This window comes from Arthrobacter sp. SAFR-044 (assembly GCF_059414985.1).
Window position 1 is genome coordinate 169,034 of the sequence record NZ_JBPFDN010000006.1, and the last position, 54,326, is coordinate 223,359.

Below are 54,326 nucleotides of genomic sequence, written 5' to 3' on the forward strand. Positions count from 1 at the left end.
ACGCCGGCTCCGGCGCCTTGGGTGCCGTCCCCGCCCCGGCAGGCGCTGGAAGGGTCCCGTTGCTCCACCTGCACCGGCTCACCAGCCACCCCGGCCGTGGTGTGGTCGCGGTCCGCCCCGACGGGTACGTGGGATTCCGCTGCGGGGAGGCAGACCCCGCCCAGTTGCGCGGCTGGCTGCGGCTGGTCGGTGCCGCCCGGGACTGAACGCTGCCTACCCCTGCAAGCCCCGACGTCGTGATGCCATCACTTGTGGCTCACAAGGCGGCGTCACGGAACCAAAGCTGATGGAGCAGCGGGGGAGGGTGGTTGCGGGCGGACGGCAAGCGTAGTCTGGTCAGTCCAAGGCACGTCCGCCCGGTGCGTGACCTGCCCAGTGTGATCCGCCCAGCGTGAGAGGGGAAGTTGATGACCATCCCGCCAGTGCACGAACCTGAGCCGTTTCCGCCGGACCCCGGCCCGGAGCCCACGTCCCCGGACCCCACCCAGCCGCGTCCACCCGGCCCGCCGTCCCCGAATCCGTTCCCCGCACCGGCGCCCCCGGGCCCGCTGCCCGTCCCGGATCCCGGCCCGGCGCCGCTCCGCCCGGATCCCACCCGGGACTGAGCGGCTCCAACAGCCATAAGGGGACCTCCCGCCGCGTGCCCCGGCACGGGTAGGAGGTCCCTTTCGCCTGTCCTGGACGGCGTCGTTCCCGCGGCTGAAAATCCTTCAAAAATCGTTCCTGAAACCCTTGCAGACCTACTTCTCGGGTGCTAAAAAATCTATATCAGCCACTACAGATCGGCTGATATGGAAACTGTGTTGGACCATCTCTTACGAGGAGGGAAGCCATGTTGATGCGAACCGATCCGTTCCGCGAGCTGGACAGGCTGGCCCAGCAGGTCCTCGGCACGGCTGCACGCCCGGCGGCGATGCCGATGGATGCATGGCGTGAGGACCAGGAATTCGTCGTGGCCTTCGATTTGCCCGGCGTCGCAGTGGACTCGGTGGACCTGGATGTTGAACGGAATGTCCTGACGGTGCGGGCCGAACGCCCGGACCCGGCAGGCAAGGACACCGAACTGATCGCCTCCGAACGGCCGCGCGGCGTCTTCAGCCGCCAGCTGATCCTTGGCGACACGCTGGACACCGATCATGTCAAGGCCAGCTACGACGCAGGCGTCCTGACGCTGCGGATCCCGGTTGCCGAAAAGGCCAAGCCGCGCAAGATCGAGATTGAAACGAAGGGGGCAAAGCAGGAAATCGCTGCCTAGTTTCACCACAGGACCGGGAGGCGGGCACATCTGTTGACTGCCTTTTTGGGGCGAATCGCCATTCTGTGCACGCCACAGCGCCAGACAGCGCACCGGCAGCGTAGGCCTTAACCTCCCGCCACGGTGGCCCCCGGCTTCGGCCGGGGGCCATCCACGTGTGCGGCGCGATGCCGGGCCTCGGCTCCGCCGCCGGGGCCGTGCGTCAGACGCTGAGTTCCAGCATCAGCGCGGGCAGTTCGTCGGCAAGTTCGCGGGCCAGGAATCCCAGCGGCCCCAGCCTGCTGGCCAGCCGGTCCGCCGCCGCTGCATGCAGGTGGGTCCCCCAGCAGGCCGCCTGGGCGCCGGTGGTTCCACGGGCGCGGAGTCCGGCAATCGCTCCCGCCAGCACGTCGCCGCTGCCGGAGGTGCCCAGGCCGCCGTACCCGGTGGTGATTTTCCACAGTTCCGGCTCGTCGGGATTCAGGCCCGGCGGCTGCGTGATGAGCCCCTGGCAGCTGACCACGGCGTCGAACCTTGCGGAGATCTCGGGGAGGTCTTTTTCGAGGTCCGCCACATCCCGTCCCAGGAGGATCGCCGCTTCCGTCGGGTTTGGTGTGAGGATCAGCCGGCCGCGCCAGGGGCCCAGTTGGTCCTCCACATGCACCAGGGCGCCCAGCGCGTAGGCATCGAGGACGACGGCGGGACCTCCAGCGCCGTCAGCATCGGAGGCACCGTCGCGGCCCGCCTCGCGGTTGAGCATGGCCTGGAGCAGTTCCCGGGCGAGGTCCTCGTCATCCAGCCCCGGGCCCACCAGGACGGTGTCTGCCCGGTCCAGGTAGGAGGAAATGCTGTCGAGCTCGGGCTTGACGGAGCCCCCGGGAGTCTCCGGCAGGCCGATTGCGCCGCATTCGGGCAGGGCCACCCCCAGCTGCACGGCCACGGACCCGGCCACCGCCAGCGTGAGCTTTCCCGCGCCGGCCCGCAGTGCTGAAACGCCGGCCAGCAGTGCAGCGCCCGGAGTGGCCCGGGCTCCGCCGACCACCAGCACCGACCCGCGTGAATATTTATCCTCGCCCGGGGCCGGCAGCGGCCAATCGCGCAGGAGCGACGGCGCTACCAGGGTGGGGCCGGAGGATTCACCGCGGCCGGACACTGGTGTCTCCCGCGTGCTCCGTGACGGCGACGCCCTGCTCCGCGAGGTGGTCGGCAACGTTGAAGCTTTCCAACGTCCAGGGGCCCACCCCGGACGGGCGGACGAACCGCGTCACCGAGGCATTGAGAATGGCTTCCCTGGCCGCAAGGTCCAGCAGTTCCTTCTCATTAAGCCCTTCCAGCACGTACCGGAACAGCATGATCACGGCATCATGGCAGACCAGCATTACCCGGTGGCCGGTGCCCAGGTTGTTCAGTTCCGCCAGCACCGACCGCAGCCGCAGCGCCACGTCCGCCCACGATTCCCCTCCCGGCGGCCGGTAGTACAGCTTGCCCAGCCAGTCACGGCGCTCGGATTCCTCCGGGTAGCGGTTCTCCACGCCCAGCCGGGTGAGGCGGTCCAGGATGCCAAGTTCGCGGTCCCGGAGCCGCTCGTCGATGCGCACCTCGACCGGCCAGCCTGCCGTTTCCACCGCGATCTCAGCCGTTTGCCGGGCACGCGCGTAGGGGGAGGAGACGACCGCATCCGGGCGCAATTCCTCGGTGATCCGGCCCAAGGCAGTACCCAGGGCTTTGGCCTGGTCCCGGCCCGTTCCGGACAGGTCCACGTCTGCGTCCCGGGCGGGAACCTGGATGACCTCCACCCCGGCTTCGCGCGCCTCGGTGGCCGCAACGTTGCCTTCGCTCTCGCCGTGCCGGATCAACACCAGCTCTACCGCCCCGGCTTCCTGGACCGCCTCCGTCAGGCCGTCGTCGTCCGCCGCAGCACCCTTCGCCCGCTCATCCTTCACAACACCACCCCATCCGCTCGCCGCGCCAAATGCAGGAACATTACCCAAGGCGTACCCACGGGGCGGCGGAAAATAACCGAAGGCCTACCGCGCGGGGGTCAGGACCTTCGAGAACACGGTGGCGCCGTTGGCGTTGCGGAGGCTGGCGGTGAAGCTGTTGTCCCGATCCAGCTGCACGTGCCCGAAGAACTGGTTTTCGCCGTCGCGCGGGGACTCGCCGGCGAAGCGTCCGGCCTTGGAGAACACCACCTCGGGACCGAAGGTGCCGTCCATCGCGTTCGGGCCGAAGGATCCCGCCGCGATGGGTCCGGCCACGAACTCCCAGAACGGATCGAAATCGGTGAAGGCTGCCCGCTCGGGGGAGTAGTGGTGGGCGGCGCAGTAGTGGACGTCGGCGGTGAGCCAGACGGTGTTCTTGACGCCGTTGCGTTTGATCGCGCTGAGCACCCCGGCGATCTCCAGCTCACGGCCCAAGGGGGCACCGGCGTCGCGGTTGGACACGCTCTCCTGGTTCACCGGGCCGTCCGGCACTATGATCCCCAGCGGAAGATCGGCGGCAATCACCTTCCACGTGGCCCTGGACCGGGACACTTCGTGGATCAGCCAGTCCACCTGCTCCTGGCCCAGGATGGCGGTGGCGTAGGGTTCCTTGCCGTCGGTGTTGGGGGACTTGTAGGTGCGCATGTCCAGGCAGAAGATGTCCAGCTGCGGGCCGCGGGAGATCTTCCGGTAGATGCGGGCCGGCTGGTAGGTGCCGGCGTCGTCGAATGTTCCCGGGCGCCAGATGGCCGAGCTGTCCGCGATGGGCATGTTCTCCTGCCAGGCCTGCCGGCCACGGGCGGCGAGGGCGTTGACGTCCCGCACGGTGTAGCGGGAGTCATCCAGGATCTGGCCGGGGTACCAGTTGTTGTGTGTCTCGTGGTCGTCCCACTGCGCAATCACCGGAACGTCCGCGAACAGGGCCCGCATGTTGACGTCCATGGAGTTGTAGCGGTGCCGGCCGCGGAATTCGGTGAGCGTCTCGGCCACCTTGGACACCTCTTCGGTGACCAGGTTCCGCCACACCTGCCCGTCCTTCTCCACCACAGTTTCGGCAATGGGGCCGTCGGCGTAGATGGTGTCGCCGGAGTGGATGAAGAAGTCGGGACGGGTCTGGTGCATGGCCCGGTAGCCGCGCATGCCGCCGATCTCCTCATTGATGCCCCACCCCTGGCCGGCCGTGTCGCCCGTCCACACAAAGCTTTGCGCGGACGACGCCGGGACGTCGCCTCCGTTGCCCGTCCCACCGGTGCGGCCCTTGCCGTTGGCCGTCCCCATGTCGGGCGCCGTGCGAAAGCTGCCGCGGACCGTCTCGCTGACCGCTCCGCCGTCGTCCTCGAAGCTGATTTCCAGCGCGAACCGGGTGTTGGACGGCAGGTTCCCTGCGTGGATCTTGGCGGTGAAATCGGAGGCCGGGGTGGCGCGGGGCCCGCGGAGGACCCGCTCGAAGGCGCCGCGCCCGCTGAGCACCTGGCCGGCGTCGTCCACGGCGCGCAGCGCAGCCGTCATCCGCCCGGCGCCCGAGGCACGCGACCAGAGGACGGCGGAATCCGAGGTGACGTCGCCGGTGGCGACGCCGCTGGGCAGGGTGAGCCGGTTGCGGACCAGTGCGACGCCGGCGGGCGACTGGCTGGCTGCCGTGGCGTTCGCGGCGGGGACGGAGGCCAGCGCGGCGGCGAGGACGGAACTCTTGATGATGGTGCGGCGGGCAACCCCGGCCTGGGAAGTCTCAGTCATGTCCTCAGGGTTTCCCGGGCGGGCACACAGATTCTGGCGGCGGAGTGAACCCGGGGTGAGGCGCGGCTGAACAGCAGGCGGACCTGGCGGCCCGGCCCTATGGCTTCGCGAAGTCGGCGATCCGGCCCTCCCGCAAGGCCGCGCCCACCGCGGCGATGCCTCCGTAGTCGGGAAACAGCACGGACTGCCCCGCAACGAAGCCGGAGCCCGCCGTCGGGAGCGTCATGGTGCCGATCGCGTTCACATCGAGGTTGCGCAGGCTGTAGGCCAGCATCGCGGCCTGGACGGGATCGAAGCCCCGGTCCACCGTGAGGCAGCAGGACGCGAAATCCACCAGCGAGCGCACTGCGTTCACGTCATTCAGGGCACCCCCGGCCGTGAGCCGGGCCAGGATGGCGCGGAGCATGATTTGCTGGTCGCGCACGCGCTGGAAGTCGCCGTCCGAGAAGGCGTAGCGCTCACGCGAGAACTCCAAGGCAGCCTGGCCATCCAGGTGGTTCACGCCGGCGCTGAAGACGTGCTGGGTTTCGATCGTGGACTGGAAGGGGATGGGCACGTTGACGTCGATGCCGCCCAGGCCGTCCACCAGGATCTTGAACCCGCCGAAGTCCAGCATCAGGGTGTGGTCAATCGTGATCCCCAGCAGTTGCTGCACCGTGGCGGTCTCCATGTCGATCCCGCCATACTGCAGGGCGGCGTTGATCTTGGCAGCCCCGTAGCCGGGGATGTCCACCCAGTTGTCGCGGTTGATGGAGATTAAGTAGAGGTTCCTGCGATCGGCGGGAACGTGTACCACCATGAGGGTGTCAGCCCGCTGGTCAGCGGCTTCGCCGGTGGCCGCCGTGTGGGCTGCGGCGTCCCGGGCGGGGGTGTCACGGATGTCGCTGCCGATGACCAGGATGTTCATGGGGGCCGCGGGCAGGTCCGGGATGGGAGCAGGCGGCGGCGGTGCAGCAGGGGCCGGCGGGGGAGTTTCTGACGGTGAAGGGGTGGGCGTTGGCGTGGCGCTGGGCGACTGGGTCTGGGAGGCTGCAGGCTGTGCTTGCCGGCCCGCCCGGTTCAGGCTGAAGACCGCGATGCCGGCAGCCACCACCAGCACCAGCGCGAGCAGCGCGGCGATCCAGCGGCGGCGGCCCAAGGCAAGCATCCAGGCAGGCCGGTGGGAACTGGTTGGGCCCGGTTGCCGGGAACCGGAGTTTCCGGCGCCGGCGGGCCCGGTTGGATCAGAACCGCCTGGGATGCTCATGACGCCTCCACCTCATTGTGACTGGTGGGATTAGTGTCCGTCCCGCAGGCCCCAGTTGGCTACAGGAGTATCCAAACTGTCACCTGGGGTGTCCGCGGGAATGTCCGCCGCAATGTCGGCTGCCGCTGGCGTGGAGCTGCGGTAACGGTGCAGCGGCTAGTCCTTGGGGGCGTTGAGCCGGGCATGGCGCAGGATGGAGATGATCGCGGGGGCCAGCTGGTCCTCCATCTCCCGGTACACCTCGGCTGCACGGCGGTACGGGTCCACGATGTCGTTGTCCGAAGCGTCCGACGGCAGCGAGAGGTGCCGCACCCCGGCGGCCCGCGCCGGCAAGGACCGCCAGACGGCGGCGTTGGCAGCGAGGAGGGCGTCGACGTGGGACGCGCCGGTCCCGGCACCTACAGAAGGTACGACGGCGGCAGGCTGGCTGCCCGCAGCAGGCGCCCGTTGGCTGTCTCCACTAGGCGCCCGCTGGTCGAGGACGTCGAGCATCCGCGCGAACTCGCGGATGGTGAATGTCCGCTTGAGCAGGGAGGCATCAAGCTGGAGGACTTCCCCGCGGTGCCCGGAGGTCATGGTGAGCACCAGGTCCACGCCGCGCAGGATCTTCGGCGTGAGCTGCCGGGCCGCGAACCCGTCCGGGGCGCCGCCAAAGGTCCGCACGATGTCCGCGGAAATGGGCTGCATCGGCTCTCCCACCAAGGCGCGGGTTCCGGCGCTGGACACCTGGAAACCGCCCGGCACCACCTGGTCCAGCCCTGCCTGCAGCAGTCGCTCCGCCACGGGTGACCGGCAGATGTTCCCGGTGCAGACAGTCAGGATTCGTACTGGTGCGGAAGTGTCCAAGGAGATGTTCTCTTTCCCAGCGGGTGCCGGACCCGCTCGGGCCCGTGCCTTTCAACTTAACACGCAGCGGCGCGGCGGCGTCCCAAACCTGGGTGCCGCCGCCGCGCCGGGCGTCATCGCTGGTCCCGCCGCATGCCGGCTACATCGTGGCCAGCAGCTGCTTCATCTGGGTGATCTCGGACTGCTGGGCGTCCACGATGTCATGGCCCAGCTTGACAGCGTCCGGGAACTTTCCGGCGCTGATCTCCTGCTGTGCCATGTCGATGGCGCCCTCGTGATGGCCGATCATCTGCTCCAGGAACAGCTTGGCGGCCTCGGTCCCGGTGGCGGACTTGAGCTTGTCAATGCCCTGGTCGTCCACCATGCCGGCCATGCCATGCCCGGAGTCGTCGCTCATCATGGTGGGCACGTTCCAGCCCGTGAGCCAGCCGGTCATCTGCTCGATCTCCGGGGCCTGCGCCGCCTTGATCTTGGTGGCAAGTGCGGTCACCTCCGCAGGCATGTCCGTCTTGGCCAGGATGATTCCGCTCATCTCCACCGCCTGGGCGTGATGCGGGACCATCATCTGCGCAAACATGACGTCCGCCTGGTTGTGGTCCGCGCTGGCCCCCGGCCTCATGTTCGGCATGTTGCTGGCGCTGGGCATGTTGCTTGACATGGCGCCGGAGCTGCCGTGGTCCATGGGCATGCCGGAGCCGGAGCCGGTATCCGCGGCGCAGCCGGCGAGTCCGAGCGAAGCGGCCAAGGCAGCAGCAATGGAAAGGTTCTTGAAAGTGGTGTTCATGGGTTGTCCTTCAGGGACGTAGGGAACTGGGCCGTTATGGGTGGCGCAGTCCGGTTTACGTCCGGCTGATGGACAGGTCGCAGGGTGTGGGGCTGGGCGGCAGGTAGCCGTAGCCGGCGCGGGCCTTGGCGGCTGCCGGCTGCAGCGGCAGGACGGTCAGGGTTGCGTGGGGCGGGGAAATGGTGACCGGGCCGCTGGGGGCTGACGGAATGCAGGGCGCCCCCGATTCCTGTGCCCCCGGGCAGGAATCGCCGCAGGCGGCGGCAATGCCTGGGATGTCCAGGGCGGAAGCGGCCGGCGCGTGGTCAACGTGACCGGCCTGGCCACCAACGGGAGATTGCGCGACGGCGGTGTGCCCGGCAGTCGCGTGAAGGGCAGCCGCGTGACCGGCAGTCGCGTGACCGGCTGGCGAAACCGCGCCGTGGGAAGCGTGCCCTGGGGTCAGTACGTGCATGCCCAGCAACCCCGTGATGACACCCAGGGCAGCGGCGAGCAGCCACGCCCAGCGGAGGAGGGACGCCACGGCGCGGGTGGTCATGCCGGTCCCTCCTTCCATTTGGTCTCCAGCACTCAACGTACCTCTGACGGGTTCAGTTTCAGGCGCCGGAGGAGCTGGGCGTTCAGCGCCACCACCACGGTAGAGGCGGACATCAGCACCGCCCCGGCAGCGGGGGACAGGACCACCCCGGCAAACGCGAGGACGCCGGCAGCCAACGGCACGGACAGGATGTTGTAGCCGGTGGCCCACACCAGGTTCTGCCACATTTTCCGGTAGCTGGCGCGGGACAGGTCCACCATGGACAGCACGGCCCGGGGATCGTTTCCGGCCAGCACCACGCCGGCGGATTCCACGGCGACATCGGTTCCGGCGCCGATGGCGATGCCAACCTCGGCCCGTGCCAGGGCAGGGGAGTCGTTGACGCCGTCGCCCACCATGGCCACCTTCATGCCGCGACCCTGCAGCTCAGCGACTTTCTTGTCCTTGTCTGCTGGCAGGACCTCGGCGAATACCTCATCGATGCCAAGGTCCGCGGCCACTGCCTGCGCCACCTGGTGGGCGTCGCCGGTAACCATGGCCACCTTGACGCCGCGCCGCTGCAGGGCTGACACGGCCTGCCGCGACTCCGGCCGCACCGCATCCTCCATGCTCACGGCACCCAGGACCCTGCCGTCGTCGACCACGTGGAGCACGGCGGCGCCGCGGTCCATCCACGCCTTGGTGCCGGCGGCCAAAGAGGCAGGTTCGACGGCGCCGAGCTCGCGCAGGAGCGCCGGCCCGCCCACGTGCACGGTACGGCCATCCACGCCGGCCCGGACACCGCGGCCCGTCAACGAGGTGAAGCCGGTAGCAGCGGGCAGTGCCAGGTTGCGTGCCTTGGCGGCCCGCACGATGGCGCGTGCGACGGGATGTTCACTGTCCGATTCGACGGCGGCGGCAAGGGCCAGCACCGCGTCGGGATCCGCGCCGTCAGCCACGGCAACGTCCTTCAGTTCCGGCTCGCCGGTGGTCAGTGTGCCGGTCTTGTCGAACAGGACCACGTCGATGGTCCGCATCCGTTCCAGGGCCATCCGGTTCTTGATCAGCACCCCGGCACGGGCAGCCTGTTCGGTGGAAATGGCTATGACCAAGGGGATCGCGAGGCCCAGGGCGTGCGGGCAGGCAATGACCAGCACGGTGACGGTCCGGGTGACGGCGTCCGGAACGCTACCCAGCAGCGTCCAGGCGATGAAGGTCAGGACGCCGGCGCCGGCGGCGAAGTAGAAGAGGAACGCCGCGGCACGGTCCGCCAGGGCCTGGGCGCGGGAGGACGAGGCCTGCGCTTCCTCCACCAGCCGCTGGATCCCGGCCAGGGCGGTCTGGTCCCCAACGGCCGTGACCCGGACCCGGACACTGCTGTCCGTGGCGACCGTTCCTGCCACCACTGCGTCCCCGGCGCCGCGGGCCACGGTCTTGGATTCGCCGGTGATCATGGATTCGTCGAATTCGGCCTGCCCGTCCACCACGCTGCCGTCGGCCGGCATGCGGGCGCCGGGCCGGACCAGGACCAGGTCCCCGGGGTTGAGCTCGGACACAGGAACGGTTTCGGTGCCGTTGTCCGTGATGCGTTCGGCCTCGTCCGGCAGCAGCGCGGCGAGGGCGTCAAGGGCACCCTGCGCAGACCCGAGGGCGCGCATCTCAATCCAGTGGCCCAGCAGCATGATGGCCACCAGCAGCGCCAGTTCCCACCAGAAGTCAAGGTCAAAACCGCCGATCCCCAGGCTGGTGACCCAGGACGCGGCAAAGGCCACGGTGATGGCCATACCGATCAGCAGCATCATTCCCGGCGTACGGTCCTTCAGCTCCTGCAGGCCGCCTTTGAGGAACGGCTGCCCGCCGTAGAGAAAGATGACCGTGCCGAGGACCGGCGGAATCCAGGCGGAACCGGGGAACTCCGGCGGCATGTAGCCCAGGAGGTGGGCCATCATGGGGCTGAAATAGACCACGGGAACAGCGAGGGCAAGGGTCAGCCAGAACCTGTTCTTGAACATGGCGGTGCTGTGCCCTGCGTGCTGGCCATGGGTGTGGATGGTGTGGTCGTCGTCGCCGTGGGTGCCGTGCTGTGCGTGCCCTGCACCGTGCGCCGGCGGCTGGGTCAGCGTCCCGCTGGATGGCTGGTGGTGGCCGGGGGTGCCTGGATCGTGCGTGCCGTGTTGGTGGTGCGTGTTGTGATGGTCCTGCATTGCTCCTCCTTGGAAGCAGTCGCCGCCGGGGCGGCCAAGCGGTAAATCGGAGTCCGCGCGGTAGAGGCGCGGTCCATTTCAGGCCAGGGGGTAGCCGGCGGCAGCCAGGGCCTGGCGGATCTGGGCCTCAGGGGCCGAGCCGGTCACCGCAAGCCGGGAGCGGCCGCCGGGCACCAGGTCGACACGTGCCGACGTGACGCCGGCCCAGGGTGGATACGGCCGTTTCGACGGTCCGGACGCAGTGCCCGCACGTCATGCCCTCCACGGCAAAGGTCCGCCGGGCGGAGGCGCCGGCGCCGGAACGGACGACGGCGGCCGGGGAGTCCTGCTTGGCAGGTGCGGGAAGGGTGAGGGCAGGCTCGGCCGCACTGGCAGGTGCGCAGCAGCTGCAGCCTGGGGAGGCGAGGGGGAGCTGGGGACGGTTTGCGTTGTTCATGTCAGTTCCGATCCGTTGAGGTATTCAAGGGGCGCTGGGGTTGAACGGCTGTGAAGGCCGGTGTTGTGCACCAGCCGGGACATACCACTTCACTGACAACATGGTCAATATACCCCCAGGGGGTATACAAAGTCAAGCGCCATAGGGTATTTCTCCCGGGACTTCCATAGGGCCTCCCGCACTACCTTCTGCTGCGGGGGGCGACCATACTGGAAAGAGCGAGGACAGAGCCCGCCCGCTGGGGGCTGGCCTATGCGCGGGAGGTGGACCTGTGACGGAGCTCAGCGACCTGTACACGTATTCGAGTGCCCTCGGGGACAGCGAAAGCGACGCCGGCACCTTCAGGGTGGCTATCGAATCGGCAGGTCCAACCTTCCAGTGGTCGGACGGGATGTACCGGCTGCACGGTTACCGTCGCGGCGAAGTCGTCCCCACCATGGAGCTGGTCTTCGCCCACAAGCATCCCGATGACCGGGAACGGTGCGAGGAGATCGTGGCGCAGGTTTCCACTACGGGCGGGTTCTTCTGCATGTACCACCGGCTGGTCGATGCACAGGGCAAGACCCGGCGGGTGCTGTCCTCCGGCGAGGCGGTCCTGGGCCCGGACGGAGCGGTGGTGGCGCTCGAAGGCGTGATGGTGGACCTCAGCCGGACCCTGCAGCTCGAAACCGAACGAACAGCGCGCGAGGCTGTGGCCGGCGCAACGGCAACCCGCACGGTGATTGACCAGGCCCGGGGGATCCTCATGGGGCAGCTGAAGCTTGGCTCCGATGATGCCTTCCAGATGTTGGTGAGCACCAGCAGCCACAGAAACGTCAAACTCGTCGTGGTGGCGGCCGAGCTGGTGCAGCTTGCCAATTCCCCGGAGGCACGCACCTACCTTGACCGGGCCGTGCGGGCCATCCAGGTGCGCGGGCGCCCCGACCATGCCGGAGGCCGCCGCGCGGGCTGACGCCTGTTACCCGTAGGATGGACGGAGGTGCGCCGGGAAGTCTGGTCGGCATGGCTTTGTCGAACCCTGATTTAAGGACGCCTGCATGAACTCCACGCCGCCCACCCCACGCCGGAACAAGTTCCTGGGCTCAACCGTTTTTTCGCGCGGCAGTTACTCCGAGGCGCTGCGGATCGGCGAGATCCTCCGCAAAGAGACGGTGGGCGGTGCCCTCCTGGTTGCCGCTGCGGTGGTCGCGATCATCTGGGCCAACTCCCCGGCGTCGGACAGCTATTTTGCCCTCCGCGACTTCAAGGTGGGCTACGAACCGTGGCATCTTGAGCTCAGCCTGGGAGCCTGGGCCGCCGACGGGCTGCTGGCCATCTTCTTCTTCCTGGTGGGCCTGGAACTCAAGCGCGAATTCGTGGCCGGAGACCTCCGGCAGATCAGCAAGTCCATCGTTCCCGTCGCGGCCGCCGTGGGCGGCGTGGCGGTCCCGGCGGTGATTTACGCCGTTGTCAACCTTGCCAGCCCGGAGACACTCCGGGGCTGGGCCATTCCCACCGCAACCGACATCGCGTTCGCTGTTGCCGTCCTGGCAATCATCGGCTCCCACCTGCCCAGCGCCCTGCGGATCTTCCTGCTGACGCTGGCCGTGGTGGATGACCTGATCGCCATCACCATCATCGCGTTCTTCTACTCCAGCGATATCCAGGTGGTACCGCTGCTCCTGGCGCTCATCCCGCTGGCCGTCTACACCTTCCTGGCACAGTGGTTCCGCCGGTTCTTCGGCCTCCATGCTGCCGCCGCCTGGCTGGTGCTGCTGCCGCTGGGGGCCATGACCTGGGCGCTGGTGCACGCCTCCGGCATCCACGCCACCGTGGCCGGGGTGCTGCTGGGCTTCGCCGTTCCGGTGATCCGTTCGCAGGCCTCGGGCGGACCCGAGGCGGGCCCCGGACTGGCTGAGATTTTTGAGCACCGGTTCCGGCCGATTTCCGCCGGCGTTGCGGTGCCCATCTTCGCGTTCTTCTCCGCCGGTGTGGCCGTTGGCGGGTGGGACGGGCTGGGGTCAGCGCTGTCCGACCCGGTGGCGCTGGGCATCATCCTGGGCCTGGTCCTGGGCAAGCCAATCGGCATCCTGGCCACCACCTGGATCCTGACCAAAGCCACCAGGGCAAGCCTGGACAGCTCCTTCAAATGGATCGACGTCTTCGGTGTCGCCTTGCTGGCGGGCATCGGATTCACAGTCTCCCTGCTGGTGGCGGAGCTCAGCTTCGGCCACGGCAGCCTGCATGACGACCACGCCAAGGTGGGTATCCTGGCCGCATCACTGCTTGCCGCGCTGCTGGCAACGGCCGTGCTCCGCACCCGGAACCGGCAGTACCGGCTTGCCGAGGAGCTCGAGAAAGTTGATTCGGACCACGACGGCGTCCCGGACGTCTACCAGGAGCGCACCTGACCCCACTCAAAGGTTCAGGCGCCCGCGAGGGGTTCAGGCGCTCGCGAGGGGTTCAGGCGCTCGCGAGGGGCTGGGCCGGAGGCTGGGGTTTGGCTGAAACCTCTAGTTTGGCCGGGGCCGGGTCCACATGGCGGATCTCCAGGGCCTCCGGGTCCAGCAGCTTGCGCGCGCCGGTCCGGGCGTCCAGGATCCAGAAGAGTTCAAGGGCCGGGACGACGTCGGTCACCCGGCCTTTGTGGAAGAGCCTGCCCCGGTGCCACGCCTCGATCTGGTCGCCGATGCGGAGCTGGGCGGTGCGTATTCCTTGTGCCTCCATGATGGGCTGCCTCCTGCTGTTGTATCCCCGTAAGCACAGCTTGCCGTGGAGAGGTTGCGGCAGTGTTTCGGCCCCATGTTTTTTCTGTGACGCCTGTGGCTGAAGAGGCTTACTCGTCCATGGGGAACGCGACGGCTTCGCCCACCACCCGCAGGCACAGCTCCATTCCCGGCCGTGCGATCGAGGCGTTCCAGTGCCGGATGGTGATGACTTCCCCGCCGCCCGGATAGCGGTGGTCCGTGTGTTCCGCCACTTCCTTCGGCACGTTCAGCTTCAGCCGCACGGTGGTTTCAGGGCCGAAGTAGTCAGTGTCCACCACCACGCCGCGGATGGGGCCATCCTCGGCGATGCGGATCTGCTCCGGCCGCAGCATCAGCTGCACGCGTCCCTGCGCCGGGGGCCGGCGCACGGGGATCGCGCCCAGCGAGCAGGTGGCCAGCGTACCTTCCAGCCACGCGTCCAGGATGACGGCGTCGCCCAGGAACTCGGCGGTGGCACGGTCCGCGGGCCGGGTGTAGACCACAAAGGGGTTGCCGATCTGGGCCAGCTTGCCGCCGCGCATCACCGCCACCTGATCCGCGAAGGAGAGGGCCTCGGCCTGGTCGTGGGTGACCAGGATGGTGGTGACGCCGGCCTCGGCCAGGACCTTGGCCACGGCGCGGCGGGTGGCAACGCGCAGGCCCGCATCCAGGGCGGAGAACGGCTCGTCCAGGAGCATCAGCTCCGGTTCGCGGGCAAGCGCCCGGGCCAGGGCAACCCGCTGCTGCTGGCCGCCCGAAAGCTGGTGCGGCCGGCGCTTGGCCATGGACGGATCAAGCGACACCATTTCCAGCAGCTCCGCGACGCGGGCGTTCACGGCGCGGCGCCCGCCGTCGAGCCTGGCCGGATTCAGGCCGAAGGCAATGTTCTGGCCGACATTCAGGTGCGGGAACAGGGCACCGTCCTGCGCCACATACCCGATCTGCCGCTTGTGAGCCGGAAGCCACGCGCCGTCGCCGGCCACGGTGGTGCCGTTGAGTGAGATGGTCCCGGTGTCCGGGTGCTCGAAGCCTGCGATCAAGCGCAGGAGGGTGGTCTTGCCGGAACCGGACGGCCCCACGATCGCGGTGGTCCCGCCCTTGGCCACTGACAGGTTGACGCCCCTCAGGACCGCCTGGGATCCGAAGTTCTTGGTGACGTCCGTGATCTGCAGGTGGCTGTTGGTGGTTGCTGCCACCGAAGCTGCCACCCGGGGCTCGGGCAGCCTGCGGGTTGATGGTGCTGTCACTGTCCGGCTACTTTCTTGGACTGTTGGAAGAGGAGATACGTCATGGGGGCGGAAAGCAGGATCATCAGCAGGGCGTAAGGCGCGGCGCCGGCGTAATCGATCTCGCTGCTCTTGCTCCAGAACTCGGTGGCCAGCGTCTTGGTGCCGTTGGGGGACAGGAGCAAGGTGGCGGTCAGCTCGTTGGCAATGGCCAGGAATACCAGGGCCGCGCCGCCGGCGGCGGCGGGGGCAGTGAGCCGCAGGGTGACGCTGATGAAGGCGAGCAACGGGGGCTTGCCCAGCGCCTGGGCCGCCTCATCGAGTTCCTTGGGGGCCTGCGCCAGCCCGGCCCGAAGGTTTACCAGCGCGCGCGGGAGGAACAGGAGCACGTAGGCCGCCACCAGCACCCCGGCCGTCTGGTAGACCCCGGGCACAAGCCGGATGCTGACGGTGACGAACGCCAGGGCCACCACAATGCCGGGCATGGAGCTGGTGACGTAGTTGGACAGTTCCAGGGACTTGCTGAACCAGCCGGGCTTCCGGACCGCCAGGTATGCCATGGGGAAGGCGACCACGATGGTTGCGGCGGCACCGGCCAGCCCGTACCCGAAGGTGGCCAGGAGCGCGGGAAGGAACTCGGCGGCGGTCCACACCCCGGCGCCGCCGGCCACGATCCACTTGAGCACGTAGTACAGGGGGAGGCCGAACGCCAGCGCCGTCAGGGACAGCAGGAAGACCTGGCCCGGGACCTGGTAGGCGTGCAGCGGGAGACGGAGCGCCTTGGCCTGGACTCCCGATCCGATCCTGGCGTACCGGGCGGTGCCGCGGCTGCGGACCTCCGCCAGCAGCAGGAGCAGGCAGAAGAACACCAGCACGCTGGCCAGCATGTTCCCGGCGGCCCCGTTGAACGTGGACCGGTACTGGGTCATGATCGCGGTGGTGAAGGTATCGAAACGGATCATGGCGAACGCGCCGTATTCGGCGAGCAGGTGCAGCCCCACCAGCAGCCCGCCGCCCGTAAGTGCGATCCGCAGCTGGGGAAGCACCACCCGGAAGAAGGCCCGCCAGGCGCCCAGCCCCAACGCGGCTGCGGACTGCTCGATGGCCGGGTCCAGCCGGCTGAGGGTGGCGGCCGCCGGGATGTACACCAGCGGGAAGTAGGACAGGGTGGAGATCAGGATCCCGGAGCCCAGGCCGCCCAGCGACGGGATGGCGGACACCCAGGCGTAGCTGTTCACGAACGCGGGGACGGCCAGCGGGGCGGCCAGCAGCACGGCCCAGACGCGGTGGCCGCGCAGGTTGGTCCGTTCCACCAGCCAGGCTCCTGCCACGCCAAGCAGCAGGCACAGCGGGATGGTGCCGGCCATCAGGAACAGGGTGTTCAGCAGCAGTTCGCCCACGCGGGGCCGCAGGATGAGCCCGACGGCGGTATCCCACCCGGTTGCCACCGTCATGTAGGCCACGTACCCCAGGGGGACGAGGGAGAAGAGGGCGATCAGCACCGCCAGGACGGACACCGCGGAAACGCCGAAAGGCGGGCGGGGGCTGCTGCCCCGGCCCGCCGTCGTCGTGCCCGCCTTTGGCGGAGCCGATAGATCGGAGGTCACGGAATTAGAGTAGTCCGGCCTGGGTCATCAGATCGCTGACCTTCTGGGAGTTGAGCTTGGCGGCGTCCACCTTGGGAGCCTGCAGGTCCTTGATGGGAACCAGCTTGTCGTTGGCGGGCACATCGGAGCCGATGGCGTACTCGAAGGACGTACCGTTCTTCAGGACTTCCTGCCCCTTCTTGCCCGTGATGAATTTCAGGAACGCCTGCGCAGCGGCAGCATTCTTGGAGGACTTGAGCACGCCGCCGCCGGAGACGGACAGGAACGCACCCGGGTCCTGGTTCTTGAAGTAGTACGGCGTGACGTTGTTGGAGTTCTCGCCGGTCTTGGCCTGGTCGCCGTAGTAGTAGTAGTGGTAGATGAGGGCGGCATCCACTTCACCGGCGTTGACAGCCTTCATGGCCGTGCTGTTGCCCTTGTAGGCCTTGGAGTTGTCCTTCATGGCCTTCAGCCAGTCCTCGGTGGCGGACTCGCCCTTGAGTTCCAGCAGGGCTGAGACGATCGCCTGGAAGTCGGCGCCGGTGGGCGAGGCAGCCCAGCGGCCCTTCCACTCCGGGCTGGCCAGGTCCAGCATGGACTTGGGGAGCTGGTCTTCGGTGAGCTTGGTCTTGTTGTACACCAGCACGGTGGAGCGGGCTGCGATGCCTGTCCACTTCCCGGTGGACGGAGAGAACTCGGCGGGGACCTGGGCCAGGGTGTCCTTGTCGACGTCCGCGAACAGGCCGGCGTTCTCAACCTGCGTCATCGCGGGGGAGTTCTCGGTCAGGAACACGTCCGCCGGGGAGGCCTGGCCTTCCTGGATGATCTGGTTGGACATTTCCGTGTCGTCGCCCTGGCGGAGCGTCACCTTGATGCCGGTTTCCGCGGTGAAGGCGTCCACCCATTCCTTGGTGAGGCTTTCGTGCTGGGCGTTGTAGACCGTGATCTCGCCGGAGGCGGCGCCGTTGGAGGCGGACGGGGAGGTGCCGCCGGCAGGGGTGCCGCCGCCGCAGGCGGTCAGGCCAAGGGCTGCGGTGGCGGCGAGTGCGATGCCGGCCAGCGCGCTGTTGCGGATCTTCATTGAGGCTGCTTTCGGTGGGGAAAAAAGTCTGCTTGAACCTAAGTCCTATTCGGCAACACAAATGTTGCCTATGTCAGGAAACTGTAGGGTAGGCATACCTAAGCTCCAAGCCGGAAAGCGCTTTAAGTGACGAGGTTCACATCAATTACGGCACTGTGGCGTGACGTAATTACTGAACCCTCAGACGCGGCGGCGGACGGCCCGGAACACTGCCGCACCTGCCAGCCCCGCCAGAACCCACGGCCCGGCAACGATGACCGGGTCCATCCAGGAGTGGTTGACGTCCACCCGGTTCCCGGTCCGGGACGTGAATCCGTTGCCGGAAAATTCGCTGCCGATCCCGGTTTCGGTAATGGGATTGTCGGGACGCAGCGAGGCCAGGGACTTCAGGTGGTTCTCCCAGGCATCCACCCGGTCCGCGGCAATCAGCAGCAGCCAGTGCGCGGCCCGGCCTTCGCTGAACCGCCCGTAGGCATACCGCCGGATTACACCGGAGGCACCCCTCAGGGGGACCGAGGTGCCAAAGACGGGTGTCAGCATGGCGTGCTCGATTGACCGTTCCCGGGGCTGTTCCTCGGGCTGCCGGTCCGGAAATTTCCAGTGTGCTCCGGTAGCGATGCCGGGCTGTTCCCTGGGAAACGACGGGCGGTCCTTCGGGTCAAGGTCCACGCCCCAGCCCGGGATCCGGGCGCGGAGTGCCACGGACGCATCGGGGGTGGCTGGCTTGCCTGCCGTGTACGGGGTTGCCGGTTCAGTCATGCTGCGCTCCCTTTCAGGCAGTGGTGGAGATGATGAGGGGCTTGACGATGTTGTCCAGCTTGGCCGAGAACAGGTGGTATCCCTCGGCAATGTGCTCCAGCGGGATCCGGTGCGTCACCAGGTCGCTGGGCTTCAGGTACCCGTTCCGGATGTGCTCGAACAGGCGCGGCCACTGCCGTTTCACCGGGCACTGGTTCATTCGCAGCGTGAGCCCCTTGTTCACGGCATCGCCAAACTTGACGGCGCTGAAGACGGGTCCGTAGGCGCCCACCACGGACACCGTTCCACCCTTGCGGACCGCGTCGATGGCCCAGTTCAGCGCCACGGGCGAGCCGCCCTGGAGCTTCAGCTTCGACGCCGTGACGTGCTGCAGGAAGTTTCCGTCCGCCTCGGCCCCCACGGCGTCAATGACGACGTCGGCGCCCAGGTAGTCGGTTTCCTTCTTCAGGTGCACCACGATGTCGTCGTACTCCGCGAAGTTGAACGTCTCGGCGTGGGCGAAGCTGCGGGCCTTCTCCAACCGGTAGTCCAGGTGGTCGATGACGATCACGCGGCCCGCGCCCATCAGCCACGCCGACTTGGCAGCGAACAGGCCCACCGGCCCGGCGCCGAACACCACCACGGTGTCGCCTTCCACGATGTCGCCCAGTTGCGCGCCAAAATACCCGGTGGGGAGGGCATCGGTGAGCAGCACGGCGTCCTCTTCATCCATCCAGTCCGGAATCCTGCTGGGCCCCACGTCCGCAAACGGAACCCGCACGAACTCCGCCTGGCCGCCGTCGTACCCGCCGCAGGTGTGGGAGTAGCCGTAAATGCCGCCCACCGCCGTCGCGTTCGGGTTGACGTTGTGGCAGTTGGAGTAGAGGCCGCGGGAACAGAACCAGCAGGAGCCGCAGTAGACGTTGAACGGAACCATCACGCGGTCGCCGGGAATCAGGTTCTGCACCGAGGAGCCCACCAGGTGCACCACTCCCACGAATTCGTGGCCGAACGTGGTGCCCACCCGGGTGTCGGGCATCATGCCGTGGTAGAGATGCAGGTCCGATCCGCAGATCGCCCCGGTGGTCACCCGGATGATTGCGTCGTTGGGATGCTCGATCTTGGGAATGTCTTTTTCTTCGACCCGGATCTTGTAAGGACCGCGGTACACCATGGCTCGCATTCGTGCCGCCTCTGTGGTTGGCCGGCAGTGGGTGTGCCCCTGGCAGGAACAAAACCCCGTGGCTTGAGGCCCACCGCGATCCTCACAGGCTTCCATCCGCGGGGAATGAGGTCAAGGGTGGGTTCGGGCGCTTGGGACGGACGACGCCGGGTAGGAGCATGGGGAAAGGTACAACGGCCGAAGGGAAAAGGATGTCCAGCGAAAGCAGCGGGACTGCCGTCACCGGCGCTGCCAACTCCCGTGCCGCCGTCGGGCCCGCGTTCCTGCTGGGGATGGGGCTGGGCGGATTCGTGGACGGCATCGTCCTGCATCAACTCCTGCAGTGGCACCACATACTCACCCACACTCCGTCCGGCGATCCCAAGACCGTTCAGGGGCTGGAGCTGAACACGCTGGCCGACGGCGTATTTCACGGCGCCATGTGGGCCTTGGTCGCGGCCTCCGCACTTCTCACGATCAGAGCGCGCCGGAACGGCGCGCTGTCCCCGAGTTGGCCTTCCAGGTGGGGCTGGTCCTGGCTGGTTGGGGCACCTTCAACGTGGTGGAAGGCCTGGTGGACCACCAACTCCTGGGGATCCACCATGTGCGCGACGACTTGGGCGGCCCGCTTGCCTGGGACCTCGGGTTCCTGGGCCTGAGCGTAGTGCTGGCCATTGCAGGCTGGCTGCTGTACCGGCGTGCTGCAACCAGCCCGAAGCGGGCGCTGCCCTAAGACCTCGTCTGCTGCGCAGAAATATTGGCGCTGCACAAAACGCTGGCGCTGCCCGAATTTACGTAGCGCCAGGGTTTCTGCGTCTCGAAAAGTGCGGTGCGGCTCGAAAAGCAGCCCCGCTACTTATTCGGGTTGGGGTCGTGGAGGTCGTGCTCGCCGATATCGGCAGCCCCCAGAACGCTTTCCGCTGGTGCATCCTCTGAGGGGTGGAGCCGCACGCTCAGCTCGGGATGGTGCAGGTCCAGGGCTGGGCGTTCGGACCGGATGCGGGGAAGCGAGGTGAAGTTGTGCCGCGGCGGCGGGCAGGACGTGGCCCACTCCAGTGAAGCCCCGAAGCCCCACGGATCATCCACCGTTACCTTTTTCCCTGCCCGCCAGGTGATGTACACGTTCCAGAAGAACGGGATGAGGGACGCGCCCAGCAGGTAAGAGCCGAAGGTGGAGAACTGGTTCATGAAGGTGAAGTTGTCCTCCGGCATGTAGTCCGCGTACCGGCGGGGCATGCCCAGGACACCCAGCCAGTGCTGGATCAGGAACGTGGCATGGAAGCCCAAGAAGAGCATCCAGAAGTGGATCTTGCCGAGGCGCTCGTTGAGCATGGTGCCGGTGAACTTGGGCCACCAGAAGTAGAACCCGGCGAACATGGCAAACACCACGGTGCCGAACACCACGTAGTGGAAGTGTGCCACCACGAAGTAGGTGTCCGAAACGTGGAAGTCCATGGGCGGCGAAGCCAGGATGATGCCGGTGAGGCCGCCGAAGAGGAATGTGGCCAGGAACCCCATGCTCCAGAGCATGGGGGTCTCGAAGGTCAGCGACCCGCCCCACATGGTGCCGATCCAGTTGAAGAACTTCACGCCGGTTGGCACCGCGATCAGCATGGTCATGAACGCGAAGAACGGCAGGAACACCGCGCCTGTGACGTACATGTGGTGGGCCCACACCGTTACCGAAAGGGCCGCGATGGCAATGGTGGCGTACACGATGCCCTTGTAGCCGAACAGCGGCTTGCGGCTGAACACCGGGAAGATCTCCGAAACGATGCCGAAGAACGGCAGCGCAATGATGTACACCTCCGGGTGCCCGAAGAACCAGAACAGGTGCTGCCACAGGATGGCACCGCCGTTGGAGGGATCGAAGATGTGCGCACCGAACTTCCGGTCCGCACCCAGTGCGAACAGGGCGGCTGCCAGCGGCGGGAACGCCATCAGGACCAGGATGCCCGTGACCAGCGTGTTCCAGGTAAAGATGGGCATCCGCCACATGGTGAGGCCCGGGGCCCGCATGCAGATGATGGTGGTGATGAAGTTGACCGACCCCAGGATGGTGCCGAAGCCGGACAGCGCAAGGCCGAAGACCCACAGGTCACCGCCGATGCCCGGGGTGAACGTGGTGTTGGACAAAGGTGCGTAGGCGAACCAGCCAAAGGACGCGGCGCCCTGCGGGGTGATGAAGCCTGACACCGCGATGGTGGAGCCGAAGAGGAAGAACCAGAACGCGAGCGCGTTCAGGCGGGGGAACGCCACGTCCGGCGCGCCGATCTGCAGCGGCATGATCACGTTGGCGAACCCGGCGAACAATGGGGTGGCGAACATCAGCAGCATGATGGTGCCGTGCATGGTGAACAGCTGGTTGTACTGTTCCTTGGTCTGCAGGATCTGCATTCCGGGCTCGAAGAGTTCGGCACGGATCAGCAGCGCCATGACCCCGCCCGCGCAGAAGAAGACGAAGGATGAGATCAGGTACATGTAGCCGATGGTCTTGTGGTCGGTGGAGGTGATCCAGTTGACGACGATGCTTCCCTTGGGGCGCCGGACCACTGCCGGTGCCGCGGTGGCCGCGGTTCCGCCCATTCTCTGGCCTGTGGTGGTCATGACCGTGCCGTCCTTTACTGTGCTGGTTCCAGGACCTGGGGTGCAGGAGCTGATATCGGCGACCTGTCGAAGTCGGTACCCAGGTTGCCGGTGTTGCCCTTTGCCTTGAGGTCGGCGATGTGGCTGTCATACTCCTGCTGGGTCACCACCCTGACCTTGAAGAGCATTTCGGAGTGGTATTCGCCGCAGAGCTCGGCGCACTTGCCCATGTACTCGCCGGTGCGGTTGGGGGTGATGCTGATGTAGGGGTTGTACTGTTCGTGGCCCGGGTAGAGGTCGCGCTTCTGCAGGAAATCCACCACCCAGAAGGAATGCTGCACATCGCGGGACTGCAGATGCAGTTCCACCTTCTTTCCCACGGGCAGGTAGAGGGTGGGCAGCCGGTCCGGGGCGCCCCAGTCACCGGTCAGGTGGGCCTGCTGTCCGGCGTCCTCGTGGACCTGCTCCTTGACGTAGTTGAAATCCCAGGACCACTGCTTGCCGAAGACATCGATCACCACGTCCGGGTTGGGGTAGCGCTCGTCGATGGCCCGCTGTTCCCGGTCCGTGAAGACGAACAGGACGCCGATGACGATCAGCGGGATGGCCAGGTAGAAGACTTCAAGGGGGAGGTTGTAGCTCAATTGCGGCGGGAACCCCACGGTGTTCTTCCTGCGCCGGTAGGCCACGATGACCCAGATCATCAGCCCCCAGGTGATGATGCCAACCACCAGCGCAGCGATCCAGGAGTTGACCCACAGGTCCGTGATCAGCTCCGTATTGTTGGTGGTGTCACGGGCTCCGGGAAGGAAACCGCGGGACACCAGGTCGGAGCAGGACGTCAGCGCGGGCAGGGTAAGAACGCCTGCGGCCAGCGCTGCGAAGCGCCGCCAGCTGTGGTTTCGCAATGGTCTTTTACCCACCTGTGGTCCCTCCGGCATGCTCCAGAAGCCCGACTGTATGAGCCCACCACTGGCCCGGGGACCAGCGGTTGTGTGCCCCACCCTACGCGCGGAGGATGTCGATGGGAAGAGGTTTTACGGCGTCCGGGCCGATGCAGGAACCAGCGGCGGCGGCTACCGGGTGGCGGCCCAGACCGATGCGGCTCCGGAGTGGCCGGTGGCGATGCTTTGGTAGAGCAGGATCAGTCCTGCGAGGACGCCCAGCACCGAGGTGGCAGGCAGCAGCCAGCGGGATTCCAGAAGCGGGGCCAGGCCGCGGAACGCGGGCCGGCGGGTCAGGATTGACGGGAAGGCGGCGCCGATCTGTGCTGCCACCACGATCAGGAACAGGAGCGTAACGTACCGGAGGAAGCTTCCCTGATGTGCATGGTCCTCAATGAGTTGTGATGCCGGCTTTGCCTTCTCCAGTTGTTCCCCTGCTTCCGCCGTGACCACGGTCAGCGGGACCAGCAGCAGTGCCAGGATTCCCAAGGGCCAGGCCAAGTAGCGCCTGCTGCGGCGGATAAGCGCGAAAACCGCCGCCAAAACCCCGGACAGCGGGGCCAGGACCACCACGCCGTGAATCAACAGAATGTGGGCCGGCAGGCCGCCGATTTGCACCAAGTGGACGCTCCTGAACAATAGAGGGTGGGCCGAATACAGGGCTGCTAGGCGATGCCGGTGGTGCCCAGCAGGCTTCCCACCGCGAAGGTGAAGGCCATGGCCAGGGCACCGCCCACCACCAGCCGGATTGTTGCCTTCCGCTTGGAGCTTCCGCCGACTTTGGCACTGATGGTGCCGGTCAACGCGAGCGCCAGGATGACGGCAACGAAGGTGACCGGGATGCGGGCTTCCTCGGGCGGGAAGATGATGGCCAGCATGGGCAGGATGGCGCCCACGGTGAAGGCGATGGCGGAGGCAAAGGCGGCGTGCCAGGGGCTGACCACTTCTTCTTCGTCGATGTTCAGTTCGGCGGACAGGTGCGCCTTCAATGCATCCTTCGCCGTCAACTCTTCGGCAACAGTCCGGGCCGTAGTTTCGCTGAGCCCCTTCGCCTGGTAGATGTGGGCAAGTTCGTCAAGTTCGCCCTCGGGATCGTCCCGGAGCTCCTGGCGTTCCTTTTCGATCAGCGCGCGCTGGCTGTCACTCTGGCTGCTGACAGAGACGTATTCCCCCAGTGCCATGGACACGGCCCCGCCCACCACCGCTGCGGTGCCTGCCACCAGGATGGGAGCGAGGTCGTTGGTCACGCCCGCCACGCCCACCACGGTTGCCGCGACGGAGACGATGCCGTCGTTCGCGCCCAGTACGCCGGCGCGCAGCCAGTTCAGGCGGGCTGCCACGCTGCTGTCGTGGGGCTCGTTGCGGTTGAGCTTAAGGGTTTCAGACATGCTGGCAGTAAAGCACTGCGCGGCCCCCTGTGCCACAAAGGTTTGCATCCCCTAACAGCGGAGGGCCGCGACAGGGCTCAGCAGGGGGCAGGGCTCTCCTGGTCTGGTATCTCGATTTGGAAACCGCACGCGCAGCGCAGCACCCTGGTGGCCAGGTACACGCCGAGGATCTCCGGCACCTGGCCATAGGTGCCGTGGATGCTCCGCATTTCGGCTCCGCTCGCCGTCATCACCTGCCCGCAGTGGACGTAGTGGCCATCGTGGACCAATACGTCGCACGTGTCCCGGCGTCGGCTCCCGGAATGCCCGCCCATCAGGCGACGGCGGGGTAGCTGCTGAGGATGTAGTCGGCCGCGGCGGGACCGGCCATCCGGAGCTTGGAGTCCCGGACATCCACGCCGCAGCGCAGCATCCCGGCACGGAACGCCTGGTCGGGTTTGGGAGCCAGGCCGTGCAGGGCCGCCCAACTGACATAAAGACCGTAAAGGCAATCAGGGCCCAGGGGAGAATCGCCGGAGGGCTCGGACGTGGTTGCTTCATTAAGGAACTGTTGGAAATGCGAGGCCGACATGCTTGGCTCTTTCGCTCTTGCATAATGCGCTGCCGTTGGGCTACAGCAGCTGCTCCCTTGGCCTTTGCAGAAGGGCCGGGGAGGACGGGTATGGCGCCCGTCACAGTCCAAATCTACCTGCGGGTAGGGCTGAAGTACAACGGGCTTGCCCCGGACGCCGCCCGGGGGCACTCTTCCCACCCGTTAATAAGGATGCTTATTATTGTTTCCTTCCGCCGACGAATAGAGGGCAACAGGATGGATCGCACTTGCCTGCGGCTGGAAGGAACTTGCAACGATGCAAGGGATAGGGGACGACGACGATGGACACCTACGGCAATGACGGCACCGGCGGCGCGGGTCCGGGCAGGCGGACGTTCGGCATCGAGGAGGAGCTGCTCCTGGTGGATCCAGGAACCGGGGAAGCCGTGCCGCTGGCAGGAGCCCTCCTGGACCTTTACGTCCGTCCGCTGGAGGCCGCAGCCGGGCCCGTCCTGACAGCAGAGTTCCAGCAGGAAATGATCGAGGTGGTCAGCCCGCCGCACGCCACCCTGGCAAAACTCCAGCAGGACATCGTGGCCGGACGGGCCATCGCCCACCAGGCAGCCGAGGACGTAGGCGTCAGGGTGGCCGCGCTGGGAACCTCGCCCCTTCCTGCGGATCCCCATCCCGTGCAGCTCCGGAGGTTCCGGGCAATGATGCAGGAGTACGGGCTGACTGCCAGGGAACAGCTCACCTGCGGCTGCCACATCCACGTCTCGGTGGAGTCGCCGGAGGAAGCCGTGGCCGTGCTGGACCGGATGCGGAACTGGCTGCCGGTGCTCGTCGCGCTGAGTGCCAACTCCCCCTTCTGGCACGGGGAGGACAGCGGCTACGCGAGCTACCGCTCCCAAGTGTGGAACCGCTGGCCGTCCGCCGGGCCGTTGGAACTCCTGGGCACCCCGGACTCCTACCACCAGTTGGTGCATGACATGGTGAGTACGGGCGTGGCCATGGACGAGGGCATGATCTACTTCGACGCCCGCCTCTCCCGGCACTACCCCACGGTGGAAATCCGTGTGGCCGACGTCTGCCTGCGCCCGGAAAACACCGTGCTGCTGGCGGGAATCGCCCGGGGCCTGGTGGAAACCGCCGCCAGGGAATGGCGGGAGGGGATCGAACCAGTGTCCGTCCCGTCAGCCCTGCTCAGGCTGGCGGGCTGGAAAGCAAGCCGGTGGGGCCTCCGCGGTGAGCTGCTGGATCCCCAAACGCACCGCCCGGCGCCCGCGCTCGCCGTCGTGAATTCGCTGCTGCACCACGTCCGGGGGGCGCTGGAGGATATGGGTGACCTGCAGCGGGTGGAGGAACTGATGGACAGGCTGCTGGCCGGCGGCACCGGCGCCGTGCGGCAGATGGAGGTGCTGCACCGCACCGGGGACCTGGAGCGGGTAGTGGAGGACGCGGCCAACTGCACCGTCTCCGCCTCGTAAGTGACACGGGCTGGCCCTTGACCCCCTTCACCCCCCGGCGTATACCGAAAGAATCATCATGCTGGTCCCCGCTGGGCCTTGTATGGAGCCGGCTGCCCCTGGTCTTCGAACAAAATAACTGGAGTTGTGATGGGTAGCGATCGTTTCGACGTGCTCCGCGAACAGGTCCGCGGGCAGGTTATCGAAGAGGACGACGCCGAGTACGAGGCCGCGCGCCTCGTGTACAACGGGATGATCAACCGTCGTCCCGCAGCAGTCCTTCGGGTGTCCCAGGTGGCGGACGTTCTGGCGGCCGTACGCTTCGCCCGTGGCCTTGATATTGAGGTTGCCGTGCGCGGAGGCGGGCACAGCGCGCCGGGTTTCGGGACGGTCGACGGCGGACTGGTCCTTGATTTCTCAGCCCGCCGGGGAGTGCGGGTGGACCCGGTGGCAAGGGTGGCCCGGGTGGAGCCCGGTGCAACGTGGGCAGACTACAACCACGCCACGCACGCATTCGGGCTGGCCAGCACAGGCGGCATCATTGGCTCAACCGGCGTCGCCGGCCTTACCCTCGGCGGTGGCATCGGATACCTCTCCCGTAAGTACGGGTTGTCCTGCGACAACCTCGTTTCTGCCGATGTCGTCCTCGCCGACGGAACCTTTGTCACTGCCAGCGAAGCGGAAAACGTCGACCTTTTCTGGGCGCTCCGTGGCGGCAGCGGCAACTTCGGCGTGGTCACGTCCATGGAATTCCGCCTGCACCCCGTGGACATGGTCCATGTGGGGATCATGTTCTTCGATGCCGCAACCGGAGTCCAGGTTGGCGCCGCCTACCGCGAATGGATTGCCGCCGAACCCGAAGAAATGGGCGCCTTCCTGGGATTCCACCTGGGTCCTCCGGTGCCGTTCCTGCCCGAGGAATGGCATGGAAAACCGGTGGCTGTAGTCGCGGGCATGTGGACCGGCGATCTTGACGCCGGACCTGCGCAATGGCAGCCAATGCTGGACGCCGGGCAGGTGCTGGGCAGTTTCTTTGCACCGATGCCCTACCCCGCACTCAACATCATGTTCGACGGGCTCAGCGGCGTCCCCGGACTGCAGGGCTATTGGAAGGCTGACTTCCTCCGCACGCTCAGCGATGATGCGCTCCGCACCGCCGTCGCCTACGCACCCGGCATACCAAGCGTTCACTCCGCAAACCACTTCTATCCGATCGACGGCGCCGTGCAACGTGTTGCCCCGGAGGCCACCGCCTTCGCCTACCGTGACGTGAATTTTGCGCCGGTTATCGCAGCCCAGTGGCCCGAGCCGGCCGAGAACGACAGGAACATCGCCTGGGTCCGGGAATACTGGAACGCCCTCCACGAATTCTCGGAGCCCGGCGGCTACCTTAACTTCCAGGACGCAGACGACCAGTCCAGGATTGAGGACACCCTCGGGTCGAACTATGCACGGCTGGCCGAACTCAAGGCTAAGTACGACCCCGACAACTTCTTCCATGTCAACCAGAACATCACGCCGGCAGCCGCCGGCGCCGCGGCCGCACCCGTTCCGGCAGAGCGCCCGGCCGTGCTGCAGGCCGAGGCCATGCCGGAGGAAGCGCGTCGGCGGGAGGCTGCGCCGCCCGATTCCAATCCGGCAGAGGGGGCCACGACGTAGCAGGGCCAGCGGTTCCGGACCGGACGCCGGGCGGAGGAGGCACTGTCAGTAGGTGGTCGCGTTGCGCATGATGAGGGGCGGCCGCGGCGCCTGGCTGAAATCGAAGGCACTGGCCAGGTCGCCCAGGAGCGGGTTGTCCTCGCGGACGCCGGGCCGGTTGTCCGGCCGGCCGTCGGTGGCGGGGTCGATCCGCTCACCGCCCAGGAAATCGTCCTCGATGAACTTCAGATAGGCATCCTGGCTGAGGACCTGGTGGTCGATGAATCCCTTCCTGGCGTACGGGCTGATGACCAGGGCCGGGACACGAAGGCCGTATCCGTTCTTGTCCACCACCGGCGGGGGGACGTGGTCGTAGAACCCGCCCCAGTCGTCCCAGTTGAGGAAGATGGCCGTGCTGTTCCAGTCGGGCCCGCTCATGATGGCGTTGATCAGCCCGGCCACATACTGCTGGCCTGTCCTGACCCTGGCCGGGGGATGTTCGCTGACCTCATCGGTGGGGGCCACCCAGGTGACGGCCGGAAGCCTGCCCTGCCGGGCGTCGTCGTAGAAGCCATCCAGCGGTTTGATGTTTCCTTGCTCGCCGTCCTCGGTGACGGTGTCGAAGTACGGCAGCGGGTTCCAGCGGCCCGGGGTTTCGGCGTCCTGCTTGACGGGCTGGCAGGTGGCGGCGTCGTTGCGGCAGTCAGGTTCGGTGCCGCTGAACACGTAGTACGCCCACGGGACGGAATGTTTGTGGAGCAGGTACGTCAGGTCGGTCCAGGCATAGTCCGGCCGCCTGAGGGTCCTGGCAGCCTGGGCCAGTTTCTCCTTCAGGGCGTCCGGGATGTCGGCCGCGTTGGCGCCGGCCTTGCAGGCGGTGAAGGAATCGGTGGATTTGCAGTCGGCGGAGGCAATCTGCTCAGTCTGGACGGCCAGGTCGGAACTGATGCCAGCGGCCTGGAGGGCGTCCCGGCAAGGTTGCAGATCCGCGTTTGCCTGGCATTTGCCGATGAGGCTTTTGTCGAAGTCCGCCTTCTCCGGCTCCGGGTCGAGGCTTTCCAGCGCGTTGACACAGGAGGACGGGTCCCCGGCCTTGGTGCACTTGGCGGACCACTCCGAGACCATGTAGAGGTGGGCCTGGAGGCTTCCGGCCGCGGCGGACGAGAACATGTGGTCCTGGAGCACGAAGTTGTCAGCGTAGTCCCAGTAGGTCGGCAGCTGCTTCCGGTCGTGGTAGCCCATCACATCGGTGGCCTTCGACGTGAACGTGCAGTCAGTGGCAGTTGGCCCGCAGTGGGCGATGCCTTTTTCCGCCTGCGCCACGAACCCGTCCATCGCCCCGCCGTTGATGTCGGCGGCGGCGTCATCAGGGCTGTGCGGGCCGCCGGCGTTAACGTCCGCGGTGCTGTAAAAAGGCGCCACGCAGCCGCCCTTGGCAGGATCCGGAACGCACACGGCGGGTTTGCCGTCCTTCATGGGAATCCCGTCGGCCCCCGGATAGGTGCCGAAGTAACTGTCGAAGGACCTGTTCTCCTGGGTGATGATCACCACGTGCTTGATCTTGGAAATGCCGGCGCCCGGGTCAGGCGAGGTCCCGGGGCGCAGGGCGGCAGGAATTGCGACGGCGAGAATCACCAAAGCCACCGCCACGCTCACGGCCAGGACGGTTGGCCGCCGCCCCATCCTTGGAACCCTCACCCTAGGATGCCTGCTGCATGACGTCGTCGCCGAAGGTCTTCACGCCCCGGTCCCCGGCCAGTCCCAGCCGGGGAAGGCCGAAGATGTCCTCGATGGTGGCCAGCAGGCTGTAGTGGTTGTAGGGCCGTTCCGAGGAGCCGCCCGCAGTGGCGAACGGGGAGAGGACCAGCGCTCCCACCCGCCCCCCGGCCGCGCCCCCGGCAGGGCTCCCCGAGTCTCCCTTGGAGGGACCGGCCGAATCTCCCTCGGCCTCATCGAAGGTGATCACCAGCATGCCGTCCTGCTTGTAGGCGGGGGAGGAGAGGATGGCCGGGACTTGGTCCTTGAGCCAGTCGTCCACCGCTCCCAGGCCTCCAGCGGTACCGTCCGCGCAGGAATCGTCATGCCCGTCGTGGCACAGGTTCGGGGTGATGTAGGCAAGGTTCGGGGTGGTGTCCACGGACTTCAGGTCATCCCCAAGGGCAGAGTAGTTGACTACGTTCCTGGCGCAGCCCGGGGACGAAATGATGGAGCGGAAGTAGACAAACGGATTGTGGTGCGTGGAGTACATCTCATCCCGGGTGGCCCTGATGTGGTCGTCCGCTTCGCCGATGGCCGGGTGCTCACAGGGCTGCTGCATGTCCTCCATGTAGCCCTTCCACGTTTTGCCCTGCGCGGTCAGCTGCCCGGCCAACGTCTGGGTGCCCTGCGGGTAGACACAGCCGTTGCCCTGCAATGTGTTGTCCGGCCCGGTGCCGGTGGCGTGGAACGCAGTGTAGGTGCGGCAGTCCTGCCTTGTACTGTCGTTGGCCGGCTGTCCGGAGATTTGGGCCAGGTAGTTGGGCAGCGAGTTGTGGGCTATTCCGTAGTAGTTGTTCAGCAGCACCCCCTGCTTCCGGAGCGTGCCGGACAGGTACGGGGCGGGGGAGTTGCCACCCCACACCGAGTCGTAGCCTTTGTTTTCGAGGTTGATGACAAAGACATGCCCGGGGCTGCCCTTTGGCCGGGCTGCCTCCGGTGTTGCGCCCGGGGCGGCGGGGGTGGGGCTCGCCGTGGCCCTGATGCCTGCCGGGGGCGTTGGGCCCTGCGCCGGTGCCGTCGTGGGAGTGTCCACAGGAGCGGGCGCGGGGTTGGCGGCCTGGCATCCTGCCACGACGGATACCACAAGGACCGGTCCCAGGAGCAGGCCGGGGGCCCGCCACCACCGGGCCCTTTTTCGGGGAGTTGATGCTGGTTGCACGCCCGGTCTCCTTGATCGTAGGTGCCTGCCGGCCGGGCTGCCGGGCAGTCCGGCCGGGAGGTTTTGGCGCCCCAGCGTTGCGGACACTCTTGCACACCGAAACCGCGTTTCGAAAGGGCAATGCCTGTGAGTTGGCAGTGAATCCGTGCCCCTGTCCGGCCCGCGCCATTCACCTGCCGGCCGCCCACGCCACAGGTCTTTCTGCCCTAGAAGGGGGTGTCCGGCAGGCGTTGACTTAAATCGCGGGAAGCTGAGGCCCGCGGGCTGGAAACGCACAACGCATCCGGCCCTGAACAGAAAGGAAAGTTCAGTGAAAAAGTGGTATCGGTGGCAGGATTATGTAGCAGCCGCCGCCGGACTCTTCACCGCGGTGGCGGTCCTGTTCACGCGGCAGCAAAACATGTCCACCACCCTGATGCTCGTCTTCGGCGGGCTCCTGGTGGTCAGCGGCATCATCAACCTGGCAATGCCGGGAACTCCGGCCATGGAATACGTGCAGGCCATCCTCGCCGCAGGACTGGTCCTCTCGCCATGGCTCGGGACATACACGGGCGCTACGGGCGCAGCCTGGACGTCGTGGATCGCAGGGGCGGTGGCACTGGTGGTAACAGCGGTGGCCATTAAGCCCAGCACCGACCTCCATCACACCTACCGCGTCTCGCATTAGCAGGAGGAATCCGCCATGACTGAAGTGCTGCGCTACGAAGTGGGATCCGGAACCGTGCTCGTTGAGGCTGCGGACAACAGCTACGGCGTGGACCATCCCGCCCGCAACGAACAGGGCATCCTGGACACGGGCCGGCGCCTGGAAGATGCACTTGCCAGCGTCCGCCCCGCCGCCCGCGCAGCACTGGAGGCCATGGCGGAACTCACCCCCGAACAGATCCAGGTTGAGTTCGGCGTAAAGCTCGCGGGGGACGCAGGGGCGGTGATTGCCAAGAGCAGTTCCGACGCCCACTTCGTCCTCCGGATGACATGGAACCCCGCGGCGGCAGCCCTGCCAGGGGAAGAAATCACACATAACGGGTGACGGCGATGGTTGCGTTTCATGACAGGTCCGACGCCGGGCGGCGGCTGGGCAAGCGGCTGGCCGGCCTGCGCGGCCGGGACGTCGTGGTGCTGGGCCTGCCCCGGGGCGGCGTTCCTGTTGCGTTCGAGGTGGCCAAGGCCCTTGAAGCGCCGCTGGACGTGGTGGTGGTGCGCAAACTGGGGGTTCCGTTCCAACCCGAGGTGGCCATGGGAGCCATCGGGGAGGGCAATGTCCGCGTCCTGGATCCGCGCACCATCTCCATGGCCCGGGTGTCTCAGGAAGACCTGCAGCGGGTGGAGCGGCAGGAACGCGCCCTGCTTGAAAGCAGGGTGGCGCGGTTCCGCCAGGGACGCCGGCGCGTCGACCTTACCGGGCGCACCGTGGTCATTGTTGACGACGGCATCGCCACCGGTTCCACCGCCCGGGTAGCCTGCCAGGTGGCCCGGCAACTCGGCGCAGCGAAAGTCATCCTTGCCGTCCCCGTTGCCCCCTCCCGAGCCATTGTGGAGCTTAAGGAACCGGACGACGTCGTCTGCCTGCTTTCGCCCCAGGACTTCCAGGCCGTGGGCTACTACTACCGCGACTTCTCGCCCACCGAGGATGGCGAAGTGGTGCAGCTGCTGGACGCCGCTGCCGCCCTGCCGCACCAAGGCGACGGGTACGGGGGAGACGGCAGCCTGGAGGACGACGTCGAAATCCCGGACGGAAAGGTGGTCCTGCGCGGCAGCCTCTACCTGCCGGGCCGCTGCGACGGCACGGTCCTTTTCGCCCACGGCAGCGGCAGCAGCAGGCACAGCCCCCGCAACCGGTTCGTCGCCTCGGTGCTGCACGGTGCCGGCCTGGGCACGCTGCTCCTTGACCTGCTGACACCCGAAGAGGAGGTCAACCGGGCCAACGTATTCGACATCCGCCTGTTGGGCCGCCGCCTTTCCTCCGCGACGCATTGGCTGGAGGCACGGCATGACGGTTCGGCCGGCAGGATCGGCTACTTCGGTGCCAGCACCGGCGCGGGGGCTGCACTGTGGGCGGCCGCCGCGCCCGGTGCCCAGGTGGCCGCCGTCGTTTCCCGTGGCGGCCGGCCGGACCTGGCGGGCTCCCGGCTCGCCGCCGTGAAAGCCCCCACCCTCCTGATTGTTGGCGGCGCCGACACCCAGGTGCTGGCCCTCAACCGGCAGGCCATGGCGCGCATGCAGGCCCCCACCCGGCTGGAGGTCGTCCCCGGTGCCACCCACCTCTTCGAAGAACCCGGCACCCTTGCCATGGCGGCCACCCTGGCCGCGGACTGGTTCCGGCACTACCTCCTGCCCTCGCCGGTAGGGCGGCACGCGCCGGAGGCCAGGGAATGAACACCGCCGCAGGCAACACCGGCACCGGCCGCTGGGAGGAACGCGGGGCGGAACGCGCGGCGGAAGCAGCCCAGATCCGCAGCCTGGCCCACCCCCTGGCCACCGCCGACCACCTCGAACCGCTGGTCCGCCTCGCTGCCCCGGCCCGTTTCGTGTGCCTGGGCGAGGCATCCCACGGCACCCAGGAGTACTACCACTGGCGGGCACTGCTCAGCCGCCGGCTGATCGAAGAATACGGCTTCACCTGGATCGGCGTGGAGGGTGACTGGCCTGACTGCTGGCGCATCAACCGCTGGGTCAGGGGCGAGTCCGGCCAGGACATGGACGCGCGCCGGCTGCTGGCCGGCTTTGAACGCTGGCCCACGTGGATGTGGGCCAACTACGAAGTGGCCGAATTCCTCACCTGGCTCCGTGAATGGAACATGCGGCTCCCGGAGCACCAACGGACGGGCTTCTACGGCCTGGACGTCTACTCGCTGTGGGACTCGCTGCGGGAAATCTTCGCCTGGCTGGAGGCCAACGCCAGTGAGGCACTCCCGGCTGCACTCCAGGCCTGGCACTGCTTCATCCCGTTCCGCGAGGACCCGCAGCGGTATGCCCTGAGCAACCGCCTGGTCCCGCAGTCCTGCGAAGCGGACGTGGTGACCCTGCTGGCGGAGGTCCGGCGGCAGGCCCTGGGCCGGATGCAGGACGATCCGGCCGCTTTTGACGCCATCCAGAACGCCATTGTGGCAACGAACGCCGAGCGTTACTACCGGACCATGGTCCGCGGCGACCAGCAGTCCTGGAACATCCGCGACCATCACATGAGCGACACCATCGACCGCATCTCGCGCCACCACGGGCCCGGGTCCAAGGGGCTGGTCTGGGCGCACAACACCCACGTGGGCGATGCGCGCGCCACGGACATGTCCCACGACGGCATGGTCAACATCGGGCAGCTGGTGCGCCAGCGCCACCCCAATGAGGTGGTACTGGCCGGGTTCGCGTCCTTCGCCGGGTCCGTGACCGCCGCCGAATCATGGGGCTCCCCGGAATGGGTGATGGAGGTTCCGGCGGCAGTGCACGGGAGCCACGAGGACCTCCTCAACGAGGCGCTGGGGGAGCCGTCGGTGCTGGTGTTCGGAGCTGACCGGTCCGGGCCGTGGCTGGGGTCCTGGCGCGGACACCGGGCCATCGGCGTGGTGTACAACCCGCACCGGGAGAGGGGCAACTACGTGCCCACGCGGATGGGGGACCGCTACGACGCCCTGTTCTGGCATCCGCGGACCGAGGCGCTGCGGCCGCTGCACCACGAATACCAGCCCGGCGAACCGGAGCTCGAGACCGAGCCAACGGGGTTCTAGCCCTAACCAAAGGAACATGATGGACCAGAGGAGCACCGTGACCGCCGCAGTTGAGCGTTCCACACGCTGGCCTGCCATCACCAAGGACGTAACCGCCTTCCGGGTCCAGCCCAACCTGCTCGATTACGACGCCGCCCGGCGGGACTTCAGCTGGGACCAGGCACGGCAGGCGCTGGCCGGACTGCCCGGCGGCCGGGGCCTGAACATCGCGTACGAGGCCGTGGACCGGCACGTGGCGGAAGGCCGCGGCGGCAAGGAGGCCCTGCGTTTCGTAAAGGCCGACGGCGGCACCCGGTCCCTCAGCTACGGCGGCCTTGCGGAAGGGTCCAGCAAATTCGCGGCAGTGCTCAAGAGCCTTGGGGTGGGGCGCGGCGAGCGCGTCTTTTCGCTCCTGGGCCGCAGCCCTGAGTTGTACACCGCGGTGCTGGGCACCTTCAAGAACGGCAGCGTCTTTTGCCCGCTCTTTTCCGCCTTCGGCCCGGAACCGGTGCGGCAGCGGCTGCACCTCGGCGCCGGCCGGGTGCTGGTAACCACCAAGGCGCTGTACCGCAAAAAGGTGGCGCCCGTGCGGGACTCCCTTCCCGACCTCCGCCACGTCCTGCTGGTGGACCCGGACGGCAGCGGGGAACAGGGAAGCCCTGAACAGGGAACCCTGGACCTGGCCGCCCTCCTGGCCCAGGCCGACCCAATCGAGGAGATCGCCGCCACCCAGCCCGGGGACATGGCCCTGCTGCATTTCACCAGCGGCACCACGGGCATACCCAAGGGTGCCATCCACGTCCACGACGCTGTCGCGGCCCATTACGCCACCGGCCGCTTCGCGCTGGACCTGCACCCGGACGACGTTTACTGGTGCACCGCCGATCCGGGCTGGGTGACCGGCACCTCCTACGGCATCATCGCCCCGCTGGTCCACGGGGTCACTGCCATCGTGGATGAGGAGGAACTGGACGCCGACCGCTGGTACCGGATCCTCGCGGAGCAGCACGTCACGGTCTGGTACACGGCGCCCACGGCATTGCGGATGCTCATGAAGGCAGGCGCCGAACGGGCTGCCGGGCATGACCTCTCCGCGCTGCGCTTCATCGCAAGTGTGGGCGAGCCGCTGAACCCGGAGGCGGTGGTGTGGGGCCAGGACGTGCTGGGCCTGCCGGTGCATGACAACTGGTGGCAGACCGAGACCGGCGGGATCATGATCGCCAACTATCCCGCCATGGACATCCGGCCCGGCTCCATGGGCCGGCCGCTTCCCGGCATTGAGGCGGCACTGGTGGCCCGCGACGCCGACGGCAAGCCCATCGTCAAAGACGGCGAGGCGGTTCTGGTCACCGGACCGGACACCATGGGCGAGCTTGCCCTGCGGCCCGGCTGGCCATCCATGTTCCGCGGCTACCTCAACGAGGAGGAGCGCTACCAGCGCTGCTTCGCCGGCGGCTGGTACCTCACCGGCGACCTGGCAAAGCGCGACGGCGACGGCTACTTCTGGTTCGTGGGCCGCGGCGACGACGTGATCAAGTCCTCCGGCCACCTGATCGGCCCGTTCGAGGTGGAAAGCTGCCTCATGGAGCATCCGGCCGTGGCCGAGGCCGGCGTGATCGGGGTGCCGGACCCCGTGGCCGGAGAGGTGGTCAAGGCCTTCGTGGAACTCAAGGCCGGCTACGAGCCAACGGAGGAGCTGCAGCTGGACATCATCGGTTTTGCGCGGAAACGGCTGGGCGCGGCCGTGGCACCGAGGCTGCTGGACTTCACCACCACGCTGCCCAAGACCCGCAGCGGCAAGATCCTCCGCCGGCTCCTGAAATCGCGCGAGCTGGGGCTTCCCGAAGGTGACACCTCTACCCTGGAGTCCCCGGCAGGAACGGCCATCAGTACCCGCAAGGACCAGCCATGACCACGCTCAGGAGCCAAGGGATCCCGGACGCGGAGCACGGCGTGCACCTGCTGCGGCAAATGCTGCGGGTGCGCCGGCTCGAGGAAAAATGCATTGAGCTTTACAGTGCCGCCAAGATCCGAGGCTTCCTGCACGTCTACATCGGTGAGGAGGCCGTGGCCGCAGGGGTCATGGAAGCCCTGGCACCGGACGACGCCGTGGTGGCCACTTACCGTGAACATGGGCACGCCCTCCTGCGCGGCGTCTCGGCCGGCGCCATCCTCGCCGAAATGTACGGCCACGCCGAGGGCTGCTGCCGCGGCCGCGGTGGTTCCATGCACCTTTTCGACGCCGTCACCCGCTTCTATGGCGGAAACGCGATCGTGGCCGGCGGGCTGCCGCTCGCCGTCGGGCTGGCGCTCGCGGACCGGATGGCCGGCCGCCAGCGGGTGACCGTCTGCTTCTTCGGCGAAGGCGCCGTGGCCGAGGGCGAGTTCCACGAAAGCATGAATTTGGCTGCTCTGTGGCAGCTGCCGGTGCTGTTCTGCTGCGAGAACAACCTCTACGCCATGGGCACGGCGCTGGGCCGCTCCGAATCCCAGACGGACATCGCCCTCAAGGCCGCCGGCTACGAAATCTCCGCCTGGGCGGTGGACGGCATGGACGTGCTCGCTGTGGAGGAAGCCGCCCGGCGCGCGGTGGACGCGGTGCGGTCCGGGGGCGGCCCGCATTTCCTGGAGCTGCGCACGTACCGGTTCCGGGCCCACTCCATGTTCGATCCGGAGCTGTACCGGGAGAAATCAGAGGTGGCCCAGTGGATGGAACGGGACCCCATCAGCCTGCTGCAGGCCGCCATGCAGGCGGCGGGCCAGCTGCCGGAGAAGGACTGGGACGCGCTGCGGGCGGACGTGGACGCGGAGATCAGCACCGCCGTCGGATTCGCCGAGAACGGGACGCCGGAGCCGGTGTCCGAGCTCAGCCGGTTTGTCTACAGCGACCGGCCGGATGACGGCAGCGCCGGCGACGGCGGTGCATCGGAGTGGAACGGCACAGCAGGGAAAGGCGGGACTGCAGGATGAAAACCACCTACCGGGAGGCCATGCGCGCGGCCCTCCGTGATGCCATGCAGCGCGACGAACGGGTGTTCCTCATGGGCGAGGACGTGGGCCGGTACGGCGGCAGCTTCGCCGTGAGCCTGGGCCTGCTGGAGGAATTCGGGCCGGACCGCATCCGGGATACGCCGCTCTCCGAATCCGGTTTTGTGGGTGCAGGGATCGGCGCGGCGCTGGGCGGGATGCGGCCCGTGGTGGAAATCATGACCGTCAACTTCAGCCTGCTGGCCCTGGACCAGATCATCAACAACGCCGCCACCCTGCTGCACATGTCCGGCGGCCAGTTCAACGTTCCCATCGTCATCCGGATGACCACCGGCGCCGGCCGCCAGCTCGGTGCCCAGCACTCGCACAGCCTGGAAGGCTGGTACGCGCACATTCCGGGGCTGCGCATCCTGGCCCCGGCCACCCTGGCCGACGCCCGCGGCATGCTGTGGACCGCGCTGCAGGATCCGGACCCGGTGTTGATCTTCGAGCACGGCTCCCTTTACAACGTGGCGGGGGAGCTCGACGACGATGCCGGCGCCGTGGACATCGACAGGGCAGCGGTCCTGCGCGAAGGGGGCGCCCTGACGCTCATCACCTACGGCGGCACCCTGCCCCTGGTGCTGGAGGCCGCGGAGCAGCTGGGCGGGGAAGGCATCGACGCAGACGTCATCGACCTCCGAACCCTCCGCCCGCTGGATGCGCACACCGTCATGGACAGCGTGGCCAAAACGCACCGGGCCGTGGTGGTGGACGAGGGCTGGCGCAGCGGCAGCATCTCGGCCGAGATCGCGGCCCGGATCTGTGAGCAGGCGTTCTTCGACCTGGACGCCCCCGTGGAGCGGGTGTGCAGCCTGGAGGTGCCCGTCCCGTACGCCAAGCACCTGGAGCAGGCGGCGCTGCCGTCGGTGGAGCGGGTGATGGCCGCCGCGCGAAGGGCCGTGGGCGCCGGTGGCTGAGCTCCGGATGCCGTCCCTGGGCGCGGACATGGAGCACGGCAAGGTGGTGGAGTGGCTGGTCAAGCCCGGGGACTACGTCCATAAGGGCGATCTGGTGGCGGCTGTGGACACGGACAAGACCGTCATGGACATCGAGTCGTTCCAGGAAGGCGTGGTGGCCGAGTTCCTGGTGGACATCGGCGACACCGTTGACGTGGGCACCCCCATCGCCCGGATCACGGCCACCCCGGCAGAACTCCAGCCCTCACCCCCGCTCACTTCCAACACGTTTTCCCCCGACGCCCGCTCGCCTTTGGCACCAAAAGAACCAACGCCCGCTCACCCGGGAAGCCCGGCAGGGGACGTGGAGGAGGCCGGAAAAGCCGCGCCGCCGGTGCGGCACCTCGCGCACGCCTTGGGGGTCGACGTCGGACGCATCCGCGGGAGCGGTCCCGGCGGGGAGGTGACCAGGGCCGACGTCGAACGCGCCGTGGCAGGGCCCGGCACCGAGGCCGGGGCTGCTCCGGCAGCGGTTGGGGAAGTGCCGGCGGAACCGGGGGAGCGCGCGTCGCACCGGGTGCGGTCCTCGCCGCTGGCCCGGCGGCTGGCAGCGGAGCTCGGCGTCGAGCTGCAGGCCATCACCGGAACAGGGCCGGCCGGTGCGGTGACCGAGGAGGACGTGCTCGCCGCGGTGCCGCCCAGGGAACGGGCACCCCGGGAGCTCCAAGCGGACAAGCCGGCGGAAGCGCCGCCGTCGCCCGTTCAAGCTCCGGAACCGGAGGTGTCCCCGCCGCGGGGCAGGAAGGACACCGGCAAGGCCGAAACCCTGCGGCAGGCCATCGGCGCGCTGATGTCGCGGTCCAAGAAGGAGATCCCGCACTATTACCTCTCCACCACCCTGGATTTGGCGGCCGCGATGGCCTGGATGCAGGCGGCGAACCAGCAGCGGCCGGTCTCCTCGCGGCTGGTGCCGTCAGCCCTGCTGCTGAAGGCCACTGCGCTCGCGGCCAAGGAGGTGCCGGACATGAACGGCTTCTTCACCAAGGGCGCCTTTCAAGCCAGCGCGGCCGTGCACCTGGGCGTGGCGGTGGCCCTGCGGCACGGCGGCCTGGTGGCCCCGGCCCTGCACGACGCCGACACCCTGACGCTCGATGAGCTCATGGACCAGCTGCGCGACCTGGTGGGCCGGGCCCGGGCAGGCCGGCTGCAGCGCGCGGAGATGGCCGACCCCACCATCACGGTGACCAACCTGGGTGATCTCGGCGTCGAAAGCGTGTACGGCGTGATCTATCCGCCGCAGGTGGCCATGGTGGGCTTCGGCAAGGTCCTGGAACAGCCGTGGGCGCACAACGGGATGCTCGGTATCCGGCATGCGGCCATCGCCACGCTGTCCGCGGACCACCGGGTGAGCGACGGGCTGCGCGGCGGCCGGTTCCTGGCCCGCATCGACGAGCTGCTGCAGAAGCCCGGGGAACTGTGAAGCCCGCGGCCGTAGAACATATGAGCGAGGAGGAGCCGTGAACCAACAGGACGCGCGCCAGGCAGTGGAGGCTGCCATCGGCAAGGTAGCGCCCGACGTCGAGCCTGACGACCTGGAAGGCGGCGCCCGCCTGCGCCAGGACCTGGAACTGGACTCGCTGGATTTCCTCCGCCTGGTGGAGGTCATCGCGGAATCCACGGGGGTGGACATCCCGGAGGCGGATTACCCGGCGGTGGCCACTGTGGATGGGCTGGTCACCTATGTCGCCGGGCACGGATGAAACCGCGGAAGAAGCCGCGGCGCTGGCTCCGCCGGCTGGGGTTCGCGGCGCTGGTCGTCCTGGGGCTGGTCCTGGTCTCGGCGGTGGCCAACGCGGCCCTGGAGGCGCAGGAGAAGGCCACCACCCCGGCCTACGGGGAGCGGGTTCCGGTGTCCGGAGGCTCGGTGAACGTGGTGCGGACCAGCAACGCGCACCAGGGCCCGCCGATTATCCTGCTCAGCGGCCTGGGAACCGCCGCACCCGGCCTGGACTTCGCCCCCTTGATCCACGAACTCAGCGATTTCGACGTGATCGTGGTGGAGGGGTTCGGCTATGGCTACAGCGACATGGAGGCCAGCGCCCGGACCAACGAGCACATCAGCAACGAGCTTCACGAGGTGCTGTCAAAGCTCCAGGTCCGGCAGCCCTACGTCCTGGCCGGCCACTCCATCGCCGGCTTCTACCTGCTGGACTACGCCAACCGGTACCGCCCGGAAGTTTCAGCGGTGGTGGGCATCGATGCGACTATCCCGAAGCCGGGGGACCACCCGGTGGAGGAGCCGCAGCCCGGCGTCAACTGGGTGAAGCTGGTGGCCGCCACCGGACTGATCCGCGACGTGGCCGCGGTGGCACCGGGCTTCTTTGATCCGGACGGCAATGCCTATTCCGGCGAGGAGCTGACGCGGATGCGCACCATGATGCTGTGGAACGTCGGCAACTCCGCGGTGGCCGATGAAACCGCCCGGATCGGCAACAACGCGGCAGCCCTCCGGGGAGTCACTTATCCCGCCGACCTGCCGGTCCTGGCGTTCATTGCGGATGAAAAGGACGGGAGGGCAGCCACCAAAGCCGCCGCTGCCGGGAACCTCCTCAAGAACGTCACCCGGCACCAGGTCCTGACCCTTGAGGGCGGGCATTACCTGCACTGGACGCAGTCCAAACGGATGGCAGCGGAAATCCGGCAGTTCGTTTCCCCGGCCGGCTGACGGGCGCTATCCCACCGCATGGTCGTTGCCGCGCATCCGGACGGCAACCACCACGCCGGAGGCGGCGGTAATTACCGCGACGGCGGCAACCGCGGCGGGGATGCCGTAAAGGTCGGCCAGGACACCGGAGAGAAGGGCACCCACGGCGAATCCGCCGTCGCGCCACAACCGGTACACCCCCACGGAGCGGGCCCGCCAGGCCGGGTGCGCCACGTCGCCGATGGCGGCCAGCAGGGTGGGGTAGACCAAGGCGGTGCCGAGGCCCAGGACGACGGCGGCGGCGAGCCAGGGCCCGAAGCTGTGGGCGGATGCCACGATGCCCAGGGCCACGGCCTGTACCAGCATGCCGGCAGTGATGAACCATTTGCGGCCCCACCGGTCGGAGGCGGCGCCGGTGACCAGCTGCGCAGCGCCCCATGCTGCGGGGTAGGCGGCGGCCAGGATCCCGATCTGGGCAAGGCTCAGCCCGGCACCGGCGAACAGGATGGGGAAGAGGCCCCAGGCAAGGCCGTCGTTGAGGTTGTTGACCAGGCCGGCCTGGCTGGCTGCCGAGAGGGAGCGGTCCTTGAAGCTGGTGAGCGTGAAGACCTGGCCCGTGGTGAGGCCGGCATGGGCGCTGGTGCGGGTGCCGGCATGCTGGGTGGCCTCTGTCTTGGCGTGGTGGTGGGTTTCCCGTACGGCCAGGACTGTCAGGCCCAGGCCCAGGGCGATGTACGCGGCTCCGAGCAGGAACGGGGCAGGACGGAGTCCGAATGAGGTGGCCAGGTAGCCGGTGGCCAGGGCGGTGGCGGCCACCCCCAGGTACCCGGCAGCCTCGTTGAAGCCCATGGCCAGGCCCAGCTGCCTGGGGCCCGCCAGGTCCATTTTCATGATGACGGCGGTGGACCAGGTGAGCCCCTGGCTGATGCCCAGCAGCACGTTGGCCGCCACGATCCAGGCCCAGGACGGACCGAAGATGAGCATGAGCGGCACCGGAACCGCTGCCAGCCAGCCGGCAATGAGGACCGGCTTGCGCCCGTACCTGTCGGAGAGCGTGCCGGCGAAGTAGTTCATCGCGGCCTTGGACAGGCCAAAGGCCAGGATGTACGTCAGGGCGCTGGTGTACTGGTCCAGGTGGAATTCCTGGGAGGCCAGCAGGGGCAGGACGGTGCGTTCCTGGCCCAGGGTGCCGCCCACCAGGGCGTTGATGGCAACCAGCAGCATGAACTGCGCCAGGTTCTGCCGCAGGCCCAGCCTGGGACCTGCTGAACCGGCGGCGTGGGGAAGCGTTGTGCCCGGCATGTGCTGCTCCGTTCCTGATGCTGGATATCGGTGGGGGGACATAAAGGTGGCCCGGGCGTGTGGGGGCACGCCCGGGCCGGAAGCCCGGGCGGGAGGGGGGTCCTGCCCGGGCGGTCTTGGGTGGTTTAGGCCGCGGGGACGCTGTTCTGCCAGGCGTTCCAGGCTGCGTAGCTGCCGTCAAGTTCGACGACGTCGTACCCGGCACGGCGCAGGGCGCTGGCGGCTACTGAGTTCCTGACCCCTGACTGGCAGTAGCTCACGATGGTGCCGCCGGCGGGCAGCTCGTCGAGGTGCCACATGACGCGGCCGCCGCTGAGCTGGTACGAGCCGGGAACGTGCCCGGCCTTGTATTCGGTCTTGTTGCGGACGTCCAGGACCATGGCGGCGTCGAAACCGTCGAGTTCCTCAGGCTGGATCAGCTTGGGGGTGAAGGTGGGCAGGCCCTCGATGCTGGTGAGGTAGCCGGCCACGTTGTCGATGCCCACGCGGACCAGGTGGTCCCACATGTCCTGGGCCTGTTCCTGGTCCTTGGCAAGGAGCACCAGCGGGTTCTTGTCCGTCTCCGGGTTGACCACCCAGGCGCCGTAGCTTGCCACGGACTTGCCGGCCGGAACATTCAGGGACCGGACCACGGTGCCCTGGTGGACCTCACCGTTGGAGCGGGTGTCGATGAACGTCAGGGTGTCTTCGGCCAGGCCGGCGGCAACGATCCCTGCGGACAGCTCGGGCAGTGGGGTCCGTTCGCCCATCACGTCGGGGCCCACACGGTTTTCGCGCTTCATCCGGCCGAAGTAGGCGTGGGCGTCGGGCTGGCCATCGAGGAGTTCGTCGATGAAGCCCTGCTCGTCATTGGCGGCCAGGTAGGGGCCCCACCAGGCGTAGAGGCGTTCGTAGCCCACCGTGGAGGACGGGATGGCGCCCAGGGCCTTGCCGCAGGCGCTGCCCGCGCCGTGGGCGGGGTGGACCTGGACGTAGTCCGGGAGGGTGACGAACTTGTCGCGCAGGCTGGCGAAGAGCTGCTTGGCGCCCTCGAAGCGGGTGTCCACGCCGCCGGCTGCTTCGTCCAGCAGGTCCGGGCGGCCCAGATCGCCGGAGAATACAAAGTCACCGGAGAGCAGGTAGCCGGGCTTGTCGCTGAACGCGCCGTCCGTCACCAGGAAGGACAGGTGCTCGGGTGTGTGGCCCGGCGTGTGCACCGCCTTGATGCTGATGTTGCCCAGGGTGATGGTGTCGCCGTCGTACAGCCGTTCGCCGTCGAACCCGTACTGCCAGTCGGGTCCGCCTTCGCCGGAGACGTAGATCTTGGCGCCGGTGGCGGCAGCCAGCTCCCGTGTGCCGGAGAGGTAGTCGGCGTGGATGTGGGTCTCGGTGACCGCCACGATCTTCATGCCGTTCCTGGCAGCCAGGTCCTGGTAGACGGCGATGTCGCGGCGGCCGTCCACCACGATTGCCTCACCCTTGGCCTGGCAGCCGATCAGGTAGCTGGCCTGGGCGAGGTCTTCGTCGTAAATGCGCTCGATAAGCATCTGGTGCGCTCCTTCAGTTGAAAGGGGATGGGAGGTTGTTTGAATCTATTATAGATACCCCGGGGGGTATATCGCAATGAGCGATATGGGAGTGCTTGGGACGCAGGGAGTCAGGCGTGCTGGTGGCCGGCCTCGGCGCGGAGCTTGTCCATGTCCAGGTTCTTAACCTCCTGGATGACTTCCTCCAGGCCGGTGGCGTTGAGGGCGCCTGGCTGGGAGAAGACCAGGGTCTTGTCCTTGAATGCCATCAGGGTGGGGATGGAGGTGATGTTCGCTGCGGCGGCGAGGGCCTGTTCGGCTTCGGTGTCCACCTTGGCAAAGGTGATGTCCGGGTGGCGTTCGGCGGCGGCGCCGTAGGTAGGGGCGAACATGCGGCAGGGACCGCACCAGGCTGCCCAGAAGTCAACGAAGACGATGTCGTTGTCCTCCAAGGTCTGGGCGAAGGATTGCTGGGTGATGTCGATGGTTGCCATGATCTGTCGTGTCCTTTCGGGCGGGTGGGGCTGTGGGGGATTGCCCTGCGGCAGTATTAGGTGGTGGGAAGTCCGGCGCGGGTCCAGGCGGTCATGCCGCCGGCCATGGTGTCCGCCTTGTAACCGACGCCGTTGAGGGCATCGGCGACGGCGGCGCTGCGGTTGCCGCTGCGGCATACGGCGATCACGGGCACGGCCGGGTCAAGCTCGCCCAGGCGGCTCTGGAGCTGGCCCATGGGAATGTGCAGGGCGCCCGGGATCATGCCCTCGGCGACTTCGAACTCCTCCCGGACGTCCAGGATGCGCGCGGTGGAGCGGCGCTGTTCGGTTTCGGTGATGGTGATTTCAGCCATGGTGGTTCTCCTTCGAAGTGGTTTGTGGCTGGAGCTGATGGTGGTGGTTCTAGCGGACGGGTTCGCCGGCCTGGCGCCAGGCGGCCATGCCGCCGCGCACCGAGTAGGCGTCGTACCCCTTGGCGGCGAGGAGCCGGGCTGCGGAGGCGGAGCGTACGCCGGAGGCGCAGACGGCAATCACCGGACGGGTCTTTTGGATGCCCGCCGTGCTGGCCTGCAGCCGGTCCAGGGGGACGTGCTTGGCTTGGGGTGCCCGGCCTGTCCGCCACTCCTGGGCGGACCTGACGTCGACGAGCGTGGCGCCGGAACCCAAGAGTTCCTTGGCCTGGGCCACGGATATGGTCTTGTAGGGCTTGCTGAAGGCCTTCTTGAGGGAATCAATCAGTCCCATGGTGTTCTCCTCTGTGGGTGGGTCAGGCGGTGACCGTGCCGGCGGTGACCCATGCCGCGACGGCGAAGATGAGTACCGCGAATGAGATGCGGATGTGCTTGTCATGCAGCCGGCGGGCAAACCGGGCGGCAACCACCGATCCCACGATCGCCGGGAGGGCGAACGCCAGGGTGGTGGCCCAGTCGATGGTGTAGCCGGCGGCGTGGGCGCTGAACCCGGCGGCCGAGTTGACCACGATGATGGCCAGGGACGTTCCCACGGCCTGCTTCATGCGCAGGCCCAGGAAGATGGTCAGCGCGGGGGTGATGAGGAAGCCGCCGCCCACGCCCAGCAACCCGGTGAGGAACCCGACCAGCAGGCCCACTCCCACGGCCTTCGGCGCGCAGGACCGGAATGCCCGGTTCGGCCCGGTGCTGCAGGAGCCTTCGGTTTCGCGGGGCTTGCTGAGCATCCGGATGCCCGCGGCCACCATGATCACGGCGAAAGCCAGCATCAGGATGTTCGGGTCCAGCAGCTTGCCCACGGCCGCCCCCGCCCAGGCTGCCGGGATGCCGGCACCCCCAACCAGGGCGATCACCGGCCAGTTGAGGCCCCCGCGGATCCTGGGGACCAGGGCTGCCAGCGAGGAGATTCCCACCACCAGCAGTGAGGTGGGGATGGCCTGGGCGGGGCTCATGCCCACGCCGTACACCAGGGCGGGAACAGCGATGATGGACCCGCCGCCGCCCACCACGCCCAGTACGACGCCGACGACGAGCCCCAGACCCAGGGCCGGGATCATGCGGCCGCGCCCTCTTCAGCCGACTGCACGGGAAGCTGCAGGATGGCGCTTTCGCGGGTGGGCTCCTTGGCGGCCTTGTTCCACGGCATGGCGGAAAGGGCCTTGCCCATGGCGCAGGTGTTGGTCGCGGCCGAGAACGTCAGCCCGGTGCCGATGGCACCCGCCAGCATGCGGACCTTGGGGGAGACGAACTTGCCCCCGGCCAGGCCCAGCACTACCAGGGAGCCGGCGGCCAGGCGGACCTGGCGCTCCAGGTCCCAGCGGTCCTTGCCCTTGACCACGTCGCCGCCGGCGGCGGCAAAGCCGGGAACCCCGCCGGTGAGCACGTAGGCGGTGTCCAGGCCCACGGTGGCCATGCGCTGGCGGGCCTGCTCGGCGCGGACGCCTGACTGGCAGACCAGGACAACGCGGGAGCCCAGCCGGGCGGCGAGCTCGTCGGTGTGCTCGGAGAGGAGCGGGAGCGGCACGTTGTAGGAGCCGCGGATGTGCATGGTTTCGAATTCAGCGGCAGAACGCACGTCGATCACCACGAGGTCCTGGTGTTCCTTGATCCAGGACTGGAGGGCCTCAGGGGCGAGTGCGGTAACGGCTGTTGCTTTGGAAGGGGATGTCATGGGTGGCCTCTCGGAAGGGGGCGGGTGGATACCCCACCGAGTATTGCAGATACCCCCGGGGGTAGTCAAAACACCCATGGGGGTATATAGTTGAGACCAAGCCCCCCATCGACGGAGACCCCCTTATGGAACTGAACCCAACCGAACTGACGCCCGTGATCAACCGCCTCAAGCGCGCTCAGGGCCAGCTCGCCGCCGTGACCCGGATGCTCGAGGAAGGCCGGGACTGCAAGGATGTCGTCACGCAGCTGGCGGCCGTGTCCAAGGCCCTTGACCGGGCCGGCTTCGCCATCATCGCCACCGGGCTTGAGCAGTGCATCGTCCAGAAGGACGAAACCATGGACCGGAAGGACCTGGAGAAGCTTTTCCTCTCCCTGGCCTGATCGGCCACAGCTGCCCCCAAACACAACGGACCGCCCGGCAACTTCAAGGAGCATCATGACCTACACCCTGGCCACCACTGTTTCCCTTCCCTGGGCGGAGGCGGTGGAGCGAACCCGTGAAGCCCTTGCCGCGCAGGGGTTCGGGATCCTGACCGAAATCAATGTCCGGTCCACCTTCGAAGCCAAGCTTGGCGCCGAGGCCGCGGACGCCGTCGGGGATTACGTCATCCTTGGTGCCTGCAACCCCGCCCTTGCCAGCCGTGCCCTGGCTGCCGAACCCGAAATGGGTGCCTTGCTGCCCTGCAATGTGGTGGTGCGCCGGAACAGCTCCGCGGACTCCACTACCGTGGAAGCCATCGACCCGCAGACTATGGTGCAGCTCAGCAGCGCCCCTTCCGTTAAGGAAGTTGCGGACGACGCCGGCACGCGCCTTCGCAAGGCCCTGGCCGAGCTGGGCGGAACGACCAAGTAGGGATGTCCGTGTAAACAAGGGTTCCAGCTACAGGTTTGAGTTGAGAGTGATCCCAGAAGGGGCGGCCTGCCGGTGACCTTGTTGGCAGGCCGCTAAGGGTTCGCGTCATGGTGTCCGCTGCCGTAGTGCCGCGCGGGAGGATGTGTCAGGCCGGCATTTCGTTGCCGGCAGTACTGCCAGGATTCCGAGGATTCCGGCCACGGTGAAGGCCAGGGCCGGTGAGGCGTGGTCAAACAGGACTCCAAGTGTTGCCGAGCCAAGCGCCTGACCGATGGCGAGGGCAATGAACAGTGCGGCAGTGCCTTCGGCAGCGCAGTCGGGAACCAATCGGATGGCCCAGATGATCAGAACCCCGCACAGGGCGGTGTAGCTGGCGGCGAACAGCGCCACGGAGGTATACGCGGTGAAGGGACTGCCCGGTGCCACGCCCAGTGCGACGGTCGACCCTGCCATGGCCAACGAGGTCAGGTTCCAGCCCGTCCGCGGGCTCCAGACCTGCACGATCTTTCCAGCAGCCATGCCCAGTACCCCGAAGGCGCCCAGGACCATCCACGCAAGGATGGAGTATGTCTCGTCGGCCGGGCGGGACACGGCCATGACGGTGCGGCCGAAAGTCCAGATCGCGGCACTGGATGCGCCGGCCAGGACTGCAGCGGCGATGGGCCAGGCCAGTGGCATCAGGCCGCGGACCCGCACCTGAGATGGAGGGCCAACCGGGCGGTCGCGGCCGACCGCCCGGTCAGTACCCCGGTCAGCACGGAGGGTCGCAATGGCTGCGACAGTGACCAGGGCAGCGATTGCCACCCAGCCCAGACGCCATTGGCCAGTCGTGAGGAGCATGAGGATGCCCGCGACGACTATGCCCGCTCCGGTGCCGGCATTAACTATCGTCTGCGCGCTTTCCTGGCGGGCCGGGGCGATGTTGCGCTCGATGAACGTGACCAGGCCCGGGGTGGCGAACCCGGCGCCGGCGCCGGCCAGGACAACACTCATCCCGAGGAAGTCGACATTAGGCGCAAGTGCAACGCCCATCGATCCGAGGGCAGCGGTAATCCCCGCGCACATGACGACGAGCCTTGGACGGGCAGCAAGGTGTAAAGCAAGAACTGCCGCCAGGCAGAAAGAGAGGAAGCTCCCGGCCTGGATGAACCCGGCTGTGGCTGAGCCCATCTGAAAGGTCTCGCTGAACCGGGGCAGGAAAAGCCCGTAACCGAAGCGCGCCAGCCCATAGGTCGCCGCTATCAATGCCATTCCGCTGACCACCATCGCCCGCACGGTATCCTCCTCAAACGCCAAAACCAGAACGGTCGTTACAGTACAGTAGAACTATCGTTCTGAAATAGGGGCAGTTACAGTGGTGTTGTGACCACAGGCCCGCGACTTCCAGCCCGCGCACGCTTGCTCAAGGCGGCCGATCAAGTTCTGTTCGACCAGGGCATCCGGGCTACTCCCGTCGATGCACTGCTGCAGCAGGCGGAGGTCTCTGCCGCCACCCTGTACACGCATTTCGGCAGCAAGGATGCACTGATCGCTGAAGCCTTGAGAGTCAGGCTGGCGGACTGGCAGGGAGTCTGGGACCAGCACATCGTGGCGGCCGATAACGATATGGCGCGGCTATTGGCAGTGTTTGACGCCCTTGCCTCCTACCGGCGCGACAAGGGCCACCCTTCACGCTGGTGCGCCTTCCTTGCTGCCGCCACCGAGCTTCCCGCAGCCGCAGAAGAGATCAGCGCCGTCCTCGCCGCGGATACCGACCTGCTCGCCACCCGGCTCCTGCATTTCTCACGCCCCCTCGCCGGCCCGCGGGCTCAAGAGCTGGCCGACGAGGTACTCCTGGCCTACAGCGGAACCCTGACTGCTTTCCTGCGCGGCTACCCCAATGCGCCAATCGACGTCGGCCGCCGATTGGCTCACTTAGCAGCAAAAGCGTGCCGCCAGCCGGGCTAGTAGCGGTCGAGAATGGCCTTCATCTGGGTAATCTCCTCCTGTTGGGACTTCACAATCGAATCGCACAGCTTGACGATCTCCGGGTCGGTGATATTCGACTCCTGGCAGACAAGGAGCGCGCGGGAGTGATGCGGGATCATGGATTTCAGGAACTGCTCATTCCCCACGAACGTCTCCGTCCTTCCCAGGGCGAACACCGCCACGAACAGCACCGCAAAGCCGGCAAGCATGGCGATGTTCGCCTTCCGGTTCTTGAACATCGACCACATGCCCACCAGCATGACCATCGCCATGGCCGACACCATCAGCAATGCCATCCAAAAGTTGCTCAGGTTGAAATAGAAGTGGTCGATCGAGCGGACCATCGACATGGACAGCACCCACATCAGGGCGACGCTCACCAGCAGGATGATGGCAAATTTCCAGTACATCCGGGATGACCCGTGGCCGCCGTTGGCCCCGTCCCGCTGATGGCCGGTTCCGTCCTGGGCTTCATGCTGGTGTTGATGCGTGTGATTCTTCCGGTTTGGATAATTTTCTGAACTCACGTGAACTTCCTTTCAAGACTTAGGAACGGTCCTTAATGAATGATTGGCAGAACCGTTCCATCAGCGCGCTTTTCCAGCACGCGCGGAAACCCCAGCGCGGAGCCGCGCTGTCAGCGGGCTCCGCGCTGGGCTGGTTCCAGCGTTGCGGGGTCGCTGCCGGAGCGCCTCAGCCCAGGGATGCGAGGAGGTCGGAGCAGGCCTGCTCACACCGGCGGCAGGACTCGGCGCAGACGCGGCAGTGTTCATGCATGGAAGAGTGCTCACTGCATTCGTCACCGCAGGCCTTGCATGCGGCCCGGCAGGCTTCGAGCATGGCCCTGGTGATGTTGGCGTCGTAGCCGGTGTGGCGGGAGAGGATATTGCCGGTGGCTGCGCAGATGTCAGCACAGTCCAGGTTTGTGCGGATGCACTTCGTCAGTTCCGCCACCATGTCCTCACCGAGGCAGGCGTCGGCGCAGGCTGTGCAGGTCTGGGCACATTCGAAGCAGGCCTTGATGCATTCGGCGAGCTTGCCCTTGTCCAGGTTGCCGAGGTCTTTGGGGTAGGTGTCCAGCATGGACTGGATGTGGGTCATTGTTGTCTCTCATTTCCGGTCGTAATGGTCATTGCTTGGGAAAAAGATCCCTTTACGTCCGGCTGATGGAGAGTTGGTCCAGTCTGAGGGCTTGGCGCCTGGGTTGGGTGTCCGGAGGCCCGCTGGCAAGGAGGGGATGCGTACCCGCGGGGAGCGCCACAGCCGGCGGGTCCGGCACTGCCGTCTTCAGCGGCGCCGGTTCGCTGCGCGACGCCGGGTAGCGCTGGCAGCAGGCATGATGCTGCTGCGAATCATCCTGTGGGTGGGCGGCTGCTGCGGTCTGGGCTGAGGAGTGGGCCGCGGCCTGGACCGAGTCCTGCCCTGCCACCAGGGTGTACCTGCTGCCCTGCGAGTAGGAGGCTGCGGCCACCAGCAGGACGGCCAGGAGAAACCAAGTCAAAACGGCCCGCGGTGCTGCAGGCACGCGAACGACATTTCCATCAATCGTCCCAGGCCTCGTCGCAGTCTCCTTCCTCGAGCGCGCGGTTCGCGGCACCGCAGTTTCCGTAGTGCAGCCAGCACCCTCTGTGATCTACTACTAAGTAGACTGACTATTTTCGCCGAGAAAATCAAGGGAGCTTCCGCCGATGTCCGAACTGTCCGCTCTTGCCCTCATTTGCACCCTGACCCCCTCCCCGGAGCCCTCCAGCAGCGAGCTGATGGCCCAGCAGATCCTGGACGAGTTGGAAGGCCAGGGCGTCACCACGGATTCCCTACGGATCGTGGACTATGACGTTAAGCGCGGCGTGCAGGTGGACATGGGCAACGGCGACCAGTGGCCAACCATACGCGAGCGGATCCTGGCGGCGGACATCCTGATCCTGTCCACCCCCATCTGGATGGGCCACCCCTGCAGCGTTGCCCAGCAGGTCATGGAGCGCCTGGACGCCGATTTGTCCGAAACGGACGACGACGGCCGGCCCGTCATGTATGGAAAAGTGGCCACGGTGGCCGTGGTGGGCAACGAGGACGGGGCGCACAAGACGATCGCTGACATGATGCAGGGCCTGAACGACGTCGGTTTCAGCCTTCCGGCGCAGGGCGGCACCTACTGGGTGGGCGAGGCCATGCAGACCGTGGACTTCAAGGACCTTGACCAGGTGCCGGATCCGGTGGCCTCCACCAACGCAGGGCTGGCCCGCAATGCCGTGCACCTGGCACGGCTGCTGCGCTCCAGCCAATACCCCGCGAAGTAGCGCACCAAGTCCGCCTCCGGAACAGGAAGGAAGCCCATGCCCACCCAACCGCTGGTCATTGTTTTCGACGTCAACGAGACCCTGTCAGACATGGCCCCGCTCGCCGAAGCATTCGCGCAGACCGGGGCGCCGCGGGAGCTGGCAAAGCTCTGGTTCGCCACCCTGCTGCGGGACGGGTTCGCCCTTACGGCCAGCGGTGACAACAAAGCGTTCGCGGCCATCGGCGCCGAAGCCCTCCGCACCCTGCTGGCAGCCGAAGGGATCTCCGGGGACCTGGACGCCGCCGTCGAACGGATCATGACGGCCATGCAGAACCTTTCCCTTCACCCCGACGTCCCTGGTGGCGTCAGCGCCCTGGCCGCAGCCGGGCACCGGCTGGTTACCCTGACCAACGGCGCGTCGGCCAACACGGACAGGCTCCTGGTTGCCGCCGGCATTCGGGACAAATTCGAGCTGCTCCTGTCCGTGGAGGACGCCCCTGCCTGGAAGCCGGCCAAGGCCGCGTATGAGTATGCGGCTGCGTCGGCGGGAGTAGATCCTTCCGGGATGCTGCTGGTGGCCGTGCACCCATGGGACATCCATGGGGCAGCCAAAGCCGGGCTGCGGACCGCGTGGATCAACCGCACCGGCGCCCGCTACCCCTCCTACTTCCAGGCGCCGGACATCGTCATCCCGGCCCTGACCGGACTGCCGGCGGTCCTCGCCGTATAAGCGAAACGGGCTACCGGAACGCCCCCCGAAGATGAAACGGAGACCACTGATGGCCCAGTCCGTCGAACGCCGCACTCTTGAGGTGGACGGTGTCCCGCTGTCCTACCTTGTGGCGGGGGATGAAGCCGCCCCGCCGCTGATCCTGCTCCACGGCACGTTCTGGAGCCGGGTGTGGCAGCCCATCCTGCCGGCACTGGGCGAATACCACCGCTGCTATGCCCTGGACTTTCCGGGCTTCGGCCGAAGCGGGGGAGAGCTGGACGTTGGGCAGGCCTCCGTCCCTGCCCTGGCGCAGGTTGTGCTCAAGGCTGCGGATGCCCTGGGCGTGGACAAGTTTGATCTGGCGGCGCATGACATCGGTGGCGGCGTGGCCCAACAGCTCGCCGCCACCAGCGGGAGGGTGCGGAAGATGGTGTTGATGAATGCCGTCATGTTCGACTCCTGGCCGGTGCCCGCCGTCGAGCGTTTCCGGGACCCCAAGGTGCGGGACAACACCAGCGAGGAGGATCTCCTCGGTGCCCGGCGCAAATCCACGCAGGCCTGTGCCATCCGGACCTTGAGCGAGGAGGAACTCGCGGAGTACCTCTCGCCGTGGCAGTCCCCGGCCCGGGCGCGTTCATGGATGGCCATGGCAGCGGCTGCTGATCCCCGGTACACCCTGGACCTGGTGCCGGCCCTCAAGGAAGCAGCCATCCCCACCCGCCTGGTGTGGGGCCGGGACGACGATTTCCAGAAGATCGCCTTCGCCCGCCGCTACGTGGAAGAGATCCCGAATGCCGATCTGGTGGAGGTGGACGGCAAGCACATCCCCACCGAAGATTCACCGGACGACGTCGCCACGGCCATCCTGGAGCACCTGGCCGGCGATCGGCCTGGAAGAAGCGACTAAAGCCGGGTTCCAAAGGCTCGGGGGAATAGCTCCTGCCCGCCGCCGTGGTGGCGGACGCCGCGGGAAAACCTGTAGTCTCTGTTCACGGTGATGGATCCCGCCGGAAGGCCTGCGCAGGTGCGTGGTCTTCGAACCGCCGCCTGGCTGATGGTTCCTGCCTTTGCTGATGAGAAGGCAGGTGACCCGTGCCCGCACCCGGCCCAGTCTTCCTGCCCGCGCCCAACAGGAGAGCACATGACTGAGCCCCAGAAACCAAACCCCTCCGCCGGCAGCGTTCCGTATGCCCCGCGGAAAATCAGCGGGCCGGTGCTCATGGGAGTGGTGCCCGGCCAGCCGCTGGCCGTCGCCCACCGTGCAGCGGAGCTTGCCTACAGCCTGGGCGTGAAGCTGGTCTGTGCGTACGTGGACGTCACCACCTACCTCGCCGAAGAGCCGGACGGCCGGGTGGAGGCCCGCCCCATCGATCCGGACGGGATCGATGATGACATCGAAGGGATCAACGCCTCCCTGGCCGCACACCTCCGTGAAGCGTTGGACGGGACCAACATCGACTGGTCCTTCGTGACCCTGGCCGGAGACCCGGCCAGGGCGCTGGGACGCCTGGCGGAAACCACTGACGCGTCCGTCATTGTGGTGGGCACACGGGAACGCGGACTCGGGGCCAGGCTGGAGGAACTGCTCGTGGGATCTGTAGCAGTCCACCTCACCCACCGCCAGCACCGGCCCGTCCTGGTTGTCCCGCTGGCCCCGCACCCCCGGCACCAGCCGAAGGCGGGACACTGATGGAGCAACCGGTCCCCGGGACTGAAGCACCCGATGACACGGACCAGGGAACGCTGGGGGAGGCGCGCGTCCCCCG

General features: G+C 67.3%; 59 protein-coding genes, 1 pseudogene and 1 riboswitch (2 of these 61 running past the window's edge). Of the genes and pseudogenes, 26 read left to right on the forward strand and 34 right to left on the reverse strand.

Going from position 1 to position 54,326, the window contains the following annotated elements; all coding sequences use genetic code 11:
* From ACR65J_RS11360 to ACR65J_RS11370, 3 genes are all read left to right on the forward strand, one after another.
* A protein-coding gene (locus ACR65J_RS11360) for an FAD-dependent monooxygenase (RefSeq protein WP_440168767.1) crosses the window boundary here: on the forward strand, positions 1-206 show its 3' end. Its footprint begins 1,411 nt before the window's first position; the window shows 206 of its 1,617 coding nt (coding positions 1,412-1,617); its start codon lies beyond the left edge, outside the window; it ends in the stop codon at positions 204-206.
* Positions 207-407: 201 nt separating this feature from the next.
* A complete protein-coding gene (locus ACR65J_RS11365; RefSeq protein WP_440168769.1) occupies positions 408-605 on the forward strand; it encodes a hypothetical protein in 198 nt (65 codons plus the stop codon).
* A gap of 227 nt (positions 606-832) precedes the next feature.
* Positions 833-1,255: an Hsp20/alpha crystallin family protein gene (locus tag ACR65J_RS11370; protein ID WP_440168771.1), complete on the forward strand. Its 423-nt coding sequence runs from the start codon at positions 833-835 to the stop codon at positions 1,253-1,255.
* 202 nt (positions 1,256-1,457) lie between these two features.
* On the opposite strand, the gene ACR65J_RS11375 is transcribed toward ACR65J_RS11370, so the two are convergent.
* From ACR65J_RS11375 to ACR65J_RS11415, 9 genes are all read right to left on the reverse strand, one after another.
* Entirely contained in the window at positions 1,458-2,387 is a 930-nt protein-coding gene (locus tag ACR65J_RS11375; protein WP_440168773.1) for an NAD(P)H-hydrate dehydratase, read from the reverse strand.
* A complete protein-coding gene (locus ACR65J_RS11380) occupies positions 2,371-3,177 on the reverse strand; it encodes a histidine phosphatase family protein (protein ID WP_440168776.1) in 807 nt (268 codons plus the stop codon). The genes ACR65J_RS11375 and ACR65J_RS11380 overlap by 17 nt, the downstream gene beginning before the upstream one ends.
* 84 nt (positions 3,178-3,261) lie before the next feature.
* Positions 3,262-4,953, reverse strand: coding sequence for an alkaline phosphatase D family protein (locus ACR65J_RS11385; protein WP_440168778.1), 1,692 nt, complete (start codon positions 4,951-4,953; stop codon positions 3,262-3,264).
* Between the two features lie 97 nt (positions 4,954-5,050).
* Positions 5,051-6,199 carry an LCP family protein gene (locus tag ACR65J_RS11390; protein WP_440168780.1) on the reverse strand — a complete coding sequence of 383 codons (1,149 nt, stop codon included), beginning with the start codon at positions 6,197-6,199 and terminating at the stop codon, positions 5,051-5,053.
* Positions 6,200-6,355: 156 nt separating this feature from the next.
* Positions 6,356-7,045, reverse strand: coding sequence for an arsenate reductase/protein-tyrosine-phosphatase family protein (locus ACR65J_RS11395; RefSeq protein ID WP_440168782.1), 690 nt, complete (start codon positions 7,043-7,045; stop codon positions 6,356-6,358).
* Between the two features lie 139 nt (positions 7,046-7,184).
* Complete coding sequence (locus tag ACR65J_RS11400) at positions 7,185-7,829, reverse strand: DUF305 domain-containing protein (protein ID WP_440168785.1); 645 nt, start codon at positions 7,827-7,829, stop codon at positions 7,185-7,187.
* A gap of 55 nt (positions 7,830-7,884) precedes the next feature.
* Positions 7,885-8,367, reverse strand: coding sequence for a hypothetical protein (locus tag ACR65J_RS11405; protein WP_440168788.1), 483 nt, complete (start codon positions 8,365-8,367; stop codon positions 7,885-7,887).
* A gap of 32 nt (positions 8,368-8,399) precedes the next feature.
* Positions 8,400-10,550, reverse strand: a complete 2,151-nt coding sequence (locus ACR65J_RS11410; RefSeq protein WP_440168790.1) for a heavy metal translocating P-type ATPase — start codon at positions 10,548-10,550, stop codon at positions 8,400-8,402.
* Between the two features lie 127 nt (positions 10,551-10,677).
* On the reverse strand, positions 10,678-10,986 hold the full coding sequence (locus ACR65J_RS11415; protein ID WP_440168792.1) for a cation transporter: 309 nt from the start codon (positions 10,984-10,986) through the stop codon (positions 10,678-10,680).
* Positions 10,987-11,257: 271 nt separating this feature from the next.
* Here ACR65J_RS11415 and ACR65J_RS11420 point away from each other — a divergent pair, with 271 nt between their 5' ends.
* Positions 11,258-11,938: a PAS and ANTAR domain-containing protein gene (locus ACR65J_RS11420; RefSeq protein ID WP_440168794.1), complete on the forward strand. Its 681-nt coding sequence runs from the start codon at positions 11,258-11,260 to the stop codon at positions 11,936-11,938.
* A gap of 85 nt (positions 11,939-12,023) precedes the next feature.
* Positions 12,024-13,376, forward strand: a complete 1,353-nt coding sequence (gene nhaA / locus ACR65J_RS11425; protein WP_440168797.1) for a Na+/H+ antiporter NhaA — start codon at positions 12,024-12,026, stop codon at positions 13,374-13,376.
* Positions 13,377-13,428: 52 nt separating this feature from the next.
* Here the strand turns inward: nhaA and ACR65J_RS11430 are convergent, their stop codons facing one another.
* From ACR65J_RS11430 to ACR65J_RS11455, 6 genes are all read right to left on the reverse strand, one after another.
* On the reverse strand, positions 13,429-13,692 hold the full coding sequence (locus ACR65J_RS11430) for a hypothetical protein (protein WP_440168800.1): 264 nt from the start codon (positions 13,690-13,692) through the stop codon (positions 13,429-13,431).
* Between the two features lie 109 nt (positions 13,693-13,801).
* A complete protein-coding gene (locus ACR65J_RS11435) occupies positions 13,802-14,959 on the reverse strand; it encodes an ABC transporter ATP-binding protein (protein ID WP_440168803.1) in 1,158 nt (385 codons plus the stop codon).
* A complete protein-coding gene (locus ACR65J_RS11440; protein ID WP_440168805.1) occupies positions 14,956-16,545 on the reverse strand; it encodes an ABC transporter permease in 1,590 nt (529 codons plus the stop codon). Before ACR65J_RS11440 ends, ACR65J_RS11435 begins: the two co-directional genes overlap by 4 nt.
* 4 nt (positions 16,546-16,549) lie before the next feature.
* Positions 16,550-17,605 carry an iron ABC transporter substrate-binding protein gene (locus tag ACR65J_RS11445; RefSeq protein ID WP_440168807.1) on the reverse strand — a complete coding sequence of 352 codons (1,056 nt, stop codon included), beginning with the start codon at positions 17,603-17,605 and terminating at the stop codon, positions 16,550-16,552.
* A 180-nt stretch (positions 17,606-17,785) separates the two neighbouring features.
* Entirely contained in the window at positions 17,786-18,364 is a 579-nt protein-coding gene (locus ACR65J_RS11450) for a hypothetical protein (protein ID WP_440168810.1), read from the reverse strand.
* Between the two features lie 13 nt (positions 18,365-18,377).
* Positions 18,378-19,526, reverse strand: a complete 1,149-nt coding sequence (locus ACR65J_RS11455) for a zinc-dependent alcohol dehydrogenase (RefSeq protein ID WP_440168813.1) — start codon at positions 19,524-19,526, stop codon at positions 18,378-18,380.
* A 272-nt stretch (positions 19,527-19,798) separates the two neighbouring features.
* Between ACR65J_RS11455 and ACR65J_RS11460 the strand changes: the two are divergent.
* Positions 19,799-20,238: pseudogene (locus tag ACR65J_RS11460) on the forward strand (DUF2243 domain-containing protein).
* 119 nt (positions 20,239-20,357) lie between these two features.
* Here the strand turns inward: ACR65J_RS11460 and ctaD are convergent.
* From ctaD to ACR65J_RS11490, 6 genes are all read right to left on the reverse strand, one after another.
* Positions 20,358-22,112: an aa3-type cytochrome oxidase subunit I gene (gene ctaD, locus ACR65J_RS11465; RefSeq protein ID WP_440168816.1), complete on the reverse strand. Its 1,755-nt coding sequence runs from the start codon at positions 22,110-22,112 to the stop codon at positions 20,358-20,360.
* A 14-nt stretch (positions 22,113-22,126) separates the two neighbouring features.
* Positions 22,127-22,999, reverse strand: coding sequence for an aa3-type cytochrome oxidase subunit II (gene ctaC / locus ACR65J_RS11470; RefSeq protein ID WP_440168819.1), 873 nt, complete (start codon positions 22,997-22,999; stop codon positions 22,127-22,129).
* A gap of 168 nt (positions 23,000-23,167) precedes the next feature.
* Complete coding sequence (locus ACR65J_RS11475; RefSeq protein WP_440169096.1) at positions 23,168-23,653, reverse strand: hypothetical protein; 486 nt, start codon at positions 23,651-23,653, stop codon at positions 23,168-23,170.
* Between the two features lie 47 nt (positions 23,654-23,700).
* Positions 23,701-24,423, reverse strand: coding sequence for a VIT1/CCC1 transporter family protein (locus ACR65J_RS11480; RefSeq protein WP_440168821.1), 723 nt, complete (start codon positions 24,421-24,423; stop codon positions 23,701-23,703).
* 77 nt (positions 24,424-24,500) lie between these two features.
* Positions 24,501-24,632, reverse strand: coding sequence for a hypothetical protein (locus ACR65J_RS11485; RefSeq protein WP_440168823.1), 132 nt, complete (start codon positions 24,630-24,632; stop codon positions 24,501-24,503).
* Between the two features lie 104 nt (positions 24,633-24,736).
* Entirely contained in the window at positions 24,737-24,994 is a 258-nt protein-coding gene (locus ACR65J_RS11490) for a hypothetical protein (protein ID WP_440168825.1), read from the reverse strand.
* 302 nt (positions 24,995-25,296) lie between these two features.
* Here ACR65J_RS11490 and ACR65J_RS11495 point away from each other — a divergent pair, with 302 nt between their 5' ends.
* Both ACR65J_RS11495 and ACR65J_RS11500 read left to right on the forward strand, forming a co-directional pair.
* A complete protein-coding gene (locus tag ACR65J_RS11495) occupies positions 25,297-26,442 on the forward strand; it encodes a carboxylate-amine ligase (protein ID WP_440168827.1) in 1,146 nt (381 codons plus the stop codon).
* Positions 26,443-26,571: 129 nt separating this feature from the next.
* A complete protein-coding gene (locus tag ACR65J_RS11500) occupies positions 26,572-28,080 on the forward strand; it encodes an FAD-binding oxidoreductase (RefSeq protein WP_440168830.1) in 1,509 nt (502 codons plus the stop codon).
* Between the two features lie 45 nt (positions 28,081-28,125).
* Here the strand turns inward: ACR65J_RS11500 and ACR65J_RS11505 are convergent, their stop codons facing one another.
* Positions 28,126-29,742 carry an alkaline phosphatase family protein gene (locus tag ACR65J_RS11505; protein WP_440168833.1) on the reverse strand — a complete coding sequence of 539 codons (1,617 nt, stop codon included), beginning with the start codon at positions 29,740-29,742 and terminating at the stop codon, positions 28,126-28,128.
* A gap of 16 nt (positions 29,743-29,758) precedes the next feature.
* Entirely contained in the window at positions 29,759-30,976 is a 1,218-nt protein-coding gene (locus ACR65J_RS11510; RefSeq protein ID WP_440168836.1) for an alkaline phosphatase family protein, read from the reverse strand.
* A gap of 310 nt (positions 30,977-31,286) precedes the next feature.
* Between ACR65J_RS11510 and ACR65J_RS11515 the strand changes: the two genes are divergently transcribed.
* The 10 genes from ACR65J_RS11515 to ACR65J_RS11560 are packed head-to-tail and all read left to right on the forward strand — an operon-like array spanning position 31,287 to position 41,328.
* Positions 31,287-31,643: an SPW repeat domain-containing protein gene (locus tag ACR65J_RS11515; protein ID WP_440168839.1), complete on the forward strand. Its 357-nt coding sequence runs from the start codon at positions 31,287-31,289 to the stop codon at positions 31,641-31,643.
* A 15-nt stretch (positions 31,644-31,658) separates the two neighbouring features.
* Positions 31,659-32,006, forward strand: a complete 348-nt coding sequence (locus ACR65J_RS11520; RefSeq protein WP_440168841.1) for a CU044_2847 family protein — start codon at positions 31,659-31,661, stop codon at positions 32,004-32,006.
* Positions 32,007-32,011: 5 nt separating this feature from the next.
* Positions 32,012-33,352: a phosphoribosyltransferase family protein gene (locus ACR65J_RS11525; protein WP_440169099.1), complete on the forward strand. Its 1,341-nt coding sequence runs from the start codon at positions 32,012-32,014 to the stop codon at positions 33,350-33,352.
* On the forward strand, positions 33,349-34,698 hold the full coding sequence (locus ACR65J_RS11530; RefSeq protein ID WP_440168843.1) for an erythromycin esterase family protein: 1,350 nt from the start codon (positions 33,349-33,351) through the stop codon (positions 34,696-34,698). Before ACR65J_RS11525 ends, ACR65J_RS11530 begins: the two co-directional genes overlap by 4 nt.
* 19 nt (positions 34,699-34,717) lie before the next feature.
* Positions 34,718-36,589 carry an acetate--CoA ligase gene (gene acsA / locus ACR65J_RS11535; protein WP_440168846.1) on the forward strand — a complete coding sequence of 624 codons (1,872 nt, stop codon included), beginning with the start codon at positions 34,718-34,720 and terminating at the stop codon, positions 36,587-36,589.
* Positions 36,586-37,647 carry a pyruvate dehydrogenase (acetyl-transferring) E1 component subunit alpha gene (gene pdhA, locus ACR65J_RS11540; RefSeq protein ID WP_440168849.1) on the forward strand — a complete coding sequence of 354 codons (1,062 nt, stop codon included), beginning with the start codon at positions 36,586-36,588 and terminating at the stop codon, positions 37,645-37,647. The genes acsA and pdhA overlap by 4 nt, the downstream gene beginning before the upstream one ends.
* Positions 37,644-38,624, forward strand: coding sequence for an alpha-ketoacid dehydrogenase subunit beta (locus ACR65J_RS11545; protein ID WP_440168852.1), 981 nt, complete (start codon positions 37,644-37,646; stop codon positions 38,622-38,624). The genes pdhA and ACR65J_RS11545 overlap by 4 nt, the downstream gene beginning before the upstream one ends.
* Positions 38,617-40,083: a dihydrolipoamide acetyltransferase family protein gene (locus ACR65J_RS11550; protein WP_440168854.1), complete on the forward strand. Its 1,467-nt coding sequence runs from the start codon at positions 38,617-38,619 to the stop codon at positions 40,081-40,083. The genes ACR65J_RS11545 and ACR65J_RS11550 overlap by 8 nt, the downstream gene beginning before the upstream one ends.
* Positions 40,084-40,120: 37 nt before the next feature.
* Positions 40,121-40,363 carry an acyl carrier protein gene (locus ACR65J_RS11555; protein WP_440168857.1) on the forward strand — a complete coding sequence of 81 codons (243 nt, stop codon included), beginning with the start codon at positions 40,121-40,123 and terminating at the stop codon, positions 40,361-40,363.
* Complete coding sequence (locus tag ACR65J_RS11560) at positions 40,360-41,328, forward strand: alpha/beta fold hydrolase (protein ID WP_440168859.1); 969 nt, start codon at positions 40,360-40,362, stop codon at positions 41,326-41,328. Before ACR65J_RS11555 ends, ACR65J_RS11560 begins: the two co-directional genes overlap by 4 nt.
* Positions 41,329-41,334: 6 nt before the next feature.
* Here ACR65J_RS11560 and ACR65J_RS11565 read toward each other — a convergent pair whose 3' ends face one another.
* The 7 genes from ACR65J_RS11565 to ACR65J_RS11595 all read right to left on the reverse strand — a co-directional run bounded on the left by ACR65J_RS11565 (position 41,335) and on the right by ACR65J_RS11595 (position 46,747).
* A complete protein-coding gene (locus ACR65J_RS11565) occupies positions 41,335-42,609 on the reverse strand; it encodes an MFS transporter (RefSeq protein ID WP_440168862.1) in 1,275 nt (424 codons plus the stop codon).
* Positions 42,610-42,734: 125 nt separating this feature from the next.
* A complete protein-coding gene (locus ACR65J_RS11570; protein WP_440168864.1) occupies positions 42,735-44,135 on the reverse strand; it encodes an MBL fold metallo-hydrolase in 1,401 nt (466 codons plus the stop codon).
* Between the two features lie 110 nt (positions 44,136-44,245).
* A complete protein-coding gene (gene trxA, locus ACR65J_RS11575; protein ID WP_440168866.1) occupies positions 44,246-44,608 on the reverse strand; it encodes a thioredoxin in 363 nt (120 codons plus the stop codon).
* 56 nt (positions 44,609-44,664) lie between these two features.
* On the reverse strand, positions 44,665-44,961 hold the full coding sequence (locus ACR65J_RS11580; protein WP_440168868.1) for a rhodanese-like domain-containing protein: 297 nt from the start codon (positions 44,959-44,961) through the stop codon (positions 44,665-44,667).
* Positions 44,962-45,010: 49 nt separating this feature from the next.
* Positions 45,011-45,352, reverse strand: coding sequence for a rhodanese-like domain-containing protein (locus ACR65J_RS11585; RefSeq protein ID WP_440168870.1), 342 nt, complete (start codon positions 45,350-45,352; stop codon positions 45,011-45,013).
* A gap of 22 nt (positions 45,353-45,374) precedes the next feature.
* Entirely contained in the window at positions 45,375-46,133 is a 759-nt protein-coding gene (locus ACR65J_RS11590) for a sulfite exporter TauE/SafE family protein (protein ID WP_440168872.1), read from the reverse strand.
* Entirely contained in the window at positions 46,130-46,747 is a 618-nt protein-coding gene (locus ACR65J_RS11595) for a rhodanese-like domain-containing protein (protein ID WP_440168874.1), read from the reverse strand. Before ACR65J_RS11595 ends, ACR65J_RS11590 begins: the two co-directional genes overlap by 4 nt.
* 125 nt (positions 46,748-46,872) lie before the next feature.
* Between ACR65J_RS11595 and ACR65J_RS11600 the strand changes: the two genes are divergently transcribed.
* Positions 46,873-47,130: a metal-sensitive transcriptional regulator gene (locus ACR65J_RS11600; protein WP_043452296.1), complete on the forward strand. Its 258-nt coding sequence runs from the start codon at positions 46,873-46,875 to the stop codon at positions 47,128-47,130.
* Between the two features lie 55 nt (positions 47,131-47,185).
* Positions 47,186-47,602: a DUF302 domain-containing protein gene (locus ACR65J_RS11605; protein ID WP_440168876.1), complete on the forward strand. Its 417-nt coding sequence runs from the start codon at positions 47,186-47,188 to the stop codon at positions 47,600-47,602.
* 105 nt (positions 47,603-47,707) lie between these two features.
* Here ACR65J_RS11605 and ACR65J_RS11610 read toward each other — a convergent pair whose 3' ends face one another.
* On the reverse strand, positions 47,708-48,898 hold the full coding sequence (locus tag ACR65J_RS11610) for an MFS transporter (RefSeq protein WP_440168878.1): 1,191 nt from the start codon (positions 48,896-48,898) through the stop codon (positions 47,708-47,710).
* A 66-nt stretch (positions 48,899-48,964) separates the two neighbouring features.
* On the opposite strand from ACR65J_RS11610, the gene ACR65J_RS11615 reads away from it, so the two are divergent.
* Positions 48,965-49,549, forward strand: a complete 585-nt coding sequence (locus tag ACR65J_RS11615) for a TetR/AcrR family transcriptional regulator (RefSeq protein ID WP_440168880.1) — start codon at positions 48,965-48,967, stop codon at positions 49,547-49,549.
* Here the strand turns inward: ACR65J_RS11615 and ACR65J_RS11620 are convergent.
* The 3 genes from ACR65J_RS11620 to ACR65J_RS11630 all read right to left on the reverse strand — a co-directional run bounded on the left by ACR65J_RS11620 (position 49,546) and on the right by ACR65J_RS11630 (position 51,095).
* Entirely contained in the window at positions 49,546-50,097 is a 552-nt protein-coding gene (locus tag ACR65J_RS11620; RefSeq protein ID WP_440168883.1) for a DUF305 domain-containing protein, read from the reverse strand. The two genes, ACR65J_RS11615 and ACR65J_RS11620, sit on opposite strands and share 4 nt — an antisense overlap.
* 166 nt (positions 50,098-50,263) lie before the next feature.
* On the reverse strand, positions 50,264-50,671 hold the full coding sequence (locus ACR65J_RS11625) for a four-helix bundle copper-binding protein (protein WP_440168885.1): 408 nt from the start codon (positions 50,669-50,671) through the stop codon (positions 50,264-50,266).
* A gap of 52 nt (positions 50,672-50,723) precedes the next feature.
* Positions 50,724-51,095, reverse strand: coding sequence for a hypothetical protein (locus ACR65J_RS11630; protein WP_440168887.1), 372 nt, complete (start codon positions 51,093-51,095; stop codon positions 50,724-50,726).
* A 163-nt stretch (positions 51,096-51,258) separates the two neighbouring features.
* Between ACR65J_RS11630 and ACR65J_RS11635 the strand changes: the two genes are divergently transcribed.
* The 5 genes from ACR65J_RS11635 to ACR65J_RS11655 form a co-directional block, all read left to right on the forward strand.
* On the forward strand, positions 51,259-51,867 hold the full coding sequence (locus ACR65J_RS11635) for a flavodoxin family protein (protein WP_440168889.1): 609 nt from the start codon (positions 51,259-51,261) through the stop codon (positions 51,865-51,867).
* A gap of 36 nt (positions 51,868-51,903) precedes the next feature.
* On the forward strand, positions 51,904-52,578 hold the full coding sequence (locus tag ACR65J_RS11640; protein WP_440168891.1) for a haloacid dehalogenase type II: 675 nt from the start codon (positions 51,904-51,906) through the stop codon (positions 52,576-52,578).
* Positions 52,579-52,627: 49 nt separating this feature from the next.
* Positions 52,628-53,467 (forward strand): alpha/beta fold hydrolase, encoded by an 840-nt coding sequence (locus tag ACR65J_RS11645; RefSeq protein ID WP_440168894.1) that lies wholly within the window; start codon positions 52,628-52,630, stop codon positions 53,465-53,467.
* A gap of 77 nt (positions 53,468-53,544) precedes the next feature.
* Positions 53,545-53,631, forward strand: a riboswitch (Fluoride riboswitch).
* 70 nt (positions 53,632-53,701) lie between these two features.
* On the forward strand, positions 53,702-54,250 hold the full coding sequence (locus ACR65J_RS11650) for a universal stress protein (RefSeq protein ID WP_440168897.1): 549 nt from the start codon (positions 53,702-53,704) through the stop codon (positions 54,248-54,250).
* Positions 54,250-54,326, forward strand: the 5' end (the start) of a protein-coding gene (locus tag ACR65J_RS11655; RefSeq protein WP_440168899.1) for a fluoride efflux transporter FluC. It continues 463 nt past the right edge of the window; only the first 77 of its 540 coding nucleotides appear in the window; its start codon is at positions 54,250-54,252; its stop codon lies off the right edge, out of view. Before ACR65J_RS11650 ends, ACR65J_RS11655 begins: the two co-directional genes overlap by 1 nt.

What these genes read in the sequence shown, in the direction of transcription:
- ACR65J_RS11365 (WP_440168769.1), top strand. Translation starts at nt 408, where the DNA reads ATGACCATCCCGCCAGTGCACGAACCTGAGCCGTTTCCGCCGGACCCC.
- ACR65J_RS11370 (WP_440168771.1), top strand. Translation starts at nt 833, where the DNA reads ATGTTGATGCGAACCGATCCGTTCCGCGAGCTGGACAGGCTGGCCCAG.
- ACR65J_RS11385 (WP_440168778.1), bottom strand. Translation starts at nt 4,953, where the DNA reads ATGACTGAGACTTCCCAGGCCGGGGTTGCCCGCCGCACCATCATCAAG.
- ACR65J_RS11390 (WP_440168780.1), bottom strand. Translation starts at nt 6,199, where the DNA reads ATGAGCATCCCAGGCGGTTCTGATCCAACCGGGCCCGCCGGCGCCGGA.
- ACR65J_RS11400 (WP_440168785.1), bottom strand. Translation starts at nt 7,829, where the DNA reads ATGAACACCACTTTCAAGAACCTTTCCATTGCTGCTGCCTTGGCCGCT.
- ACR65J_RS11405 (WP_440168788.1), bottom strand. Translation starts at nt 8,367, where the DNA reads ATGACCACCCGCGCCGTGGCGTCCCTCCTCCGCTGGGCGTGGCTGCTC.
- ACR65J_RS11410 (WP_440168790.1), bottom strand. Translation starts at nt 10,550, where the DNA reads ATGCAGGACCATCACAACACGCACCACCAACACGGCACGCACGATCCA.
- ACR65J_RS11415 (WP_440168792.1), bottom strand. Translation starts at nt 10,986, where the DNA reads ATGAACAACGCAAACCGTCCCCAGCTCCCCCTCGCCTCCCCAGGCTGC.
- nhaA (WP_440168797.1), top strand. Translation starts at nt 12,024, where the DNA reads ATGAACTCCACGCCGCCCACCCCACGCCGGAACAAGTTCCTGGGCTCA.
- ACR65J_RS11430 (WP_440168800.1), bottom strand. Translation starts at nt 13,692, where the DNA reads ATGGAGGCACAAGGAATACGCACCGCCCAGCTCCGCATCGGCGACCAG.
- ACR65J_RS11445 (WP_440168807.1), bottom strand. Translation starts at nt 17,605, where the DNA reads ATGAAGATCCGCAACAGCGCGCTGGCCGGCATCGCACTCGCCGCCACC.
- ACR65J_RS11450 (WP_440168810.1), bottom strand. Translation starts at nt 18,364, where the DNA reads ATGACTGAACCGGCAACCCCGTACACGGCAGGCAAGCCAGCCACCCCC.
- ACR65J_RS11455 (WP_440168813.1), bottom strand. Translation starts at nt 19,526, where the DNA reads ATGCGAGCCATGGTGTACCGCGGTCCTTACAAGATCCGGGTCGAAGAA.
- ctaD (WP_440168816.1), bottom strand. Translation starts at nt 22,112, where the DNA reads ATGACCACCACAGGCCAGAGAATGGGCGGAACCGCGGCCACCGCGGCA.
- ACR65J_RS11480 (WP_440168821.1), bottom strand. Translation starts at nt 24,423, where the DNA reads ATGTCTGAAACCCTTAAGCTCAACCGCAACGAGCCCCACGACAGCAGC.
- ACR65J_RS11485 (WP_440168823.1), bottom strand. Translation starts at nt 24,632, where the DNA reads ATGCGGAGCATCCACGGCACCTATGGCCAGGTGCCGGAGATCCTCGGC.
- ACR65J_RS11490 (WP_440168825.1), bottom strand. Translation starts at nt 24,994, where the DNA reads ATGTCGGCCTCGCATTTCCAACAGTTCCTTAATGAAGCAACCACGTCC.
- ACR65J_RS11495 (WP_440168827.1), top strand. Translation starts at nt 25,297, where the DNA reads ATGGACACCTACGGCAATGACGGCACCGGCGGCGCGGGTCCGGGCAGG.
- ACR65J_RS11500 (WP_440168830.1), top strand. Translation starts at nt 26,572, where the DNA reads ATGGGTAGCGATCGTTTCGACGTGCTCCGCGAACAGGTCCGCGGGCAG.
- ACR65J_RS11505 (WP_440168833.1), bottom strand. Translation starts at nt 29,742, where the DNA reads ATGGGGCGGCGGCCAACCGTCCTGGCCGTGAGCGTGGCGGTGGCTTTG.
- ACR65J_RS11520 (WP_440168841.1), top strand. Translation starts at nt 31,659, where the DNA reads ATGACTGAAGTGCTGCGCTACGAAGTGGGATCCGGAACCGTGCTCGTT.
- ACR65J_RS11525 (WP_440169099.1), top strand. Translation starts at nt 32,012, where the DNA reads ATGGTTGCGTTTCATGACAGGTCCGACGCCGGGCGGCGGCTGGGCAAG.
- ACR65J_RS11530 (WP_440168843.1), top strand. Translation starts at nt 33,349, where the DNA reads ATGAACACCGCCGCAGGCAACACCGGCACCGGCCGCTGGGAGGAACGC.
- acsA (WP_440168846.1), top strand. Translation starts at nt 34,718, where the DNA reads ATGGACCAGAGGAGCACCGTGACCGCCGCAGTTGAGCGTTCCACACGC.
- pdhA (WP_440168849.1), top strand. Translation starts at nt 36,586, where the DNA reads ATGACCACGCTCAGGAGCCAAGGGATCCCGGACGCGGAGCACGGCGTG.
- ACR65J_RS11545 (WP_440168852.1), top strand. Translation starts at nt 37,644, where the DNA reads ATGAAAACCACCTACCGGGAGGCCATGCGCGCGGCCCTCCGTGATGCC.
- ACR65J_RS11560 (WP_440168859.1), top strand. Translation starts at nt 40,360, where the DNA reads ATGAAACCGCGGAAGAAGCCGCGGCGCTGGCTCCGCCGGCTGGGGTTC.
- ACR65J_RS11565 (WP_440168862.1), bottom strand. Translation starts at nt 42,609, where the DNA reads ATGCCGGGCACAACGCTTCCCCACGCCGCCGGTTCAGCAGGTCCCAGG.
- ACR65J_RS11570 (WP_440168864.1), bottom strand. Translation starts at nt 44,135, where the DNA reads ATGCTTATCGAGCGCATTTACGACGAAGACCTCGCCCAGGCCAGCTAC.
- trxA (WP_440168866.1), bottom strand. Translation starts at nt 44,608, where the DNA reads ATGGCAACCATCGACATCACCCAGCAATCCTTCGCCCAGACCTTGGAG.
- ACR65J_RS11580 (WP_440168868.1), bottom strand. Translation starts at nt 44,961, where the DNA reads ATGGCTGAAATCACCATCACCGAAACCGAACAGCGCCGCTCCACCGCG.
- ACR65J_RS11585 (WP_440168870.1), bottom strand. Translation starts at nt 45,352, where the DNA reads ATGGGACTGATTGATTCCCTCAAGAAGGCCTTCAGCAAGCCCTACAAG.
- ACR65J_RS11590 (WP_440168872.1), bottom strand. Translation starts at nt 46,133, where the DNA reads ATGATCCCGGCCCTGGGTCTGGGGCTCGTCGTCGGCGTCGTACTGGGC.
- ACR65J_RS11595 (WP_440168874.1), bottom strand. Translation starts at nt 46,747, where the DNA reads ATGACATCCCCTTCCAAAGCAACAGCCGTTACCGCACTCGCCCCTGAG.
- ACR65J_RS11600 (WP_043452296.1), top strand. Translation starts at nt 46,873, where the DNA reads ATGGAACTGAACCCAACCGAACTGACGCCCGTGATCAACCGCCTCAAG.
- ACR65J_RS11605 (WP_440168876.1), top strand. Translation starts at nt 47,186, where the DNA reads ATGACCTACACCCTGGCCACCACTGTTTCCCTTCCCTGGGCGGAGGCG.
- ACR65J_RS11625 (WP_440168885.1), bottom strand. Translation starts at nt 50,671, where the DNA reads ATGACCCACATCCAGTCCATGCTGGACACCTACCCCAAAGACCTCGGC.
- ACR65J_RS11635 (WP_440168889.1), top strand. Translation starts at nt 51,259, where the DNA reads ATGTCCGAACTGTCCGCTCTTGCCCTCATTTGCACCCTGACCCCCTCC.
- ACR65J_RS11640 (WP_440168891.1), top strand. Translation starts at nt 51,904, where the DNA reads ATGCCCACCCAACCGCTGGTCATTGTTTTCGACGTCAACGAGACCCTG.
- ACR65J_RS11645 (WP_440168894.1), top strand. Translation starts at nt 52,628, where the DNA reads ATGGCCCAGTCCGTCGAACGCCGCACTCTTGAGGTGGACGGTGTCCCG.
- ACR65J_RS11650 (WP_440168897.1), top strand. Translation starts at nt 53,702, where the DNA reads ATGACTGAGCCCCAGAAACCAAACCCCTCCGCCGGCAGCGTTCCGTAT.